The 47,169-nt window shown below is 64.7% G+C and carries 46 protein-coding genes and 2 pseudogenes; 24 read left to right on the forward strand and 24 right to left on the reverse strand.

All coding sequences use genetic code 11. The features are described 5' to 3' along the window. Window positions 1-139 precede the first annotated feature (139 nt). Window positions 140-442: pseudogene (locus tag KVP70_RS34700) on the forward strand (response regulator); the annotation flags it as partial. A gap of 6 nt (window positions 443-448) precedes the next feature. Then, the gene (locus tag KVP70_RS34705; protein WP_255575875.1) at window positions 449-844 is read left to right on the forward strand and encodes an Hpt domain-containing protein; all 396 of its coding nucleotides are present in this window, start codon (window positions 449-451) and stop codon (window positions 842-844) included. Here KVP70_RS34705 and KVP70_RS30940 read toward each other — a convergent pair. Further along, a complete protein-coding gene (locus tag KVP70_RS30940) occupies window positions 778-2,118 on the reverse strand; it encodes a class I SAM-dependent methyltransferase (RefSeq protein ID WP_262311815.1) in 1,341 nt (446 codons plus the stop codon). The genes KVP70_RS34705 and KVP70_RS30940 overlap by 67 nt on opposite strands. Before the next feature lie 75 nt (window positions 2,119-2,193). After that, window positions 2,194-3,429, reverse strand: coding sequence for a pyridoxamine 5'-phosphate oxidase (pdxH, locus tag KVP70_RS30945; RefSeq protein WP_217946222.1), 1,236 nt, complete (start codon window positions 3,427-3,429; stop codon window positions 2,194-2,196). Window positions 3,430-3,504: 75 nt separating this feature from the next. On the opposite strand from pdxH, the gene tcdA reads away from it, so the two are divergent. The 3 genes from tcdA (at window position 3,505) to cysK (ending at window position 5,917) form a co-directional block, all read left to right on the forward strand. Continuing rightward, window positions 3,505-4,347, forward strand: a complete 843-nt coding sequence (gene tcdA / locus KVP70_RS30950) for a tRNA cyclic N6-threonylcarbamoyladenosine(37) synthase TcdA (RefSeq protein ID WP_217946223.1) — start codon at window positions 3,505-3,507, stop codon at window positions 4,345-4,347. A gap of 118 nt (window positions 4,348-4,465) precedes the next feature. Further along, window positions 4,466-4,942: an FKBP-type peptidyl-prolyl cis-trans isomerase gene (locus tag KVP70_RS30955; RefSeq protein WP_217946260.1), complete on the forward strand. Its 477-nt coding sequence runs from the start codon at window positions 4,466-4,468 to the stop codon at window positions 4,940-4,942. 42 nt (window positions 4,943-4,984) lie between these two features. Then, a complete protein-coding gene (gene cysK / locus KVP70_RS30960) occupies window positions 4,985-5,917 on the forward strand; it encodes a cysteine synthase A (protein WP_217946224.1) in 933 nt (310 codons plus the stop codon). A 26-nt stretch (window positions 5,918-5,943) separates the two neighbouring features. Here the strand turns inward: cysK and KVP70_RS30965 are convergent, their stop codons facing one another. The 6 genes and pseudogenes from KVP70_RS30965 to KVP70_RS30990 all read right to left on the reverse strand — a co-directional run bounded on the left by KVP70_RS30965 (window position 5,944) and on the right by KVP70_RS30990 (window position 9,851). Further along, a complete protein-coding gene (locus KVP70_RS30965) occupies window positions 5,944-6,312 on the reverse strand; it encodes a hypothetical protein (protein WP_217946225.1) in 369 nt (122 codons plus the stop codon). A gap of 9 nt (window positions 6,313-6,321) precedes the next feature. After that, complete coding sequence (locus KVP70_RS30970; RefSeq protein ID WP_020700971.1) at window positions 6,322-6,792, reverse strand: M74 family metallopeptidase; 471 nt, start codon at window positions 6,790-6,792, stop codon at window positions 6,322-6,324. A 9-nt stretch (window positions 6,793-6,801) separates the two neighbouring features. Further along, window positions 6,802-7,292 (reverse strand): annotated as a pseudogene (locus tag KVP70_RS30975) (Hcp family type VI secretion system effector). A gap of 188 nt (window positions 7,293-7,480) precedes the next feature. Continuing rightward, window positions 7,481-8,488 carry a cation diffusion facilitator family transporter gene (locus KVP70_RS30980; RefSeq protein ID WP_217946226.1) on the reverse strand — a complete coding sequence of 336 codons (1,008 nt, stop codon included), beginning with the start codon at window positions 8,486-8,488 and terminating at the stop codon, window positions 7,481-7,483. After that, entirely contained in the window at window positions 8,485-8,811 is a 327-nt protein-coding gene (locus KVP70_RS30985; RefSeq protein ID WP_217946227.1) for an ArsR/SmtB family transcription factor, read from the reverse strand. The genes KVP70_RS30980 and KVP70_RS30985 overlap by 4 nt, the downstream gene beginning before the upstream one ends. A 53-nt stretch (window positions 8,812-8,864) precedes the next feature. Further along, complete coding sequence (locus tag KVP70_RS30990; protein ID WP_217946228.1) at window positions 8,865-9,851, reverse strand: zinc-binding dehydrogenase; 987 nt, start codon at window positions 9,849-9,851, stop codon at window positions 8,865-8,867. A 90-nt stretch (window positions 9,852-9,941) separates the two neighbouring features. Here KVP70_RS30990 and KVP70_RS30995 point away from each other — a divergent pair, with 90 nt between their 5' ends. Then, window positions 9,942-10,835: a LysR family transcriptional regulator gene (locus tag KVP70_RS30995; protein WP_217946229.1), complete on the forward strand. Its 894-nt coding sequence runs from the start codon at window positions 9,942-9,944 to the stop codon at window positions 10,833-10,835. On the opposite strand, the gene KVP70_RS31000 is transcribed toward KVP70_RS30995, so the two are convergent. Next, a complete protein-coding gene (locus tag KVP70_RS31000) occupies window positions 10,832-11,446 on the reverse strand; it encodes a DJ-1/PfpI family protein (RefSeq protein ID WP_217946230.1) in 615 nt (204 codons plus the stop codon). The two genes, KVP70_RS30995 and KVP70_RS31000, sit on opposite strands and share 4 nt — an antisense overlap. A 90-nt stretch (window positions 11,447-11,536) precedes the next feature. Here KVP70_RS31000 and KVP70_RS31005 point away from each other — a divergent pair, with 90 nt between their 5' ends. Together KVP70_RS31005 and KVP70_RS31010 are read left to right on the forward strand one after the other, a co-directional pair. After that, window positions 11,537-12,082 (forward strand): TetR/AcrR family transcriptional regulator, encoded by a 546-nt coding sequence (locus tag KVP70_RS31005; protein WP_229225210.1) that lies wholly within the window; start codon window positions 11,537-11,539, stop codon window positions 12,080-12,082. Continuing rightward, window positions 12,075-12,722, forward strand: coding sequence for a GNAT family N-acetyltransferase (locus KVP70_RS31010; protein ID WP_217946232.1), 648 nt, complete (start codon window positions 12,075-12,077; stop codon window positions 12,720-12,722). Before KVP70_RS31005 ends, KVP70_RS31010 begins: the two co-directional genes overlap by 8 nt. A 7-nt stretch (window positions 12,723-12,729) precedes the next feature. On the opposite strand, the gene KVP70_RS31015 is transcribed toward KVP70_RS31010, so the two are convergent. The 4 genes from KVP70_RS31015 to KVP70_RS31030 all read right to left on the reverse strand — a co-directional run bounded on the left by KVP70_RS31015 (window position 12,730) and on the right by KVP70_RS31030 (window position 15,280). Next, window positions 12,730-13,389 (reverse strand): hypothetical protein, encoded by a 660-nt coding sequence (locus KVP70_RS31015; protein ID WP_217946233.1) that lies wholly within the window; start codon window positions 13,387-13,389, stop codon window positions 12,730-12,732. A 9-nt stretch (window positions 13,390-13,398) separates the two neighbouring features. After that, on the reverse strand, window positions 13,399-13,944 hold the full coding sequence (locus KVP70_RS31020) for a hypothetical protein (protein WP_217946234.1): 546 nt from the start codon (window positions 13,942-13,944) through the stop codon (window positions 13,399-13,401). A 6-nt stretch (window positions 13,945-13,950) separates the two neighbouring features. Next, complete coding sequence (locus tag KVP70_RS31025; RefSeq protein ID WP_217946235.1) at window positions 13,951-14,691, reverse strand: P-loop NTPase family protein; 741 nt, start codon at window positions 14,689-14,691, stop codon at window positions 13,951-13,953. A gap of 97 nt (window positions 14,692-14,788) precedes the next feature. Then, window positions 14,789-15,280, reverse strand: coding sequence for a CinA family protein (locus KVP70_RS31030; protein WP_217946236.1), 492 nt, complete (start codon window positions 15,278-15,280; stop codon window positions 14,789-14,791). Window positions 15,281-15,569: 289 nt separating this feature from the next. On the opposite strand from KVP70_RS31030, the gene KVP70_RS31035 reads away from it, so the two are divergent. Continuing rightward, complete coding sequence (locus KVP70_RS31035) at window positions 15,570-18,176, forward strand: EAL domain-containing protein (RefSeq protein WP_217946237.1); 2,607 nt, start codon at window positions 15,570-15,572, stop codon at window positions 18,174-18,176. On the opposite strand, the gene thiL is transcribed toward KVP70_RS31035, so the two are convergent. Continuing rightward, complete coding sequence (gene thiL / locus KVP70_RS31040; RefSeq protein ID WP_217946238.1) at window positions 18,161-19,129, reverse strand: thiamine-phosphate kinase; 969 nt, start codon at window positions 19,127-19,129, stop codon at window positions 18,161-18,163. The genes KVP70_RS31035 and thiL overlap by 16 nt on opposite strands. A gap of 295 nt (window positions 19,130-19,424) precedes the next feature. Between thiL and KVP70_RS31045 the strand changes: the two genes are divergently transcribed. The 8 genes from KVP70_RS31045 (at window position 19,425) to KVP70_RS31080 (ending at window position 29,930) form a co-directional block, all read left to right on the forward strand. Continuing rightward, window positions 19,425-21,743: an NADP-dependent malic enzyme gene (locus KVP70_RS31045; RefSeq protein WP_217946239.1), complete on the forward strand. Its 2,319-nt coding sequence runs from the start codon at window positions 19,425-19,427 to the stop codon at window positions 21,741-21,743. A gap of 265 nt (window positions 21,744-22,008) precedes the next feature. Continuing rightward, a complete protein-coding gene (gene gmd / locus KVP70_RS31050) occupies window positions 22,009-23,052 on the forward strand; it encodes a GDP-mannose 4,6-dehydratase (protein ID WP_217946240.1) in 1,044 nt (347 codons plus the stop codon). A gap of 9 nt (window positions 23,053-23,061) precedes the next feature. Further along, entirely contained in the window at window positions 23,062-23,970 is a 909-nt protein-coding gene (locus tag KVP70_RS31055; protein WP_217946261.1) for a GDP-mannose 4,6-dehydratase, read from the forward strand. Then, the gene (locus KVP70_RS31060) at window positions 23,967-25,148 is read left to right on the forward strand and encodes a glycosyltransferase family 4 protein (protein WP_217946241.1); all 1,182 of its coding nucleotides are present in this window, start codon (window positions 23,967-23,969) and stop codon (window positions 25,146-25,148) included. The genes KVP70_RS31055 and KVP70_RS31060 overlap by 4 nt, the downstream gene beginning before the upstream one ends. A 19-nt stretch (window positions 25,149-25,167) precedes the next feature. Then, window positions 25,168-26,292 carry a glycosyltransferase family 4 protein gene (locus KVP70_RS31065; RefSeq protein ID WP_217946242.1) on the forward strand — a complete coding sequence of 375 codons (1,125 nt, stop codon included), beginning with the start codon at window positions 25,168-25,170 and terminating at the stop codon, window positions 26,290-26,292. A 212-nt stretch (window positions 26,293-26,504) separates the two neighbouring features. Further along, window positions 26,505-27,224 (forward strand): winged helix-turn-helix domain-containing protein, encoded by a 720-nt coding sequence (locus tag KVP70_RS31070; RefSeq protein WP_217946243.1) that lies wholly within the window; start codon window positions 26,505-26,507, stop codon window positions 27,222-27,224. Window position 27,225: 1 nt separating this feature from the next. Then, window positions 27,226-28,617, forward strand: coding sequence for a sensor histidine kinase (locus KVP70_RS31075; RefSeq protein WP_217946244.1), 1,392 nt, complete (start codon window positions 27,226-27,228; stop codon window positions 28,615-28,617). Between the two features lie 95 nt (window positions 28,618-28,712). After that, entirely contained in the window at window positions 28,713-29,930 is a 1,218-nt protein-coding gene (locus KVP70_RS31080) for an aminotransferase class I/II-fold pyridoxal phosphate-dependent enzyme (RefSeq protein WP_217946245.1), read from the forward strand. Here KVP70_RS31080 and KVP70_RS31085 read toward each other — a convergent pair. The 3 genes from KVP70_RS31085 to KVP70_RS31095 all read right to left on the reverse strand — a co-directional run bounded on the left by KVP70_RS31085 (window position 29,927) and on the right by KVP70_RS31095 (window position 35,377). Continuing rightward, entirely contained in the window at window positions 29,927-30,931 is a 1,005-nt protein-coding gene (locus tag KVP70_RS31085) for an HD-GYP domain-containing protein (protein ID WP_217946246.1), read from the reverse strand. The two genes, KVP70_RS31080 and KVP70_RS31085, sit on opposite strands and share 4 nt — an antisense overlap. Next, complete coding sequence (locus tag KVP70_RS31090; RefSeq protein WP_217946247.1) at window positions 30,928-34,344, reverse strand: MHYT domain-containing protein; 3,417 nt, start codon at window positions 34,342-34,344, stop codon at window positions 30,928-30,930. The genes KVP70_RS31085 and KVP70_RS31090 overlap by 4 nt, the downstream gene beginning before the upstream one ends. A gap of 64 nt (window positions 34,345-34,408) precedes the next feature. Further along, a complete protein-coding gene (locus KVP70_RS31095; protein WP_217946248.1) occupies window positions 34,409-35,377 on the reverse strand; it encodes an alpha/beta fold hydrolase in 969 nt (322 codons plus the stop codon). A 242-nt stretch (window positions 35,378-35,619) separates the two neighbouring features. Between KVP70_RS31095 and KVP70_RS31100 the strand changes: the two genes are divergently transcribed. From KVP70_RS31100 to KVP70_RS31110, 3 genes are read left to right on the forward strand one after another with little or no spacing between them, the layout of a single operon-like run. Further along, entirely contained in the window at window positions 35,620-36,852 is a 1,233-nt protein-coding gene (locus KVP70_RS31100) for an efflux RND transporter periplasmic adaptor subunit (RefSeq protein ID WP_217946249.1), read from the forward strand. Next, window positions 36,849-37,607, forward strand: coding sequence for an ABC transporter ATP-binding protein (locus tag KVP70_RS31105; protein ID WP_332844108.1), 759 nt, complete (start codon window positions 36,849-36,851; stop codon window positions 37,605-37,607). Before KVP70_RS31100 ends, KVP70_RS31105 begins: the two co-directional genes overlap by 4 nt. 44 nt (window positions 37,608-37,651) lie before the next feature. Then, window positions 37,652-38,836: an ABC transporter permease gene (locus KVP70_RS31110; protein ID WP_217946250.1), complete on the forward strand. Its 1,185-nt coding sequence runs from the start codon at window positions 37,652-37,654 to the stop codon at window positions 38,834-38,836. A gap of 1 nt (window position 38,837) precedes the next feature. Here the strand turns inward: KVP70_RS31110 and KVP70_RS31115 are convergent, their stop codons facing one another. The 6 genes from KVP70_RS31115 to KVP70_RS34530 all read right to left on the reverse strand — a co-directional run bounded on the left by KVP70_RS31115 (window position 38,838) and on the right by KVP70_RS34530 (window position 42,611). After that, a complete protein-coding gene (locus KVP70_RS31115; protein WP_217946251.1) occupies window positions 38,838-39,278 on the reverse strand; it encodes a hypothetical protein in 441 nt (146 codons plus the stop codon). A gap of 132 nt (window positions 39,279-39,410) precedes the next feature. Continuing rightward, on the reverse strand, window positions 39,411-39,911 hold the full coding sequence (locus tag KVP70_RS31120; protein ID WP_217946252.1) for a glycine zipper 2TM domain-containing protein: 501 nt from the start codon (window positions 39,909-39,911) through the stop codon (window positions 39,411-39,413). Between the two features lie 98 nt (window positions 39,912-40,009). Next, on the reverse strand, window positions 40,010-40,327 hold the full coding sequence (locus KVP70_RS31125) for a hypothetical protein (RefSeq protein WP_217946253.1): 318 nt from the start codon (window positions 40,325-40,327) through the stop codon (window positions 40,010-40,012). Window positions 40,328-40,398: 71 nt separating this feature from the next. Next, the gene (locus tag KVP70_RS31130; RefSeq protein WP_217946254.1) at window positions 40,399-41,109 is read right to left on the reverse strand and encodes a choice-of-anchor J family PEP-CTERM protein; all 711 of its coding nucleotides are present in this window, start codon (window positions 41,107-41,109) and stop codon (window positions 40,399-40,401) included. A 337-nt stretch (window positions 41,110-41,446) separates the two neighbouring features. Next, window positions 41,447-41,818 (reverse strand): hypothetical protein, encoded by a 372-nt coding sequence (locus tag KVP70_RS31135; RefSeq protein ID WP_217946255.1) that lies wholly within the window; start codon window positions 41,816-41,818, stop codon window positions 41,447-41,449. Between the two features lie 493 nt (window positions 41,819-42,311). Next, entirely contained in the window at window positions 42,312-42,611 is a 300-nt protein-coding gene (locus KVP70_RS34530) for a helix-turn-helix transcriptional regulator (protein WP_229225211.1), read from the reverse strand. Between the two features lie 846 nt (window positions 42,612-43,457). Here KVP70_RS34530 and KVP70_RS31145 point away from each other — a divergent pair. The 4 genes from KVP70_RS31145 (at window position 43,458) to KVP70_RS31160 (ending at window position 46,371) form a co-directional block, all read left to right on the forward strand. After that, window positions 43,458-43,634, forward strand: coding sequence for a phage integrase N-terminal domain-containing protein (locus KVP70_RS31145; protein WP_229225212.1), 177 nt, complete (start codon window positions 43,458-43,460; stop codon window positions 43,632-43,634). A gap of 134 nt (window positions 43,635-43,768) precedes the next feature. Continuing rightward, window positions 43,769-44,446, forward strand: coding sequence for a GNAT family protein (locus tag KVP70_RS31150; RefSeq protein ID WP_217946256.1), 678 nt, complete (start codon window positions 43,769-43,771; stop codon window positions 44,444-44,446). Window positions 44,447-44,450: 4 nt separating this feature from the next. Further along, window positions 44,451-45,311 (forward strand): ImmA/IrrE family metallo-endopeptidase, encoded by an 861-nt coding sequence (locus KVP70_RS31155; RefSeq protein ID WP_217946257.1) that lies wholly within the window; start codon window positions 44,451-44,453, stop codon window positions 45,309-45,311. Continuing rightward, window positions 45,295-46,371 (forward strand): beta family protein, encoded by a 1,077-nt coding sequence (locus KVP70_RS31160; RefSeq protein ID WP_217946258.1) that lies wholly within the window; start codon window positions 45,295-45,297, stop codon window positions 46,369-46,371. The genes KVP70_RS31155 and KVP70_RS31160 overlap by 17 nt, the downstream gene beginning before the upstream one ends. Here KVP70_RS31160 and KVP70_RS31165 read toward each other — a convergent pair. Next, window positions 46,298-46,930, reverse strand: a complete 633-nt coding sequence (locus KVP70_RS31165; protein ID WP_217946259.1) for a sce7726 family protein — start codon at window positions 46,928-46,930, stop codon at window positions 46,298-46,300. The genes KVP70_RS31160 and KVP70_RS31165 overlap by 74 nt on opposite strands. Window positions 46,931-47,169: the final 239 nt, after the last annotated feature.

Genomic DNA, 47,169 nt, shown 5'->3' on the forward strand with positions numbered 1-47,169 from the left:
ATCATCCGCACCACTTCCAGCTTCAGGCTGGGCTCGAATGTCTTACGTTTTCTTGTTGTCATGCTTTAACTCCTCAGATGGTGGATTTTCCACCTATTGAGGTGTCCGGGCAAATTAGACCACAGCAGACAACCCGGTCAACCAGCGGTTGGCGATGCGGCTGCTGGAAAAGCTGGGCCACCGCGTGACGCTGGTCGACAGCGGCCTGGCGGTGCTGGAGCGCGCCGGCCAGGGCGAGTACGACCTGATCCTGATGGACGTGCAGATGCCCGGCCTGGACGGCCTGGCCGCCACCCGCCAGATCCGCTTGCGCGAATCGGCGCACGGCGGCCACGTGCCAATCATCGCGATGACCGCGCGCGCCATGACCGGCGACCGCGAGCGTTGCCTGGACGCCGGCATGGACGACTACCTGGCCAAGCCGGTCGACAGCCAGCAGCTGCGCGAGATGCTGCTGCGCTACCAGCCGGACAGCGGCCAGCAGTTGCTGGACTGGCGCGGCGCGCTGCAAAGGCTGGACGGCGACGCCGAGCTGCTGCTGGAACTGGCCGCGCTGTTCCTGCACGACGGCCCGCAGCTGTGGCAGGATCTGTGCGCGGCGCTGGCCTCGGGCGACCTGCAGCGCAGCACGCGCGCGGTGCACAGCCTGAAGGGCGTGCTGGTCAACTTCGGCGCGGCGCGCGCGGTGGCGCTGGCCGAGCAGCTGTCGGCCGCGCTGCACGCCGGCCAGCCGTGGCAGCTGGCGTCCGGCCGGCTGGAGCCGGCCTTGCAGCAGGTTTACTTGGCGCTGAAGGACTTGATAGCCGGCGGCGGCGACGCCATGGCCGCGCCGCCGTCCTCCTGAAGCAGCGAGAACGATGGCAAGCCGTCGCCGGTCAGCGCGTAGTGCGCGTCGGCGGCGGCCCGCTGCGGCTCTTGCGGATACATATGCCGGCGCGACCACGGCAGCGCCGCGCTGCGCTGGCCCGCCTTGCGGCCGACGATCTGGTACAGGCTGATCCAGTCCTGCTCGAAGGCGTAGCTGCAGCCGGCCAGGTAGACGTGCCAGATGCGATAGCGCTTGTCGCCCGCCAGCGCCTGCACGCGTTCCGTGTTGGCCTCGAAATTGTCGGTCCAAATGGCGCAGGTGCGGGCGTAGTGGCGGCGCAGGTTTTCCACGTCCGACACTTCCAGCTTGCCCTGCTGCATGGCCTTCAGCACATGGCCGATGTGCGCCAGCTCGCCCTGCGGGAACACGTATTTGTCGATGAAGGCGCCGCCGCCGTAGGGCGTCTCGCCGTTGTCCGGATCGGTGGTGGTGATGCCGTGGTTCATCACCACGCCGTCCGGCGCCAGCAGCTTGTGGATGGTGGCGAAATACTCGCTCAGGTGCTTGACGCCCACATGCTCGAACATGCCGACGCTGGTGATGCGGTCGAACTGGCCGCGCACGTCGCGGTAGTCCTGCAGGCGGATCTCGACCAGGTGCTCCAGCCCGGCGCGCCGCACGCGCTCCCTGGCCAGCTCATACTGGTTTTCCGACAGCGTGATGCCGACGCAGCGCGCCTGGTATTGCTGCGCCGCCCGTATCACCAGCGCGCCCCAGCCGCAGCCGATGTCGAGCAGCGTCTGGTTCGGCTTGAGCTCGATCTTGCGCAGGATGTGGTCTATCTTCTTGGCCTGGGCGGTGGCCAGGTCCTCGTCGCCGTGCTCGAAGTAGGCGCAGGAATACACCATGGCCGGATCGAGAAACTGCTGGTAGAACTCGTTGGAGACATCGTAATGGTAGCGGATCGCCTCGGCGTCCTGCTGCTTGCTGTGGCCTATGCTGCGCACGACGCGGGCGAACTTGCCCTCGGCCTTGAGTGTGGTGCGCGCCAGCGCGTTGACGATGGCGATCATGTCGTGCGCGCGGCCCTTGACCTCGATCGCGCCCTCGACGTAGGCCGCGCCCAGGTTGGACAGCGACGGCGTCAGCAGGTAGCGCGCCGCCGACACATTGGGCAGGCGTATCGTCACGCGCGGGGCCTCGCTGGAAAAGTCGACATGCTGGCCGTTCCACAATTCGATGCGCAGCGGCAGCGCGATTTGCTGGCGGATGTCGGCGATCCAGCTACTGAGACGGTTTTGTACGAACACGATCACACCTCCGAGTCCAGAAACGAAAAGACCACCGCAAACGATGGTCTGGTGTTCCGCGACGGGGCGTTCCGCTTACGGCTGCAGGCGCTCCTTCACCCAGCTTCCATCTGCCTGTTTCAGATACACGATCCGGTCATGGAAGCGCGAACGGCGTCCCTGCCAGAACTCGATGCGCACCGGATCGAGGCGATAGCCGCCCCAGTTTTCCGGCCGCACCGGATGCTCGCCGCCGACCGCGGCGGCGGCATCGTAATTGGCTTCCATCTGTTCCCGGCTGGCGATGCGCGCGCTTTGCTGCGAGGCGATCGCCGCGATCTGGCTCTTCACCGGCCGGCTGTAAAAGTACTTGTCGCTTTCCTCTGCGGCGGTCTTGACGACCTTGCCTTCTATCCGTACCTGGCGTTCCAGCTCGCTCCAAAAGAATAACAGAGCCGCGTGCGGGTTGTCGCCCAGTTGCCGGCCCTTCTGGCTACCGTAATTGGTGTACCAGGTGAAGCCGCGCGCGTCGTACTGCTTGATCAGCACGATGCGCGAACTGGGCTTGCCTTGCGCGTCCACCGTGGCCACGCTCATCGCATTCGGTTCATTGACCTTGGCGTGCAGGGCCTCTTCAAACCACTTGCCGAACTGGGCGATCGGATCGTCCAGCACATCGTGTTCCGTCAAACTGGCGCGGCCGTAGTCGAGGCGCAGATCGGCCAGCACCACGCCGTCGGCCACCGCGTCGGATACCGCCACCTGCTGCTGCTCGGGCACCTGGCTTTGCGGCAGGTCGGGCGTGATGCCGCGCCGCACCTGCATCGCGCTGCCCAACTGCGCCATCTGCTCGTGGCTGAACAAACGCTTGGCCATCGGCGCGATATTGGTTTCCTCGGTCACCATGTGGCTGGCGTAGCTGTCGCAGAAGCGCTGCACCAGCTCGGCCGACAGGGCGCCGCTTTGTCCGTTGGCGATTTGTTCAAGTTGCGAATTAATTATATGCCAGTCTTGATCCATTTGCTGGTGGTCGGCCAGGATGCCGGGCACCAGTGCGGCCAGCAGCAGGGCGTCGGCGTCGCGCGCGGTCGCCTGCAGCATCGGCACCAGGTTTTGTTCCTCGTCCTCATGGTGCAGCGGGGCCGCTTTGTTGAAATATTTCTGCACCGCCTGGGCGGCTTTTTGCGCATCGGCGTCGGCGCCGTGGGCGGGCAGGTAGTCCAGCAGTTTCTGCAGGGTTTCCAGCTGCTTGCGTATGCGGTCGTGGCAATGTTTCAAGACTGCTATCGGTTGGCTGAAATCGGGGGCGGTGTCGAACAATGGATTACTCATGGGGGCGGCGCTCAGGCTGACGGAGAAAAGTCATTCTAAAATAATTTTTGCGGCAGCGTCCGTTAAAATGTCGGCATGAACTCCATAGCACCTACCCAATTCGACGATGTCGACTTCGAACGCCGCTTCGGCGGCATCGCCCGCCTCTATGGCGAGCGCGCGCTGGCGCGCTTCCGCGGCGCCCACGTGTGCGTGGTCGGCACCGGCGGCGTCGGCTCCTGGATCGTCGAGGCGCTGGCCCGCAGCGCCATCGGCCAGCTGACCCTGATTGATCTGGACAACGTCGCCGAGTCCAATATCAACCGCCAGATCCAGGCCCTGGGCAGCACCGTCGGCCAGGCCAAGATCAGCGCGCTGGCCGAGCGCATCGCCGACATCAACCCGTTCTGCAAGGTCAACCAGATCGAGGATTTCGTCACGCCGGACAACCTGGAACAGATGCTGGGCGCCGGCCACTACGATTTCGTGGTCGACGCCATCGACGACGTCAAGGCCAAGGCCGCGATGATCGCCTGGTGCCGCCAGCACGCCATGCCGATGATACTGATCGGCAGCGCCGGCGGCCAGACCGACCCGACCCAGATCGCCGTGCGCGACCTGGCCCGCACCGAGCAGGAGCCGCTGTTGAAGAAGGTGCGCAAGGTGTTGCGCAGCCAGTACGGCTACCCGCGCGGCGAAAAGACCAAGTTCCAGGTCGACGCCGTGTTCTCGATGGAGCCGCTGAAGTTCCCGGCGCCGGCCGAAGTGTGCGCGGTGGACGGCGACGGGCCCACCGCCGGCGTCACCGGCCTCAATTGCGCCGGCTTCGGCTCAGCCATGGTGGTCACCGCCACCTTCGGCATGGTGGCCGCCAGCCAGGTGTTGCGCCGGTTGGCCGACAGCGCGCAACCGCCAGTAGCGCCGGCCGAAACGATTTAGATTTTAGCCAACGGGCGTAGCGGGTTTGCTATCATGGTGCGCGCTGGCACGGGGACCGTGCTTCCACAGACCACATCGAAAGAACAAAACCATGACGCGTAGTTCCGTATTAGTAGCCATGCTGTGCGCGCTGGCGGCCTCCGTGGCCCAGGCGCAGACCCCGACCGCGCCGGCGGCTCCAGCCACCCCTGCCGATGTGCCGCCGCCACCGATGGTGGTGGGTTCGGCCACGCCCGGCCCGGCCGCCGAACAGCTGATCGTCACCGACAGCAAGATCGGCACCGGCAAGGAAGCGACCACCGGCTCCACCGTCTACATGCACTACTCGGGCTGGCTGTATCGCCCGCTGGCCAAGGCCATGCACGGCAAGCTGTTCGATTCGTCGATCCCGCGCGGCGAGCCGCTCGAGTTCGTGCTGGGCGCCGGCCGCGTCATCAAGGGCTGGGACCAGGGCATCCAGGGCATGAAAGTGGGCGGAAAACGCACGCTGATTATTCCGTCGGAACTGGCTTACGGCTCACGGCCGTCGGCAGGCAGCGGCATTCCGCCGAATTCCGCGCTGATCTTCGATGTCGAACTGATGGACGTGAAATAAAGGCGTAGACTGGAATCTCCGTCCCTTACCCGGAGGTTCCAGATGAAGATAGCCAACGACGTCACCGAACTGATAGGCCGTACCCCGCTGGTGCGGCTCAATCGCCTGGCCAAGGGCAGCACCGCCCAGGTACTGGCCAAGCTCGAATACTGCAACCCGGCCCATAGCGTGAAAGACCGCATCGGCCTGTCCATGATCGAAGCGGCCGAAGCTGCCGGCCAGATCCGTCCCGACACCGTCATCCTCGAACCGACCAGCGGCAACACCGGCATCGCGCTGGCGATGGTGTGCGCCGCGCGCGGCTACCGCTGCACGCTGGTCATGCCCGACACCATGAGCCGCGAGCGCCGCATGCTGCTGCGCGCCTATGGCGCCGAGCTGGTGCTCACGCCCGGCGCCGAGGGTATGCTGGGCGCGATCCGCAAGGCCGAGGAGATGGTCGAGCGCGATCCGCGCTACCTGATGCCGCAGCAATTCAACAATCCCGCCAATCCCGATGTGCACCGCCGCACCACGGCCGAGGAAATCTGGGCCGACACCGACGGCCGCGTCGACATCCTGGTGGCCGGCGTCGGCACCGGCGGCACGATCACCGGGGTGGGCGAGGTGATCAAGGCGCGCAAGCCGGCGTTCCGCTGCATCGCGGTGGAGCCGGAAGCGTCGCCGATGCTGGCCAAGGGCATCAAGGGGCCGCACCCGATCCAGGGCATAGGCGCGGGCTTCGTGCCGGCCGTGCTCAATACCAAGGTGTACGACGAGATCATCGGCGTGAAGAACGACGACGCGTTCGCGACCGCGCGCTTGGCGGCCAGCCAGGAGGGGCTGCTGGTGGGGATCTCCTCCGGCGCCGCGCTGTGGGCGGCGTTGCAGGTGGCGCGGCGGCCGGAGAATGCGGACAAGATCATCGTGACGATCATCCCGTCCTTCGGCGAGCGCTATCTGAGCACGCCGCTGTACGCCAATCTGGCGGATTAAGACGACCTCGAGTGAGTTTTTCGAACTCAGCAAATTGAGCCGCCAATGCTCTTGCCTGACGTAAGATCAAAGCCAAAGTCGCACTCGTACCCGTCCGAAGGGCGGTATCGACAGGCCACGTGTTCCTTTTCACGCACTCTACCGCCTTTTTCGATACCGCATTCGCTCTTCTTGTCCGGCCCCATCACATCGAACATTTCCTTTGCGGCCCGACCGCGCAGGTAGAACGCGACGTGAACATCGTGGGCCACCGGTGCGTAGGTATCGCCCAGATCGCCGCCGTAGATTGCGTATTGAATGTCGGCCGGTCGGGTGCCCCATTCCCATTGTTGTGCTCCGTGGGCTAGCGCGGCGGCGGCGACCGTTAGGGGGGCTAAAATCATGAAGAGTTTCACGCTACACCTCTATTCGAATATCGTCACATGGAAATGGTTGTCGTGTTTGAAGCGCGGCCTGACGCGGGGAATCTTGGGATCGTTGAAGTAAACGACCTTGACTAGATTTGACTCGAAGAAAAGACAGATGAGCATTTCAGTGGCTTCGCGGTCATACTGGCGATCGTTCCAGCGTACCGGCAATCTCAGCCCATCCTTGCGAATCAAGCGAATGTCCACGTCCAAGCCGCTGACGTGACCCTCGTGCGGACGGAACTTGGCGCCGCCCGCGAGGCTGATATTGCCGATCCCGATTTTGCGATCGTCCATGCCCTGCCAGCGGAATTCAACAAGGTCAAGTAGCGAAAGCAGCTTTGGATGGGCAAACTGGCCGGCACCGAGTGCTGGGGTGCCGTAAGTGTAGTATCCAACCCCGCCCTGTTCCGGGTCCTGTGGAAGTTTGAAAAAGCCGCGTGAGTCTTTGATTGTTGGTTCAGCCATGATCACACCTCATGCGATCCGGTTAGTCGCCAAGTCCCAACTTCCGGCTGTGTTGCCGCCGGCCCCACCGCCGACCTTCTGCTGGGTGTACTTCCATTTCACTTTCGAGAATTTCAGACCGACAGTTTCGGCGAGAATGTTCCCCTCGTGAACGACAGGGTTGACTGCGCCGATTAGGACGTTCTCCAGTTCGACTTCGAAATACTTGCACGTTCACCTTGGCCGTCCGCGCGCATGAATTCAAACTTCGCCCGTGGCAGGGTTTTGCCCATGACACAGGTTTGCATCAAGATCGGCGACGACAGGTCAGCAAGTTTTTGGAAGGCGATGTCGTCCAGTTCGGCCCGTTCAGCGGTATGGCCCCCGCCTGTCGATGACGTCGCGCTCTTCGGTTGCGACATACCCCATTGGACTGTCGTGCACTCAATCCAACCGACGTGCTGTGAATCGGCTGACTCTCCTTTGATGCCGTCAATCTGCAAATACACGTCGATTGCCATGATTTCCTCCGAGTGATGTGAATGTTCGATCACTCTGGCATCGTGTCGCGAGACGCATCTTGGCGTGACTCAAACCCCATTCATTCTGGAGAAAAATTATGATTGCAGCGTGTTAAATGCCAGTGCCTAACGGAGACCGGCGGAGCTGGTTTTATGCGCCGTTGCTAAGCGGATGAAACCTACGACGGCTAGTGCGGCTGCTCCTGCAGGCTGCACTCGTGCGCGGTGGTGCCCAGGCGCACTTGCAGCGTGCTGTGGTCGATGGAGAACTCCTCCTTCAGCTGCGCGCTGATGGCGTCCATCGCGGCGTCGCCGGGATGGCCGGCCGGTGTCACCAGCTGCGCCGTCAGCGCGTTCTCGGTGGTGCTCATCGACCAGATGTGCAAGTCGTGCACGTCCGTCACGCCGGGCTGGGCGCGCAGGAATTGTTCGACGTCGGCGTGGTCCAGGTTGTCCGGCACGGCGGCCAGCATCATGCGCATCGATTGCTTCAACAGCGACCAGGTGCTCCAGACGATGATGGCGACAATGATCATGCTGACCAGCGGGTCCAGCCAGTTCCAGCCGGAGTAGCGCACGATCACGCCGGCCACCAGCACGCCCAGCGAAATCGCGGCGTCGGCCGCCATGTGCAGGTAGGCGCCGCGGATGTTAATGTCGTCCTTGCTGCCGGACATGAACAACCACGCCGAGAAACCGTTGACCAGGATGCCCACGCCGGCCACCACCGAGACGGTCAGGCCGGCCACCGGTTCCGGATGCACCAGTTGCTGCACCGCTTCCCAGGCGATGCCGCCGCAGGCCGCCATCAGCAACATGGAATTGAACAGCGCCGCCAGCATCGAAGTGCTGCGCAGGCCGTAGGTATAGCGGCCGTTCGGCACGCGCTTGGCCAGGATCGCTGCGCCCCAGGCCAGCATCAGGCCCAGCACGTCGGATAGGTTGTGGCCGGCGTCGGCCATCAGCGCGGTGGAGTTAGCCAGGAAGCCGTAGAAGAATTCGATCGCCACGAACACCGTGTTGAGCACGATGGCGATGGCGAAGGCGCGGCCCATGGTGTTCGGATCGCCGTGGTGGTGATGGTGGCCGCCGTGGCCATGGTCATGATCGTGGCTGCACGCCTTGGCCTTCGCCGGCGCGTGGTCATGGCCGTGATCGTGGTCATGGTGGTCGTGATGGTCGTGGTGCTTGCTCATGCTTCGTTCCCGTTGGAAGGTTCGGCGATATGTTCGAGCATATCGTTGAGTACGCCGCTGATGTGGGCGTCGGCGGCGGAATAGAACACTTGCTTGCCCTGGCGCTCAGACTTGACGATGCGCGCCGCGCGCAGCAAACGCAAGTGGTGGCTGACCAGTGAACTGCTCAGCTCCAACGAGGAGGCGATGTCGCTGACAGCAATCGGCGCCATCACGCAGGCCAGCACGATGCGCAGGCGCGTCGGATCGCCCAGCAGATGGAACAGATCGGCCAGCTGGGCAATCGCGGGGTCGCAAACGGAATAGTCGTGTTGGCAGCTCATAATGCTAACAAGTGAATAGGTGTTCACATGTTAGCATGGAACCGCGTGCCGGGCTACTGCTCGAGTTGCACCACCGCCTTGCCCAGGCCCGCGCCGGCGTCGAGGTAGCGGTGGGCGCCGATGATGTCGTCGAAGGCGAACACCTCGGCCGGACGGGCGTGGTACCGGCCTTGTTCCACCCGCTCGACGATGTCCTGCAAGGGCACCCGGTCCAGCTCGAACCCTGGCGTGCCGAACGCGAAGCTGCCGAAAAAGCTCAGCTGCACGCGCGGCGGCAGGTGCTGCAGCGGCAGGAAATGGCTGAGCGCTTCCAGCCCGCCGAGGAAGCCCGCCTGGCAAACCCGGCCCGGCCGCGCCGCGACGGCCAGCGAGTCGAGCAGGGTGGTGTTGCCGATCAGGTCGAGCACCGCGTCGACGCCGGCGGGCGCGATGGCGCGCACGGCGGCCGCCACGCTGGGCTGCTCTTCGACGATGTCGCGCGCGCCGTTCTTCCTCAGCACGTTTGCCAGCTCCACCGGGCGGCGCGTGGTGGCGATCACCCGCGCCCCCAGGTGGGCCGCGATATTGCTGGCCGCCTGGCCCAGCGCGGAGCTGGCGCCGCGTATCAGCAGCGTTTGTCCGGCACGCAGTTCGAGGTTGTCGTGCAGGCAGGCCCAGGCGGTCGCATACGATTCCGGGATGGCGGCCAGCTCGGCCCACGACAACGACGAGCGCAGCGGCACAACGTTGCTGGCGGGGACGCACACATACTCGGCATAGCTGCCGTTGATGCTGCGGCCCATGCCGCCCATGATGGCGGCGATCTTCTGGCCCGGCCGCAAGTCGGTGCCGGGCGCGCTGGTCACTTCGCCGACGCACTCGATGCCCGTCACCCTGGCGACCTCGCCCCACAGGCCGCGCCGCATATAGCTCTCCGCGCGGTTGAGGCCGAACGCGCGGACGCGGATCAGCACCTGGCCGTTGGCAGGCGCTGGCGTGGGCAGCTGTATCAGTTGCAATTGTTCTGGACCGCCGAACTGGGCGATGTGGATGGCGCGCATGAGGGTTCTCCTGTTGATGTGGGAAGCACCACTGTAGGCAAGAACACATTCGGATAAAATTGGGTAATTCCATCCATCTTTGTAGGATTTATGAACGCTGTTGGTTTTACCCTGCACGAGTTGGCATGTTTCCTGGCGGTGGCCGAGCTGGGCAGCTTCCAAAAGGCGGCGGTGCGCCTGCACCGCTCCCATCCCAGCGTGTTTGCCGCGATTGCCAGCCTGGAGCGGCAATTGGGGCTGGCGCTACTGGACCGTAGCGGCTATCGCGTTGCCGTGTCCGCCGCTGGGCAAGCCTTCGTCGAGCAGGCCCGGCAGCTGCTCGACAGCGCCCGCCAGATGGAAACGCAAGCCCGGCAGATCGCGCAGGGCGAAGAGGTCAAGCTGTCCGTGGTGATCGGCGACCTGTGTCCCTTGCCGGCCACCTTGCGCCTGCTGCGGCAGTTTTTCGCCCAATGCCCGGCGACCCGCCTGGACCTGCATTTCGAAGCCTTGTCCGGCCCGTGGGAGCGGCTGTACAGCGGCGAGGCCGACCTGATCTTCCACCACCTCGAACAGGCCGACATGCGCTTCGAAGCGCGGCCGTGGCGGCGCGTCAGGCTGGTGCCGGTGGTCGCGCCCGGCTTCCTGGCGTTCCCGCTGGACGCCGCCATCACGCCCGAGATGATGCGGCCTTACGTGCAATGCATGATACGCGACAGCGCGCGCGACGGCCCGCCGCGCGACTACTTCGTGGTGGACGGCGCGCGCCGCTGCACCGTCGCCGACCAGTTCATGAAGCGCGAAGTGATCCTGCAGGGCATGGGCTGGGGCCACATGCCCGGCTACCTGGTGGACGAGGACCTGGCGCAGGGCAGGTTGTTGTCGATCGCCGGACATCACTTCCGCGAAAGCGAACTGGAGCTGGTAATCGCGCGCCGCCGCGACATCGCCCACGGCCCGGTGGCCACGCGGCTGTGGGAGCATCTGCTGGCCGGCCTGGCCTAGGCGCCGCTCCCGTCGCGGCCTTGGCGGATGCTGGACACAATGATTTCTTGGTACAGCTGATACTGGCCGGCAGGCAGCACCGGCCGCAGCGTTTCCAGGCTTTTCTCCGCGCCGAACAAGCGTTCGACCACCCAGCCGACCAGATACAAGGCGGCCAGGCAACCGCCCGCCGTCGCCACGTTGTCGACGCTCATGAACGGCCGCTGGTCTGGTTCCACGCCGGCCGCGCGCAATGCGCCGCGCGCCTCGGGATGAGTGGTGGCCCGCCGGCCCGGCAGCAAGCCCAGTTGCGCCAGGATGAAGGAACCGCCGCAGATGGAGCCGATCAGCTGCCGCGTCGGGTCCAGCTGAAACGCGCCCATGAAGTCCGGGTCCGCCAGCGCCGCCGGCACGCCTTCCTTGCCGCTGGCGAACAGCACCACGTCGGCCTGGTTGGCCTCGTCCAGCGCGCCGTGCGTGTCCACCAGCAGGCCGTGCGCCGACCGCAGCCGGCCTTGCTTGCCGACGATGCGCACGCGCCAGTCGTGGCGGTTGCGGCCTAGGATGTCCCACATCAAAAACAGGTCGATGTCGGTGAAGTTGTCGAAGGCGACGAGGGCGATGGTCTTCATTGCGGCTCCATGAGCGAAGGTAGGAAGCCGCAGTCTAGCCACGCCGGTGCTACCATACACAGTCTGTATGTTTTCGGAGTGAGACCAGTGTTGACGCGTGACCATTGGATTGCAGCGGGCTTCGACGCCCTGGACCATGACGGCGACGCCGGCATCTCGGCCGAGCGCCTGGCGCGCCGCCTGAATGTCACGCGCGGTTCGTTCTACCACCACTTCCGCAGCCGCAACGATTTCGTCCACGCCTTGCTGGCCGCGTGGGAGGCCGACTACGCCGACCGCATGCTGGCCCACGCCGCCGCCGGCCGCAGCCTGGAAGAGGTGCTGGAACGCTACCTGGCGATCGCCGCCGAAAAACAGCCGGGCCGCGAAACCGCGATCCGCGCGTGGGCCCGCCACGACCCGCTGGTGGCCGCCTACCAGCAGCGCGTCGACCAGACCCGGCTGACCTTCGCCATCAACGCCTGCCGCACCCGCACCGACGCCTCGGTCGATGCCGACCTGGTGGGCCGCCTGGCGCACCTGTGCCTGATCGGCGGCCAGGAGTCCGGCGACCGCATGCAGCCGTCCGCGTTTGCGCGGCGCGTGCAGGACGCCTTGACCCTGCTGGGCAAATCGCCCTTCCTCCATCGTGCCTGAGCCCGCGCCGGACCTGGACCTGCTGGAACGCTGGCTGGCCGGCTGGAGCCTGGCGCGCGGCCTGCCGCTGCCGCAGCGCGACGGCGGCGGGCTGGTCGTCGAGGTCGGCTGGCCGCGGCAGCTGCGCCGCCACGTGTTCCTCGATGCGGGGCCGGCGCTGCAAGCCTGCGCGGCGCGCATCGAGCAACACGGCATCTACCTGAAGGCGGCGGTCGACACGGAAACCTTGCGGCGCGCGCTGCCGGCCCGCTGGACGATAGAGCAGGCCCGCTATCTGATGCAGCGCGCCGGCCCGATGGCCGGGCGGGCCGCGCCGCCAGCCGGCTACACGCTGCAAACATCGATGGAATTTGGCGCGCATGTGGTGCGCTACGTCGACGCCAACGGCCGGACGGCGGCGCAGGGCGGCGTGGTGCTCAACGCCGGATGCGCGGTGTTCGACCGCATCGAAACGATGGAAGGGCACCGCCGCAAGGGATTGGCCAGCGCCGTGATGGCCGTGCTGGACACAAGGGCTGCAGCCGACGGCCAGACAGCCGAACGCCTGCTGGTGGCGACCGAGGCCGGCCGCGCGCTGTACGCCAGCCTGGGCTGGCAAGTGCTGGCGCCTTACTCGACGGCCGTGCTGGCCCTCGGCTGATCGCGACTCAGGTCTGCGGCGCTTCCTTGGCGGATTTGGCCAGTTTGTCCCGCAGTTCCTGCAGGTTGCCGTCGGTGCTGGCGTAGGCGCTGATCATCTGCGACAGCATGCGGTAGACGGCCTTGGGATCGCCGTCGCCCATCTGTATGTCGCTGATCGTGTTCAGCATGCCCGCGCCATTGAGGAAGTTGTTGCCGCCGCTGCTGCTGATCGATTGCACGTCGCGCATGTTGGCGTAGATGCCGGAGTAGCGCTCCAGCTGCTGCTGCGGCATCCAGCTGACCGCCTGGCTGGCGACAGCCACTTCCCACGCTTCGCGGCGCAATGACGGCGACATGAGGCTCAGTCCCAGCTTGTGTTGCTGCGTCACCTGCTTGATCAGGTCCGCACCGTCGACCTTGTCCTTGATGCCGGCCAGCAGCTGCTTTTGCGCCGCCTGAATGATTTTCAGCTGATCGTTGTTGTGGTTCAGCGCTTCGTCCAGCTCATGGACATTGGTCTGGATTTCGGCGTCGATCTTGACGGCGGCTTCATGCGCCAGGTGGCGGTGGTGCAGCGTCTGCACGCCATGCTCCAACGCCAGCGCGGTCGCGATACTGATCACGATCATCAAATATTCGCCACCGAATTCCTTCAGGGTCTTGGCTTTGGGGACTTCAAAGTGCATGCATCTTCCTTATTTTTGCAGTTCGGCCTGTAGCTGCTCCCGCACTTTCGGGTCCAGCTTCTGGATCGCCTTGTTCAGTTTGTCGGCGCTGGCCAGCGCCGCGCTTTGCTCGGCCGTCAGCCCCGGCTTGGAGAAGGCCGCCTGACCACCGAGCACCAGCAGCGCGCTGAGCACGGCGACGCCGGCGGCGGCGCCCAGCAGCCGCAGTTCGTGTGGCGTGATGGCCGGCGCCTGGGTGGCGATCGGCCGCACCGGGCCGGCGGCGGGCGCCGGCGCGTAGGCCGATGGCGGGTCGCCGGCGACGGCCGCCGGCTCATTGGTGGCGTCCAGCACCGGCGGCTTGCGGGGGGCGTCGTGCTGCGCGCCCAGTCCGCCGGCCGCCCTGGCGTGCCGCACCAGTTCCTGCGAGGCGGCGTCGATCAGCGCGATGTGGCGTTCGACCGTCTCGGCCAGCACCGCCTCGTTCAGCGCCACCAGCGCGAACACCGGGTCGTCGATGTCGATCCTGACGCCGGTTTTTTCAAAGACCAGACTGCGCAGCTTCTGCTGATCCATGGCGGCTTACCACTCCACTTTGTCGAGTTGCTCGAACAGGTCGCGGAACACCACCTTGATGCGCTGCTTTTCCATCAGGTTGAACTTGTCGCTTTCCTTGACTTCCTGGGCGGTCAGGCGGGCCGTGTTCATCTTCTTGATGTCGGCGCCGAAGGTGTCGGCGTTGCGCGCCGACAGCACGATGCGGCCCTTCACGCGCGACGAGTTGTCGGCATAGGTCTGCGATTCGGTGAACTGTTTGCCGGACGCCGATTGCAGCAGGCCGAAGTGTTCGTTCTCCCACAGCACCAGCGGCACCTTGGTCGACTTGGCGGTGGAGACGAAGCCCATGGCGGTGTCGTGCAGCGTGTCGCCGCCGCCGACGATGGTGTGGATGTAGACCTTGCGGCCAGACTCTTCCAGCAGCGAGAAGCAGTCGTTCTCGATCAGGTAGCCCATCAGAGGGGAGAAGGTGTTGGCGCCGTTGTCGATGACGCAGTTGCCGTCTTCCTCCAGGATATCGATCATCAGCGCGTCGAAGCGCTTGGGGTCGATGGTGCGGCTGTCGGTCATCACGGGCACATGCTTGACGTCCATCGCCTTGTAGCGCGAGAAGGTCGCGTTCTCCTGGTCGGTGTCGTAGCAGCGCAGCGGCTGCTGCCCTTCCGTCACATCCTTGCCCGCGATCCACTGCGCCAGGATGGTCGACACCAAGGTCTTGCCGATGCCGCCTTTACCTTGGAGAATAAAATGTACCGAATTTTGCATCAATTACTCCAGAATCGCTCGAATGCGTCGAGAGTAATTGTTTTGTGGCGGGATGGCAACCGCCAGCCCGCATTCAGTCGCGCATTCAGTCGCGCATTTAGTCTATAAACCGTAGCAGACCCTGCAACGCATGGATGACGGTCTGCTCGCGCACCGCCTTGCGGTCGCCGGCAAACACCAGCCGCTCGGTGTGCACGGTGTCGCCGTTGGCCCAGCCGAAGCACACGGTGCCGACCGGCTTGCCCGGCACGGCGCCGGTGGGGCCGGCGATGCCGGTGGTCGAGACCGCCAGATGGGCGTTGCTGGAACCGAGCGCGCCGGTCGCCATGGCCGCCGCCACCTCTTCGGACACGCTGCCCATCTGCGCGATCAGCGCGGCCGACACGTCCAGCATTTCGGTCTTGGAGGCGTTGGAATAGGTGATGAAGCCGCAATCGAACCAGGCGGTCGAGCCGGCGATCTCGGTGATGGCCTGGGCCACGCCGCCGCCGGTGCACGATTCGGCCGTGGCCAGGATCAGGCCCTTCGCTTGCAGGGACTTGCCGACTTGCGCGGCCAGTTCGAGGATGGTGTCGCTGTTCGAATGCATGGAGTTCTCCTTCTGTTGCGGCAATCTGCGGGCTGGCTTCCACTGTACCATGCAGCTTGCGATCGATGCCAGTGCCGCGCCGCTGATTTGCCTGAACAGCAACATGCCAGAAAACATTAGACCGCCGATTTGAACTTGCGTACACTCGAAGGATAGCCCGGTCGCTGCTGCCCAGACATCGCAGTCGTGCGCCGCCCATAGGGCAAACTGTTAAGCTTGCTCAGGTACAGGAAGCGGTCCGAACCGGCCATCACGCCGGCTCATCGGCGACCGCACGGAGGCGCATCCCATGATCAGCCAGACCGACATCTTCAACGCCAGCATCCTGATCGTCGACGATCAGCCGGTGAACGTGGAATTGCTGGAGTTCCTGCTCAAGTCCACCGGCTACACCGCCGTCAGCTCCACCACCGATCCGCACGTGGTGGCCGGCTGGCACGCCGAGCACCAGTACGACCTGATCATCCTCGACCTGCAGATGCCGGGCATGACCGGCTTCGACGTGATGGAGGCGATCCGGCCGCTGGAAACCGAGGCCTGGCTGCCGGTGCTGGTGGTCACCGCCCAGCCCGACCACAAGATCAAGGCGCTGGAACTGGGCGCGCGCGATTTCGTCAGCAAGCCCTTCGACCCGGTCGAGGTGCTGACCCGCATCCGCAACATGCTGGAAGTGCGCCTGCTGCACCGCGAAACGCGCGGCTACAACGCGCTGCTGGAGCGCACCGTGCGCGAGCGCACCGCCGAGCTGCAGCGCTTCCGCAGCGCCATGGACGCCACCGCCGACGCCATCTTCCTGCTCGACGCGGCCAGCGCCGAGCTGGTCGACGTCAACGACGGCGCCTGCCGCATGCTGGGCTATCCGCGCAGCGAAATGCTGGGCCAGACCGCCAGCCGCATCGGCCTGGGCGCGCCGGCCGCGCTGTGCGAGCAGGCCGAGCGCCTGATCGCTTTCGCCGCCGCCGTCGGCCCGGCGCGCGCGCCCGAGCTGCTGGAGCTGGAGCTGATGCGGCGCGACCTGATCGCGGTGCCGGTGGAGCTGTACTGGCAACTGTTGCAGCGCCCCGGCCAGCCCACCATCCTGCTGGGCGTGGCGCGCGACATCAGCGAGCGCCGCCAGTCCGAGGAGCTGTTGCAGCACATGGCCCACTACGACGGCCTGACCGGCCTGCCCAACCGCACGCTGTTCTTCCAGACCCTGGGCGACGCCATCGCGCTGGCGCAGGAAAAGGCGTGGCGCATCGTGGTGCTGTTCATCGCGCTGGACCGCTTCAAGAACATCAACGATTCGCTGGGCGCGGCGCTGGGCGACGAGCTGCTGCGCCAGTTCAGCAACCGGCTGGTGCAGTGCGTGCGCATCCGCGACACCGTCGGGCGCATGGGCGGCGACGAGTTCGCGCTGATCCTGACCATGACGCGCGACCAGCAGGACGCGGTGCACGTGGCCAACGAGGTGCGCGAGGCGCTGCGCCTGCCGTTCGACCTGGACGGCCACCCGGCCGCGCTCAGCGCCAGCATCGGCATCGCCATGTACCCGGACGACGCCACCGATCCGCACACCCTGGTCAAGTACGCCGACACCGCAATGGCGCGCGCCAAGCAGGCCGGGCGCGACGGCTACCGCTTCTTCACCGCCGGCATGAACGTGCAGGTGCTGGCGCGGCTGGACATGGAGCTGGCGCTGCGCCGCGCGCTCGAGCACAACGAGCTGCTGCTGCACTACCAGCCCAAGGTCAACCTGCACAGCGGCGAGATCGCCGGCGCCGAGGCGCTGCTGCGCTGGCAGCGGCCCGGCTGCGGCCTGGTGTATCCGGCCGAGTTCGTGCCGGTGCTGGAGGATACCGGCCTGATCGTGCGGGTCGGCGCCTGGATCATCGACGCCGCCTGCCGCCAGATCGGCGCCTGGCTGCGCAGCGACGTTGGGCCGGTGCGGGTGGCGGTCAACGTCGCCAGCCGCCAGTTCGTCGAGGGCGACCTGGAGCTGATGGTGCGCAGCGCGCTGCTGCGCCACGACGTCCCGCCCGAGCTGCTCGAGCTGGAGCTGACCGAGACCGCGCTGATGTCCAACACCGAGCGCACCATCAGCGTGTTGACCAGCCTGAAGGCGCTGGGCCTGAAGGTGGCGATCGACGACTTCGGCACCGGCTATTCATCGCTGGCGTATCTGCAGCGCTTCCCGATCGACAAGCTGAAGATCGACATCGCTTTCGTGCGCGACATCACCACCAACCCCAACGACGCCGCCATCGCCCAGGCCATCATCAGCATGGCGCACAGCCTGAAGCTGCGGGTGATCGCCGAAGGGGTGGAGACGCGCGCCCAGTTGGAGTACCTGCGGCGCAGCCGCTGCGACGAGATCCAGGGCTATTACTTCAGCCGCCCGGTGGCGCCGCTGGAGATGGGCGAGCTGGTGCTGACCGGCCACTGCCTGCCGCCGGACCCGGCGCAGCAGGGCCAGCCGGCGCAGACGCTGCTGATCGTCGACGACGACGTCAACGTGCTGTCCTCGCTGCACCGGCTGTTCCGCCGCGACGGCTACCAGATCCTGACGGCGGCCACGCCGGGCGAGGGCTTCGAGCTGCTGGCGCTGCACGCGGTGCAGGTGATCGTGTGCGACCAGCGCATGCCAGGCATGAGCGGCACCGAGTTCCTCAGCAAGGTCAAGGAGATGTATCCGGAGACGATACGCATCATCCTGTCCGGCTACACCGGGCTGGACGCGGTGCTCGACTCGATCAACCGCGGCGCCATCTACCGCTTCTACACCAAGCCGTGGGACGACACCCAGCTGCGCGACAACATCCGCCTGGCCTTCCACCACTACTGGCTGATGCACGGCAGCGGCCGGCTGGTTGGCCATCCGGGCGAGGACGTCACCGCGCTTCAGGACGTGAAGTGATCGAAGCCGTGGAGTTGCAGGTCGAGCGCGGCGCCGGCGGCGTCCACCAGGCGCAGGCCGGGCGCGGCCTCGATGCGGCCGACGCGGGTGACCGGCGTGGCCACGCTGGCGGCCGCCGCCAGCACCGCCGCGCGCGCCGAGGCCGGTGCGGTGAAGCACAGTTCGTAGTCGTCGCCGCCGGCGGCGGTGTAGGCGCGCCGCAGCGCCGTCTCGCGCGTGGCCAGCACGGCGCCGGCCGGCAGCGCGTCGACGTCCAGCGTGGCGCCCACCCGCGATAGCTTGAGGATGTGCCCGAGGTCGCTCACCAGGCCGTCGGAGATGTCGATCGCGGCGCGGGCGATGCCCTGTTCGGCCAGCAGCGTGCCCAGCGCCACGCGCGGCGTCGGCGTGTGCAGGCGCGCGGCGGCCGCCAGCAGGCTGGCGGCGTCCATCGCTTGCTCCAGCCGGTAGCCGGCCAGCGCCAGGCGGGCGTCGCCCAGGGTGCCGGAGATCCAGATGTCGTCGTCCGGCTGGGCCGCGGCGCGCCGCAGCGCCTGGCCCGGCCGCACTTCGCCGAACACGGTGATGCAGATGTTGAGCGGGCCCTTGGTGGTGTCGCCGCCGACCAGCTCGATGTTGTAGGCGTCGGCCAGCGCGAACAGGCCCTTGGAAAAGCCGGCCAGCCAGTCGCGGTCGGCCGACGGTAGCGCCAGCGCGAGGGTAAAGCCGACCGGGCGCGCGCCCATCGCCGCCAGGTCCGACAGGTTGACCGCCAGCGCCTTGTGGCCCAGGCGGGCGGCGTCCTCGCCGGCGAAGAAGTGGCGGCCCTCGACCAGCATGTCGGACGAGATCGCCGTTTGCATGCCGGGCGTGGGGGTGAGCAGGGCGCAATCGTCGCCGATGCCGAGCGTGGCGCGGGCCGCGTGCTGCGGGCGCTGGAAGTATTGCTGGATGAGGTCGAATTCTGAGAGCATGCGCCTATTGTACTGAAACCCGCCCGCCCGGCCGCCGCCGCCATGCTTAATTGGTATTTTCAATCAAATTTCATCACGCGATACAAAATAGTGATAGGTGTAGAAAATTGATTATATTGGAGCTATTGATAGGTTAATGCCGCTAAAAACGTCAAAAATTCGGCTGATGTTGCCCTGAATCATAAATAATGCTGATATCAGTCATAGCTGTTGGTGAAAATACCTACTTAATTGAAAGAATTGGTCTGATAAAATCGGAAGCTTTCCGACAGTACAAACAGGAAGGCCGCACAGCATGGATTCGTCATCTGATAAAAAAGAAGAACTTCGTCAACAATTGCGCCTCGCGGCGCTCGAATACCACGAGTGCCCGACGCCAGGCAAGATCAGCGTCACGCCGACCAAGCAACTGACCAACCAGCGCGACCTGGCGCTGGCCTACTCGCCGGGCGTGGCCGCGCCGTGCGAGGAAATCGTCATCGACCCGGCCAACGCCTATAAATACACGGCGCGCGGCAACCTGGTCGCGGTCATCACCAACGGCACCGCCGTGCTGGGCCTGGGCAATATCGGCCCGCTGGCGGCCAAGCCTGTGATGGAAGGCAAGGGCGTGCTGTTCAAGAAATTCGCCGGCATCGACGTGTTCGACATCGAGATCAACGAGCTGGACCCGGACAAGCTGGTCGACATCATCGCCTCGCTGGAGCCGACCTTCGGCGGCGTCAACCTGGAAGACATCAAGGCGCCCGAGTGCTTCTACATCGAGCGCCAGCTGCGCGAACGGATGAAGATCCCGGTCTTCCACGACGACCAGCACGGCACCGCCATCATCGTCGGCGCCGCCATCATGAACGGCATCCAGTACGTCGGCAAGGACATCGCCAACTGCAAGCTGGTGGTGTCGGGCGCCGGCGCGGCCGCGCTGGCCTGCCTGGACCTGATCGTCGACCTCGGCTTCCCGCTGGAAAACATCTACGTCACCGACCTGGCCGGCGTGGTCTACAAGGGCCGCCAGGAATTGATGGACCCGGACAAGGAACGCTTCGCCCGTGAAACCTCGGCCCGCACCCTGGCCGAAGTGATCAGCGACGCCGACATCTTCCTCGGCCTGTCGGCCGGCGGCGTGTTGAAACAGGACATGGTCAAGGCCATGGCGCCCAATCCGCTGATCCTGGCGCTGGCCAATCCGAATCCGGAAATCCTGCCGGAAGACGTCAAGGCGGTGCGCGGCGACGCCATCATCTGCACCGGCCGTTCGGACTATCCGAACCAGGTCAACAACGTGCTGTGCTTCCCCTACATCTTCCGCGGCGCGCTCGATTGCGGCGCCACCACCATCACCCGCGAAATGGAAATCGCCGTGGTGCGCGCGATCGCCGAGCTGGCCCACGCCGAGCAGTCCGACATCGTCGCCACCACCTACGGCTTCAGCAACCTGTCGTTCGGTCCCGAGTACCTGATCCCGATGCCGTTCGACCCGCGCCTGCTGATCAAGATCGCCCCGGCCGTGGCCAGGGCGGCCGAGGAATCGGGCGTCGCCACCCGTCCGATCAAGGACCTGCAAGCCTACGCCGACAGCCTGCAACAGTTCGTCTACCGCAGCGGCACCTTCATGAAGCCGCTGTTCCAGGTGGCCAAGAAGACCGCCAACGAGCTCAAGCGCATCGTCTACGCCGAGGGCGAAGAAGAGCGCATCCTGCGCGCGGTGCAGGTGATCGTCGACGAAAAGCTGGCCCGTCCGATCCTGGTCGGCCGTCCGGCGGTGCTGGAAACCCGCATCACCAAGTTCGGCCTGCGCCTGAAGCAGGGCGTGGACTTCGACGTGATCAACCCCGACCACGACGAGCGCTACCGCGAATACTGGCAGGCGTACTACGAGCTGACCGCCCGCAAAGGCGTGACGCAGGAATACGCCAAGCTGGAAATGCGCCGCCGCCACTCGCTGATCGGTGCCATGATGATCAAGAAGGGCGACGCCGACGGCATGATCTGCGGCACCTTCGGCACCACCCAGCTGCACCTGCACTACATCGACCAGGTGCTGGGCAAGCGCGACGGCGCCTGCGTGTACGCCGCGATGAACGTGCTGATCATGCCTGAGCGCCAGCTGGTGATGGTCGACACCCACGTCAACGAGAACCCGAACGCCAAGGAACTGGCGGCGATCACGGTGATGGCGGCCGAAGAGATGCGCCGTTTCGGCCTGTCGCCGCGCGCGGCGCTGCTGTCGCATTCCAACTTCGGCTCGTCCAACAGCGAATCGGCGCAGAAGATGCGCGCCGCGCTGGAGCTGGTCAGGCAGATGGACCCGTCGCTGGAAGTGGACGGCGAAATGCACGGCGACACCGCGCTCGACGCCAAGCTGCGCAACTCGATGATGCCGGGCACCACCTTGACCGGCGACGCCAACCTGCTGGTGATGCCGAACATCGACGCCGCCAACATCGCCTACAACCTGGTGAAGACGGCGGCCGGCAACGGCATCGCGGTCGGCCCGATTTTGTTGGGCTGCGCCAAGCCGGTGCACATCCTGACGCCGTCGGCCACGGTGCGCCGCATCGTCAACATGACCGCGCTGTGCGTGGTCGACGCGGTGGCCCAGCGCAAGGTCTAAAACCACGGGGGTCAAACCACGGGGGTCAAGTCTGACAATCGGACACGAGCTCTACCGTAGCCCGCATTACGGTAGAGCTCGTGTCCGATTGTCAGACTTGACCCCCTTTTTTTTGCTTGCGGGTCAATTATTTTTAGTCATCACTGTCGCTGATGGTAACAAGATGTAAGGGATGTAATCGATATAATTGGTGAGAAGTGGGACATTAGCGCTCTGTTACAATAGCGGGTTGTAAAGTCACCCATGATTTGGATGGTCAGTCACCATGAATAAAACAAAAAGAGCCCTGATTACGGGCATTACCGGCCAGGATGGCGCTTATCTGGCGGAACTGCTGCTGGAAAAAGGCTATCACGTCACCGGCACCTATCGCCGCACCAGCTCGGTGAATTTCTGGCGTATCGAGGAACTGGGCATCCAGTCCCATCCGAATCTGAACCTGGTCGAGTACGACCTGACCGACCTGGGCTCCAATATCCGCCTGCTGCAAAGCGCGCAGCCCGACGAGGTCTACAACCTGGCGGCGCAAAGCTTCGTCGGCGTCTCCTTCGAACAGCCGGTCACCACCGCGGAAATCACCGGCATCGGCCCGGTCAACCTGCTCGAAGCCATCCGCATCGTCAATCCGAAGATCCGCTTCTACCAGGCGTCGACCTCGGAAATGTTCGGCAAGGTGCAGGCCGTGCCGCAAAAAGAAGACACCCCGTTCTACCCGCGCAGCCCGTACGGCGTGGCCAAGCTGTATGCCCACTGGATGACCGTGAACTACCGCGAATCCTATGGCATCTTCGGCTGCTCCGGCATCCTGTTCAACCACGAGTCGCCGCTGCGCGGCCGTGAGTTCGTCACCCGCAAGATCACCGACTCGGTGGCCAAGATCCACCTGGGCCAGCTCGACGTGCTGGAACTGGGCAACCTGGACGCCAAGCGCGACTGGGGCTACGCCAAGGAATACGTCGAAGGCATGTGGCGCATCCTGCAGGCCGACCAGCCGGACACCTATGTGCTGGCCACCAACCGCACCGAAACCGTGCGCGACTTCGTCAGCATGGCGTTCAAGGCGGTCGACGTGGCGCTGGCGTGGAGCGGCGAGGCCGACCACGAAATCGGCACCTGCAAGAAAACCGGCAAGGTGCTGGTGCGCGTCAATCCGAAGTTCTACCGTCCGGCCGAGGTGGAGCTGCTGATCGGCGACCCGGCCAAGGCCGAGAAGGAACTGGGCTGGAAGCCCAAGACCACGCTGGAGCAGCTGTGCCAGATGATGGTCGAGGCCGATCTGCGCCGCAACAAAGCCGGTTTCTCTTTCTAAGGGAATATGATGGCTGCTGAAGGCATGGGCAAGCGCGCCCTGGTCACGGGGCTGTCCGGGTTCACCGGCCGCTATGTCGAACAGGAGCTGCGCGCCGCCGGCTACCAAGTCTACGGCACCATCACGCCCGGCCACGCGCCCGGCGAGCGCCAGTTCGCCGTCGACCTGAACGACCGCGCCGGCCTGGCCGCCGTGGTGGCCCAGGTGCGGCCGGACGTGGTGGCCCACCTGGCCGCCATCGCCTTCGTCGGCCACGGCGACGTCGAACAGATCTACCGCGTCAACGTGGCCGGCACCCGCAACCTGCTCGAGGCGCTGGCTGCCGCCGAGCACCAGCCGTCGGCCGTGCTGCTGGCCTCGAGCGCCAATATCTACGGCAATACCGACGTCGGCGTGATCGGCGAGGACGTGCCGGCCGCGCCGGCCAACGATTACGCGGTCAGCAAGCTGGCCATGGAGTACATGGCGCGCCTGTGGCGCGACAAGCTGCCGCTGATCGTGGTGCGGCCGTTCAACTACACCGGCGTCGGCCAGCACGAGAACTTCCTGCTGCCGAAGATCGTCGGCCACTTCCGCCGCCGCGCCGCCGACATCGAGCTGGGCAACCTGCACGTGTGGCGCGACTTTTCCGACGTGCGCACGGTGGCGCACAGCTACCGCCGCCTGCTGGCCGCCGGCCCCGCCGCCATCGGCCAGACCTTCAACATCTGCTCCGGCCAGGCCTGGTCGCTGGGCGAGGCGCTGGCCATGATGGCCGACATCGCCGGCTACCCGATCAACGTCCACGTCAACCCGGCCTTCGTGCGCGCCAATGAAGTGGTGCGGCTGGTCGGCGACAACGCCCGCCTGCAGGCCGTCATCGGCCCGCTGCCGACGCTGCCGCTGGCCGACACGCTGCGCTGGATGTACTCGGCGTGAGCGGCGCGCCAAGCACGGCCGCGCGCATGCTGCGCGTGGGCCTGTCCACCACCACCGCCGAACCGGCGCTGACCGGCGGCCGGCTCGACGGCATGGGCGTGTACAGCCGCGCGCTGCTGGAACATCTGCCGCAGGCCGGCGCCGAGGTTGTACCGTTTTCCTTCCCGTCGCCGGGCGCCGCCGAGCGCCTGACGGTGGGCCGCGCGCTGCCGCTGTCGTTCCCGCTGGCGACGCTGGGCAACCTGCTGCTGCCGTCGTCGGTGCACATGAACGTCAGCCGGCTGGCGGGCAAGGACGCGCCGCCGCTGGACCTGTTCCACGCCACCGACTACCGCATCGTGCGCATGGACTGCCCGGTGGTGGCGACCCTGCACGACGCCGTGCCGATCGCCCATCCCGAGTGGTGCAAGCCGCGCCTGCGCGGCCTGAAGAACTGGCTGCAGATCCAGGCCGCGCGCCGCGCCCAGCACGTGATCACCGGTTCCCACTACTCGATCCGCGAACTGGTCGAATGCTTCGGCGTCGATGAGCGCAAGATCAGCGTGGTGCACCACGGCGTGCGTCCCGAATGGTTCGAGGCGCCGGCGCCGGAGGCGCGCGACGCCACGCTGGCGCGCTACGGCCTGAACGCCGGCTACTTCCTGTTCGTCGGCACGCTGCAGCCGCGCAAGAACGTCGGCCGCCTGCTGGAAGCCTACCTGGCCCTGCCGCCGGTGCTGCGCGCCGCGCGCCAGCTGGTGATCGTCGGCGCGCCGGGCTGGCTCAGCGACGAGCTGGTGGCGCAGATCAAGGCCGCCGGCCAGCGCGGCGAAAACGTCATCTGGCTCAGCCAGCTGACCGACGACGCCCAGCTGCACCACCTGTACGCCGGCGCCGGCGCCTTCATCTTCCCGTCGCTGCACGAGGGCTTCGGCCTGCCGCTGGTGGAAGCCTTCGCCAGCGGCGTGCCGGTGGCCACCTCCAACGCCACCTCGCTGCCGGAAGTGGCGCAGGGCGCGGCGCTGGAATTCGATCCGCTGTCGGTGCCGGACATCACCGCCGCGATGACCACGCTGGCGCGCGACGACGCACTGCGCCAGCGCTGCATCGCCGCCGGCCGCCGCCGCGCGCTCGAACTGACCTGGGACGCGGCGGCGCGCCGCACCGTCGCCGTGTACCACCAGGTCCTTTCCAATTGAAGCATCACCGAAGCTGCTAATGCGCGTCCTCCATTTTTACAAGACCTACTACCCCGATACCTGGGGCGGCATCGAGCAAGTGATACGCCAGCTGTGCGTGGGCACCGGCCGCCTTGGCGTGACCAACGAAGTGCTGACCCTGACGCGCGACCGCGGCCCGACCAAGATCGAGTTCGAAGGCCACACCGTGCACCGCATGCCGCTCGATTTCGAGATCGCCTCCACCGGCTTCTCGTTCGCGGCGATCCGCCAGCTGGCGCGCCTGGCGCGCGAGGCCGACGTGATCCACTACCACTTCCCGTGGCCGTTCATGGACCTGGCGCACTTCATGGCGCGCATCGACAAGCCCAGCGTGGTGACCTACCACTCCGACATCGTGCGCCAGAAAAACCTGCTGCGCGTGTACAGCCCGCTCAAGCGCCGCTTCCTGGGCAGCATCGACACCATCGTCGCCACCTCGCCCAACTACCTGGCCTCGTCGCCGGTGCTCAAGCGCTTCGAGCACAAGACCCGCACCATCACCTACGGCCTGGACAAGACCATCTATCCGCGGCCGCCCGAGGCGCTCAAGGACCAGTGGCGCGCCCGCTGCGGCGAGCGCTTCTTCCTGTTCGTCGGCGTGCTGCGCTACTACAAGGGCCTGCACATCCTGCTCGACGCCATGGCCAACCTGGACTACCCGGTGGTGATCGTCGGCGCCGGCCCGATCGAGCAGGAGCTCAAGGAACACGCGCAGCGCCTCGGCCTGACGCACGTGCTGTTCGTCGGCGCGGTCGAGGAGCTCGACAAGGTGGCGCTGCTGGAGCTGTGCTACGCGATGGTGTTCCCCTCGCACCTGCGCTCGGAGGCGTTCGGCATCTCGCTGCTGGAAGGGGCGATGTACGGCAAGCCGATGATCTCCAGCGAGATCGGCACCGGCACCACCTACATCAACATCGACAACGAGACCGGGCTGGTGGTGCCGCCCGACGACGCGCCAGCCTTCGGCGCCGCCATGCGCACGCTGTGGGAGCAGCCGCAACGGGCCGCCGAGATGGGCCGCCGCGCCGAGGCGCGCTACTGGGAACTGTTCACCGCCGAGACCATGGCGCGCAACTACCACGCGCTGTACACCGAACTGGCCGGGCGCAAGCGCGCCGCTTGATCTGGCGCAAGTGCGCCAATGGCGGGCGCGGCTATGATGGCGGTCGAACTCCGCGCCCTGCCGATGGTCCTCATCAATGACGCTGCCAAGCCGGCGCCACCCCCTGTGCGACGCAACGACGTCGTCCGGGCGGGAGTTCACCACCGCGCTCCACTTCGCCGCCGCGCCGCAGGGTAGAATAGCCGCCACCACCCTGAATCCCGGAGACCCGCGTGCGCTGCCTGGTTATTGAAGACGAAGCCGAAACCTCGAATTACATCTGCAAGGGCTTGCGCGAAGCGGGCTACCTGGTCAGCGCCTGCGACAACGGCCCGGACGGGCTCGACCTCGCGGTCGGCAACGACTGGGACATCATCATCCTCGACCGCATGCTGCCGGGCCGCATCGACGGCCTGTCCATCGTCGACAAGCTGCGCGCGCTGGGCAAGCAGACCCCGGTCATCATCGTTTCCGCGCTGACCTCGATCGACGCCCGCGTCAGTGGCCTGCGCGGCGGCGCCGACGACTACCTGTCCAAGCCGTTCGCCTTTTCCGAGCTGCTGGCGCGCATCGAGGCGCTGCAGCGGCGCAGCGCGCCCGGCGCCGACAGCTCGCAGCTGCAGGTGGCGGACCTGAAGCTGGACCTGCGCACCCTGCGCGTCACGCGCGGCGCCAAGGTCATCGCGCTGCAGCCGCGCGAGTACCGGCTGCTGGAGTACCTGATGCGCAACGTCAACCAGGTGGTGACCCGCACCATGCTGCTCGAATCGGTGTGGGACTACCACTTCGACCCGCAGACCAACGTCATCGACGTCCAGATCAGCCGCCTGCGCGCCAAGGTCGACAAGGATTTTCCCGTCATGCTGATCCACACCCTGCGCGGCGTCGGCTACCGCATGGGGGCGGCCGCGCCCGACGAGGCCGGGCCGCCGGCCGCGGACGCTCCGGCCTGACATGATCACGCTGCGCGCCTCGATCGCCGCCCGGCTGGTGCTGGGCTACGGCGTGCTGGGCACGGCCTCCATCGTGCTGGTGTCGGCGGTGTTCTACCACGGCACGGTGGGCGTGCTGGACCGGGATATCGATGGCCGCATCGTCGCCCAGTCGGACCGCCTGCTGACCCATGCCGCCGGCCAGGCCCACGGCGCGCTGCTGGCCGAGGTGCGGCGCCAGCTGGACGACGGCATCGACAGCGACCGCGAAATCTTTGAGCTGCTGGCGGCCGACGGCCGGCCGCTGGCCGGCAACCTGGGCGCCTGGCCGGCGGCGGCCGCGCGCATCGACCGTGGTGACCGCGGCGACGGCGCCACCCTGCTCAGCACCGTGGTCACGCGCGACGGCCGCCCGGCGCCGGCGCGGCTGTACCTGCGTCCGCTCGACGGCGGCGGCGTGCTCGTCGTCGGGCGCGACCTCAGCGAGCAGGAGGCGGTGCGCGGCGTGATCTGGCGCGCGCTGCTGGCCGGCGCCGGCGTGTCGCTGCTGCTGACGGTGGCCGGCGCGCTGCTGTTCCGGCGCCTGGTGGAGCGGCGCCTGGGCGCGATCCGCCGCACCGCCGCCCACATCGAGGCGGGCGACCTCAGCTCGCGCATCCCGGTCAGCGGGCGCGACGAGTTCGCGCTGCTGGGGCGCGACATCAACCGCATGCTCGACCGCATCGAGCTGCTGATGGACGGCATCCGCCACGTCTCGAACGCCATCGCCCACGACCTGCGCACGCCGCTGGGCCGCGTGCGCAGCAAGCTCGACGACGCGCTGCGGCACCAGGCCACGGTGCCGGGCCTGTCCTGCGCCGCGCACGACGCGATCGAGGATATCGACGACCTGATCCGGCTGTTCGAGCGCCTGCTGCAGATCGCCGAGGCCGAGTCGGGCATGCGCAGCCGGCTGTTCGAGCGGCTCGACCTGGGCCACATCGCCACCGACATCGGCGAGATGTACGAGGCCAGCGCCGAGGACGGCGGCGTGAGCCTGACGGTGGACGCGCCCGAGCACCTGTACGTGGACGGCGACCGCAACCTGCTCGCCAGCGCCGTCGCCAGCCTGCTCGACAACGCCATCAAGTACGCCGGGTCCGGCCATGCGATCCATGTGCGGGCCGGCCTGTTCCACGGCGGCCTGGCCTCGATCGCGGTGCACGACAACGGCCCCGGCATTCCGCAGGCCGAGCGCGCCAAGGTGACGCAGCGCTTCTACCGGGGCGACGACAGCCGCCACCTGCCGGGCAACGGCCTGGGGCTGGCCATCGTCAGCGCCACCGCGCTGGCGCACGGCGGCGAGCTGCTGCTGGAGGACGGCGCGCCGGGCCTGGTGGCGCGCATCCTGCTGCCGCTGGCGCCGTCGTCCTAGACACTAGCTGCTATCCGATCGGTAATGTGACCGCAAGCCTGCGGTAAGCCGGCCGCCGCTAGCATGGAGGGTTACCCACTCAAGCCGGCCCCTCCATGCACGACCTAAGCGACATCGCCGACTGGCTCAAGCACCATCCGGTCCATCCCGCCGCCCGGGGCCACGGCACGCTGCCCGACCCGGTGTTCGTCGCCGGCGGCGAGCCGGTGGTGTCGTTCAGCACCAACAACTACCTGGCGCTGGCCAAGCATCCGCGCCTGGTGGCGGCGGCCAAGGACGGCCTGGAGCGCTACGGCGTGGGCAACTGCGAGTCGCGCCTGCAGGGCGGCGACCTGGAGCTCTACCGCACGCTGGAGGCGCGCCTCGGCGCCCTCAAGCACAAGGGCGACGCGGTGCTGTTCGTCACCGGCTACATGGCCAATATCGGCGTGCTGTCGTCGATCGTCAAGGCCGCCACGCTGGCGCGCCTGCACGGCTACCGCGCCCGCAAGCGCCACAAGTACGCCTACTATTCGGACGAGTACAACCACGTCAGCATCCGCGAAGGCATCCAGATGTCGGGCGCGCTGCGCTACAACTACCGCCACGGCGACATGAACCATCTGGAGTCGCTGCTCAAGGCGGGGGCGGACGAGGGCAGCACGGCGATCATCGTCAGCGACGGCGTGTTCTCGATGGAGGGCACGATCGCGCCGTTGCCGCAGCTGGTGGCGCTGGCCGAGCGCTACGGCGCGCTGCTGTACCTCGACGACGCCCACGCCACCGGCGTGCTGGGCGCCAACGGCGGCGGCAGCTCCGAGCACTTCGGCTGCTACAGCCCGTGCATCATGCAGATGGGGACGTTGAGCAAGGCGCTGGGGGCGAGCGGCGGCTTCGTCGCCGTCGAGCGCGAGGTGGCGGACGTGATCCGTTTGACCAGCTCGGCCTACGGCTACACCAGCCCGCCGCCGCCGGCCCAGGCGGCCGCGCTGCTGGCGGCGCTCGACCTGCTGCAGGAGGAGCCGCAGCGGCGCCAGCGCCTGTGGGACAAGCAGCGCTATTTCATCGAGCGGATGGCGCCGCTGGGCTACACCATCCTGTCGACCCAGACGCCGATTGTGCCGGTGCTGATGGGCGAGGCCGAGACCTGCCAGCGCTACGCGATCGCGCTGCGCAAGGAAGGCATCCATGTGGACGCGGTGCAGTTCCCGGCGGCGCCGGTGGGGCAGGCGCGGCTGCGCTTCATGATGAACGCCGGCCACACCCGCGCGCAGCTCGACCATGTGGTGCGGGTGATGGCGCAGCTGGCCGGCCGCGCCGCGCGCCTGGCTTAGCCGCCGCGCTCCGCCCAGCGCTGCTTGATCTCCAGCAGCGCCGGCATCTGCGTCAGGAACAGGTCGACCAGTTCGGCGTCGAAGTGCTTGCCGCGCTGCTGCTCCAGGTATTCCACCGCCTGCGGCAGCGGCCATTCCGGCTTGTACGGGCGCGCCGAGGTCAGCGCGTCGAACACGTCGGCGATGGCGACGATGCGCCCCACCAGCGGGATCTGCTCGCCGGCCAGGCCGTTCGGGTAGCCGCTGCCATCCCATTTCTCGTGGTGCGTCATCGCCACCTGGTGCGCCATCGCCAGCATGCCGCCGGGGTGCTGGCCGATGATGTCGCCGCCGATCGCGGCATGGGTCTGCATCACCTTCCACTCCGCCGTCTCCAGCGGGCCGGGCTTTTGCAGGATGTTGTCCGGGATGCCGATCTTGCCGACGTCGTGCATCGGCGCCGCGTGCAGCAGGTCGTCCGCCTCGGCCTCGCTCATGCCGGCCGCGCGGCCCAGGATGCGCGAGTAGTGGCTCATGCGGATCACGTGCAGGCCGGTTTCATTGTCCTTGTATTCGGCCGCCAGGCCCAGCCGCTGGACGATCTCCAGCCGGGTGCGGGCCAGCTCGTCCACCCGCACCAGCGACAGGTGGGTGCGCACGCGGGCGCGCACGATGGGCGGGCTGACCGGCTTGGTGATGTAGTCGACCGCGCCGGCCTCGAAGCCGACCACCTCGTCGCTGGCGTCGCTGAGCGCGGTGACGAAGATCACCGGAATGGCGGCGGTGGCCTGGTCGTCCTTCAATTGCAGGCACACTTCGTAGCCGGTCATGCCGGGCATCATGACGTCGAGCAGGATCAGCTGCGGCCGCTCCTGGCGCGCCAGTTCCAGCGCGCGCGGGCCGTCCTTGGCGAACAGCAGGCGGTACTGGTCCTGCAGTATATGGCGCAGCAACTGCAGGTTGCTGGCCTCGTCGTCGACCGCCAGGATCAGCGGCAGGTCGTTGGTGGGGGCTTTGATCATGGGGTCTCCTTGGCCAGGCGGGCGGCCAGTTCCAGCAGCGTGGCATGGGCTTGTGGGAAGTCGAAATCGTTGAGCGCGGCGTGCAGCGCCGCCAGCTGCTGCGCCAGCGCGGCCGACAGGCCGGCGCCGCTCATGGCGTTCGCCAGCGCGGCCAGCGCGGCGTCGTCCAGCGCGCCGCGCCGCAGCGACGGCAGCAGCGCCTGCGCCGCCGCGTGCGCGCGCGCCGCGTCGAAGGACGGCGCCGCGGCCGCGGCGGCGGCGGCCTGTTCGCGTTCGCGCTGCACGGCGCGCGGGGTTTCGATGGCGTGGATCGCGCTCAGCGCCGCGTCCAGCTGCGAGGTCAGCATGCGCTGCACCTGCGCCAGTTCGGTCGGCAGGGTGGCGGCGCCGGCCTCGCGCTGCGGCGAACCGCACAGCTTTTCGGCCTGCGCCAGGGTGGCGGCCAGCTGCTCCAGCCCGAGGTTGGCGGCCACGCCGCGCACCTTGTGGCAGCAGGCCTGGGCCTCGGCCAGGCGGGTCTCGCTGTCGCTGGAGAACAGCCGCGCCAGCGCGGTGGCGGCGTCGCCGTAGTCGGTGGCGAAGCGGTGCAGCGCCTGGTGGTATTTGACTTCGTCGCCGGACCAGCGCTGCAGGCCGGTCTTCTGGTTCAGCACGCGCGCGCGCGCCGGCGCGTCGGCCGCGGCCGGCGCCTGCTCGAGCGGCGGCAGCGCCAGCACGCGGGCGATCTCATGCGACAGCGCATACCAGTCCACCGGCTTGGAGGCGAAACCGTTCATGCCGGCGGCGGACGCGGCCTCGCGGTGCGCCGCCAGCACGCTGGCGGTCATGGCGACGATCGGCAGGGCCGGGGCGCCGGCCGCGCGCTCGCGCGCGCGGATCGCGCGCGTCGCCGCCAGGCCGTCCATCAGCGGCATCTGCATGTCCATCAGGATCAGGTCGTAGGGGCGTTCGGCCGACAGGCGCAGCGCGGCGGCGCCGTCGCCGGCCCGCTCCAGCGCGTGGCCGCGCTTGTGCATCAGCAGGGTCAGCAGCTCCAGGTTCTGCGGCACGTCGTCGGCCGCCAGCACCCGCAGCGGCGGCAGCGGATAGGGGCTGCGCTCGGCGGCCTGGCTGCTGTCGTGGCGGGCCGGCTCGAGCGGCAGCCGCAGGTGGAAGGTGGTGCCCTGGCCGGGCGTGCTCTCGGCCCACAGCTGGCCGCCCATCAGCGCCACCAGCTGGCGGCTGATGGTGGTGCCCAGGCCGGTGCCGCCGAAGCGCCGCGTCATCGACGGATCGGCCTGGGTGAAGGGGTCGAAGATCGCCTCCAGCCGCTCCGGCGCGATGCCGATGCCGGTGTCCTGCACCGCGATCTCGAGCTGGCCCTGGGCCGCGCTGGCGCGCAGGCTGACGCTGCCGGCGGCGGTGAACTTGATGGCGTTGTCGAGCAGGTTGCCGAGGATCTGGCGCATGCGCAGCGCGTCGCCGTGCAGCCACGGCGGCAGCGACGGGTGGTACACGATGTCGATGGCCAGGCCCTTGCTGCGGGCGTTGCTGCCGAAGGTCGAGGCCAGCTCGTCGATCAGGCCCAGCAGGCTGTAGTCGTCCGGCTCCAGCTCCACCGCGCCCTTGTCGAGCTTGGCGGTGTCGAGGATTTCGTTGAGCAGGCGCAGCAGCGAGCGGCCTTCCTTGCGCACCGTGTCCAGGTGGCGCCGCTGGTTGGCGTCGAGCTCGGTGTCCAGCAACACGTCGGTGAAGCCGAGGATGGCGTTCATCGGCGTGCGGATCTCGTGGCTCATGTTGGCCACGAAGCTGGCGCGCGCGGCGGCGGCCTGCTCGGCCGTCTCCTTGGCCTTGCGCAGCTCCTGCTCCATCTGGCGCCGTTCGCTGATGTCGAGGATGACGCCGTCGATCCAGCGCAGCTCGGGGTCGCTTTCATCCTGGGTGACGGCGCCGTGCTCCCACACCCAGCTGGCGTGGCCGTCGGCGTGGCGCAGCCGGTACTCGACCTGGTAGGCGCTGAGCTCGGCGACGGCGCGGTCGATTTCCGCTTCCACGCCGGCGCGGTCTTCCGGCGCGATCAGGCTGCCCAGCGTGCGGCTGCGGCCGTCGCCGACGAAGTCGCTGGCCGGGTAGCCGGCCAGGCGCTCGATGCCGTCGCTGACGAACACCGGCGGCGCGTCGAAGCGCATGCTGCTGCGGAAGGAGATGCCGGGGATGTTGCCGATCAGCGAGCGGAACTGCTGCTCGCTGTCGCGCAGCGCCTGCATGATGGCGCGCCGCTCGCTGATGTCGGTGATGAACAGCACGAACAGGTCGCGCTCGGCCAGCCGCGCGTGGCCCAGCGCGCGCCGGATCGGCACGCGGCTGCGGTCCTTGCGCAGCGCGATCACTTCGCTGCCCTGGCCGGGGATGGCCGAGTTCTCGGTGCGCAGGTAGTTGAGCAGGCCGTCCTGCTCGGAGCGCTGGGTGTCGTCCATCAGGATGCGGATGTTCTGGCCGACGATTTCGTCGCGGCGCCAGCCGAAGATGCGTTCGGCCGAGGCGTTGAACTCGTGCACCAGGCCCTCGCGGTCGACGGTCACCACGCCGTCGATGGTGGTGGTGAGCAGGGCGCGCATCCAGGCTTCGCTTTCGCTTTTCTGGCGGAACAGTTCGCGGTAGCGCAGCAGGCCGTTGGCCGACATGATGAAGATGGTGATGGCGATGGTGATCAGCGAGATCGCCAGCGCCAGGAAGGTGCTGCTCTGTTCGGGCGCGGCGCCGGCCAGCGGGCGGCCGGCGAAGCGGGCGGCGGCCATGCCGGTGTAGTGCATGCCGGCGATGGCGCAGCCCATGACGGTGGCGCTGATCACGCCCAGCGCGCTGGACGGCAGGCGGGTGTGCAGGCGCAGGCCGAAGCGCACCCACAGCGCCAGCGTGGCCAGCACCACGGCCACCACGATCGACAGGCCGAACATCAGCGGATCGTAGTACAGGTCGAAGGACATGCGCATCGCCGCCATGCCGGTGTAGTGCATGGCGCCGATGCCGGCGCCCACCAGCAGGCCGCCCAGCAGCAGCGAGCCGGTGCCGATCTGGCGGCGGCTGATGAGGGACAGGGCGATGCCGGAGGCGGCCAGGCTGGGCAGCACCGACAGCATGGTGGTGACGTGGTCGTAGTCGACCTCGGTGCACAGGTTAAAGGCCAGCATGCCGATGAAGTGCATGGCCCACACGCCGCAGCCCAGCGCCAGGCTGCCGGTGCCGAGCATGAGGGCGCGCAGGCTGCGGCTTTTGCTGGACTGGGCCTGCGCCACCACCTGCAAGCCCATCCAGGACGAGAAGATGGCTATCAAGATGGAGAGCAGCACCAGCATCGGCGTGTAGCTGCCGTACTGGATCAGGGACGGGTCGGTCGGGGGCGCAAACAGCCGCAGGAGAGTGTCGATATTCATAAGGTTTCCACTGTGGCGAACTGGCACAGCAGAAACCTTATCACATAACAAGCACGGAGCTGTATCAGGATTTAGCGAAGGCCAGGAAGTCGGCGTTGAAGCGGTCCTTGTGGGTGTCGGTCAGGCCGTGCGGCGCGCCGGGGTAGGTGATCAGTTTGGCGTGCTGGACGATCGCTGCCGAGGCGCGCCCGGCGGCGGCTATCGGCACGATCTGGTCGTCCTCGCCGTGGATGATCAGGGTCGGCTTGTCGAACTTTTTCAGGTCGTCGCGGAAGTCGGTTTCCGAGAAGGCCTTGATCGAGTCATAGGTGTTCTTGTGGCCGGCCTGCATGCCCTGCGCGTACCAGGCGGCTATGATGCCCTGCGACGGCTTGGCGCCCGGACGGTTGTAGTTGTAGAACGGGCCGGACGCCAGGTCCAGGTACAGCTGGGCGCGGTTGGCGACCGAGGCGGCGCGGATGCCGTCGAATACTTCCATCGGCAGGCCGCCCGGATTGCTGGCGGTTTTCAGCATCAGCGGCGGCACCGCCGAGATCAGGCCCAGCTTGGCGATGCGCTTGGTGCCGTGGCGGCCCACGTAGCGCGCCACTTCGCCGCCGCCGGTCGAGAAGCCGGCCAGGATGATGTTCTTCAAGTCCAGCGCTTCGATCAGCTGCGCCAGGTCGTCGGCGTAGTGGTCCATGTCGTTGCCGTCCCACGGCTGGCTGGAGCGGCCGTGGCCGCGGCGGTCGTGGGTGATGACGCGGAAACCGTTGTTGGCCAGGTGGAAGGCGGCCGACTCCCAGCTGTCGGCGTTGAGCGGCCAGCCGTGGCTCAGGATCACCGGCTGGCCGCCGCGCGGGCCCCAGTCCTTGTAGTAGATCTCGACGCCGTCGCGGGTGGTGATGGTGCTGACGGTTTTTTGCGGCATGGCGCCGGCGGCGGCCTGGCTGTTGCCGCTGGCGGCGGCCAGCGGCAGGGCGACTGCGGCCACGGCGGCGGCGCTGCCGACCAGGGCGTTGCGGCGGGATGGATTGCTGGCTTTGCTGGGCATGACGGGCTTCCTTGGTGAGTGATGATGTGCCCATGGTAGGCAGGAACGGCCGGGCTGGGAACGCCCATACGTGCAATCCTGGACTGCAACTTTGCACATACCGCGATCGGGTGGCCGGACACTCCGCCCAAAGGTGGAGCCGCGGACAAATTCCTTGCCATGTTGCATTCCTTGCAAAACGCCATATACTTGGCGGGCTGATCCGCATATCGACGGATCTCACCTATGGGACTCACGAAACGATGGCTTTCCTGACCAAGAAAAAGATAGCGCTGGCCATCGGCCTGCTGGTGATCGGTGGCGCCAGCGCCGCCTGGTATTCCAAAAGCAAGACCCCGGTGGTCGAGGCGCCGCGCTTCCGCGTGGCCACCGCCGACACCGGCAACATCACGCAGACGGTGACGGCCACCGGCACCATCAACCCGGTGGCGCTGATCAACATCGGCTCGCAGGTGTCGGGCACGGTGAGCGAGCTGAAGGCGGACTTCAACGACCATGTGAAAAAAGGCCAGGTGCTGCTCAAGCTGGACCCGACCATCTTCAACGCCCAGATCCGCCAGGTCGAGGCGCAGCTGGCGTCGGCGCGGGCCAGCCTGCGGCTGGCGCAGGCCACCCACCAGCGCAACCAGACGCTGGTGACGCAGAGCTACATCTCGCCGCTGGCGCTGGACCAGTCCAAGCGCGAGGTCGACGTGGCGACGGCCAACATCCAGCTGGCGCAGGCGCAGCTGGCGCGCGCCCAGGCCGACCTCGACAACAGCGTGATCCGCTCGCCGATCGACGGCGTCATCATCAAGCGCACGGTGGACCTGGGCCAGACCGTGGCGGCCTCGTTCACCACGCCGACCCTGTTCCAGATCGCCCGCGACCTGACCAAGATGCAGATCGACACCAGCGTCTCGGAAGCGGACGTCGGCGCGCTCAAGGACGGCCAGGCGGCCCGCTTCGTGGTCGACGCCTATCCGGACAAGGAGTTCGACGCCCGCATGCGCCAGTTCCGGCTGGCCGCCAACGTGGTGCAGAACGTGGTCACCTACAACGTGGTGCTGGACGTGGACAACACCGAGGAGCTGCTCAAGCCGGGCATGACGGCGCAGGTGCGCCTGCTGGTCGGCAACCGCCAGCAGGTGCTGCGCATCCCGACCGCCGCGCTGCGCTTCCGCCTGAGCGACGAGGAGATCGAGAAGCAGGCCAAGAAGGACAAGGCGGCCGCGGCCAAGGCCGGCAGCGCCTCGGCCTCGGCCAGCGCCGTGGCCGACACGCCGCCGCCGGAAGACGACGCCGCCTTCCGCAGCAAGAGCGAACTGGCGCGCTCGTTCAAGATCTACACCATGGACGACAAGAACAACCCGGTGGCCAGGGACATCAAGATCGGCCTGTCGAACTTCCGCTACACCGAGGTCGTCGGCGGCGGACTGAAGAAGGGCGACAAGGTGATCACCCGCGCCATCAACGAGAAACAGGGCGAACTGTGACGGCGCCGCAACCGCTGATCGCGCAGTTACTGATCGATATCCGCCAGGTCACCAAGAGCTACTTTTCCGGCAACGTCGAGACCCAGGTGCTGTTCGGCATCAACCTGGCCGTGCCGCGCGGCGACTTCCTGGCCGTGATGGGCCAGTCCGGCTCGGGCAAGTCGACCCTGATGAATATCTTTGGCTGCCTCGACCAGGCCACCGGCGGCAGCTACCACCTCAACGGCGTCGACACGCTGACCCTGTCGCGCGCCGAGCTGGCGACCATCCGCAACCGCACCATCGGCTTCGTGTTCCAGAGCTTCAACCTGATCAAGCGCATGAGCGTGGCCGAGAACGTGGCGCTGCCGCTGATCTACGCCGGCGTCTCGCGCGGCAAGGCGCACGCCAAGGCGCTGGTGGAGCTGGAGCGGGTCGGCCTGAAGGATTACGCGAAACGCACGCCGAACCAGCTGTCCGGCGGCCAGCAGCAGCGGGTGGCGATCGCCCGCGCGCTGGTGGGCGATCCGCCGCTGATCCTGGCCGACGAGCCGACCGGCAACCTCGACACCCAGACCAGCGAGGAGATCATGCGCTCCTTCCAGCAGCTCAACGACGAGCGCGGCATCACCATCCTGCTGGTCACGCACGAGCCCGACATCGCCGCCTACAGCAAGCGGCTGATGCGCCTCAAGGACGGCCACGTGCTGTACGACGGCCCGGCCGCCGAAGGCTTGCGGCTGATGTCGCAGGGCCATGAACCGATAACCGTATAAACGATATGAATCCTTTACAGATAGTGGTCGAGGCGTTTCGCTCGATGATGGCGAACCGCCTGCGCACGCTGCTGACCATGCTGGGCATCATCATCGGCATCACCTCGGTGGTGCTGCTGCTGGCGGTGGGCGACAGCATGAAGCGCTTCATCGCCAAGGAGCTCGAGCAGCTGGGCACGAACATGCTGTTCATCTCGCCCGGCGGCGACCGCGCGCAGCAGCAGCGCCTGCGCAGCGGCGCGGCGCCGGCCCTGACCATGGCCGACGCGGCGGCGCTGAACGCGCTGCCGTCGCTGGCCGGCGCGGCGCCGGTGCTGCAGGGCGGCTTCAACCTGGCGGTCGGCAACGAGAACGCCTCGAAGACGGTGCACGGCGTGACGCCGGCCATGTTCAAGATCCGCGGCTGGAAAATCGACAAGGGCAGCGCCTTCAGCGAGGCCGATGTGCGCGCCGCCTCGCGCATGGTGGTGATCGGCAGGAAGATCGCCGACCAGTTCTTCTACAAGGTCGACCCGCTGGGCAAGTACATCCGCATTGAAAACGTTTCGTTCCAGGTGGTGGGCGTGCTGTACGGCGAGGGCAAGCAGGTCGACGGCGGCGACCTGGCCGACTACGTGCTGGTGCCGATCACGGCCTCGGCGGCCAGCCTGGTGCGGCTGCCGTTCCCCGGCAATGTGCATTACGTGGTGGCGCAGGGCAAGTCCGGCGGCAATCTGCAGGACGCCATCCAGGACATCAATGAAACCTTGCGCGACCGCCACCACATCAAGTTCGAGCAGCCGGACGATTTCCGCATCGACAACCTGGCCTCGTTCGCCGAGACCGCGCAAAAGATCAGCGCCGGCCTGGCGGCCCTGCTGGGCCTGATCGGCGCGATTTCGCTGATCGTCGGTGGCATCGGCATCATGAACATCATGCTGGTGTCGGTGACCGAGCGCACCCGCGAGATCGGCATCCGCATGGCGATCGGCGCCAAGCCGCGCGACGTGCTGCTGCAGTTCCTGACCGAGGCGGTGGTGATCTGCCTGGTCGGCGGCGTGTTCGGCATCCTGCTGGCCACCGGGGCGGCGGCGGCGATCACCTCGACCGGCAAGTTCGACGTGTTCATCACGCTGCAGGCGGTGGTGGTGGCGTGCGGCTTTTCCAGCCTGGTGGGGGTGTTCTTCGGCTTCTACCCGGCGCGCCGGGCGTCGAAATTGCTGCCGGTGGACTGCCTGCGCTACGAGTAGTTCAGTAGTCGAACTTGCTGCTGCGCGGGGAGGTCTTGAAGAAGGAGGGGGCGGTTTCCTTTTCCTTCTGTTCCAGTTCGCGGCGCTGTTTCGCTTCCAGCTTTTGCTGGGCGATGCGCTCGTTGTGCTGGTCGATGCGCTGCTGCATGGCGCGTCCCTGCTTGCTGTTTTGCAGCAGGCTGAGCTTTTGCAGCATGGCGGCCGCCCACAGCAGGAAGATCACCAGCAGCGACAGCAGGTAGCCGGCCTGCCAGGCGCCGTAGTTCTGGCTGATGATGGGGAACAGCGGACTGGCGTCCTCCAGCCAGCCCTGGCCCAGCACGCCGCAGAGCGCCGCCAGCACGCCCAGCGCCGAGGTCTTGACGATCAGCCAACGGCTGGCCTTGACGCGCTGGTTCCAGAAATGTCGTAAGTCTTCGTGTGGGTCGGTGGCGGTGGTCATGACGATCGTGAGTGTGGCGCTAGTACGGCAGGCATTATGTCATATTTTCCACTGGGAAACTAAATCCGGCTTTGCTCCGCCGCAAACAAAGCGGCCCGGTCCCCTGTGCGGGGCCGGGCCGTCGTGCCGCGCTTAGTTCTTCTTGGCGATCTCGTTGCCGACGTAGGCACCGCCGACCGCGCCAGCGATGGTGGCCGCGGTCTTGCCCTTGCCGCCGCCGACCTGGTTGCCGATCAAGCCGCCGACCACCGCGCCGATGCCCATGCCGAGCGGGCTGTTCTGTGCCACCGGTGCCGGGGCCGGCGCCTGGGCCACTGGCGCCTGGACGCTGTCGCCGTCGTTGTTGACGTGGCGCACCTGCGGCGTCACGTGATGCACGGTGCGGTGCTCCGCCACAGGCTGGCGGTATTGCTGCGCAGGCTGGGCGGCCAGTGGCGCGCCGGCTTGCGGCGCATTGGCGAGTACAGGCGCGGCGCTCACCGGCATGGCGGCCAGCGGGGCGGTGTCAGGGGTGGCGTGCGAGCTTGGCAGCAGGCCGGCGATGGACGCGGCGCCGACCAGGCTGACCAGCGTCAGCGACACGGCGGCGACTGCCATCAATGGGTGGATGCGGGTGGTTGGGGTGGTCGTCATTGTTGTTCTCCTGGGTTGCGCCACAGTGGCGCTTGTTCCTATAACGAGCGGGAGAGCAAAGCTGGTGACGCAGAAAGTGTTTCCAGAGTAAGCAGATGTTACGGCGCGCCGTGGGCGGCGCTGCGGCGTTCCAGCCATTCGCGGCCGCCGCTGTCCAGCGCCTTGGCGATGACGGCGGGCGGCAGGCTGTAGACCGTGGCCCAGCTGGCGCGGCCGTCGCCGGTGTTGGACGGGAAGCTGCTGGTTTCGACCGGCCAGTGGTATTTGCGCTTGAGCGTCTTGACGATGGCGGCCAGCGAGGTGCGGCCTTGCAGCGGCGGCGCGCCGGTCTGGTCGGCGTCGGAAATGAGGATGGCCAGCACGGCGCCGCGCGCGGTCAGCGGGCCGGGGAATTTGGGGAGTTTGGCGGGAGGCATGCCGCCATTCTAGCGGAACGGGCCGGCGAGGCGGCGGCTGCCTGCCTCGCCGGCCTACCGGGTCTTGCTGCTTAAGCCGCCTTGGCCTTGCGCTTGCGTGCCAGGCCGACCAGGCCCAGGCCGGCGCCCAGCATCAGGTAGGTGCTCGGTTCCGGCACGGCGGTGATCGACACGGTGTCGAGGCCGATATAGTTGGAGCTGGTGCCGTTCGGGCCGCCGTCAGCGAGCGAATAGTGGAAGGCGAAGGCGCCGCTGGTGGCGCCGGACAGGCCGTTCAGCGTCACGCTGTACTTGGTCCAGGCTTCCGGATAGACGTTGGCATCTTGGCCGGGATTGACGGACAGCAGCAGCGAACTGAACGAGCCGACGCTGTCGGCCGTCCCGCCGACATTGGCGCCGCCGACGTTGCTGAAGCGCACTTCCAGGCGGTCGGGGAAGAGCGAGTGTTCGACGGTGCGGGTGTAGAACGACAGGGTGTCGCCATTGTGGTAGGTCGAGGTTGGCATGATCAGCCAATTGCTGATGGCCGACACGTCCTTGCCGCTGGTCCAGCCGGCGCCGACGTAGGACGCGGCCGCGCCCTGCTGGGCAGCGAACACGGCAGGGTTGCCCTGGAACCAGTTGATGTCGCCCCGTGGATCGCTGTTGTTGACGACCGTCCAGCCGCCCGGCACGCCGCCGTCGAAATTCTCGCTCAGCGCGTTGGCCGACGCGGCGCCCGCGCTCAAGGCCATGGCCAGCAACAGGGTGGACATCACAGCAGGTTTAAACGATACAGCCATTTCTACACCTCCATCAAACTATCGAAAGAATACCGGCGGGCCCCCGCCGCACCGGACCAAGCAACCTGAACAGGAAAGATTGCAAAAATTACGATAGCATGTGGGCAATGGAAATATGGCTATTTGAATAATCCTATATATGGTTTATGCCGTTTTAGCGGGAAACTACAATGAAGCGGCCCAGTGGCTGTTGTTTCGCAAGCTCGTCGACGGCGATGGGATTTCCTGGTTCCAGTGAAACACGCGCACGCTTTAACCTCGGCATGCAGAGTTTTGATCAGCCATACTCTGCCACGCGTTCAATTGTGACGCAAAAAGCCCCTTTCGGGGCTGTGGTTTAGTGGATCAGCTTGAGGGCTAGGGCGGCGATCATGCTTGATTGAAGCAGGCCAAGCGATATCATTGTGCCCATGAGCCAGCGCGTACTCTCTTTTGACGTGCGCTCAACCTTGGCGTCAAGTGCGGCAATCATCGACTTGAGTTCAGCCGTCTGTACGTCCATCTTGCTGCCCAGCTTGTCGATCTTGCTGTCCTGGCCGTTGGTGGCGCGCTCGATCTTGCTGTCTTGGCCGTCGACCTTGGCCGCGAGGGCTGCGATTGCGGCCATAGCGTTTGACATCGCCTTGGCGTGCGCCGCAGCTTGTAGCGGGGTTTCCCCGGCCTCGGTCAAGATGTTGGCGTATTCAAGGCTATCGAAATTCGCGGTCATGGTAGGTGCTCCCGTGCGTTCCTCATTGTAGCGCAGTTGCGAAATGCCCCGGGTTGATCTGGGGGCGGGTTGTGGTCAATCTATTCGCTGATTGACGCCTTCGCCGCGCCGACGGCCACTTCAAGCCATCGGGCTTGTTGGCGTGCACCTACGTGCTTGAACGCGAGCACGATGAGCACGACTAAGTTAACAAGCGGAAGGACATCGAAGAACGATTGCACTGGAATGGCCCGGTGTGGAAAACCATATTTGTTGGCTGAGACAACGCCAGACAACAAAAAAACCGCCAAGCTTGAAAGCATGCGGGTTTTGATGTTTGGTCAGACGATTTGATACGAATCCATGGTGCGGGAGCCGGAATCACACGGAAAAGTAGGCCTTGTGATTGCTGGCTGTCTGAAAGTACAGTCTCAAAACTACCGTCAAAAATCCCGATTTGCGCCAAATCGCACCCGATTTGGTTCCTCTGATGCAAGAACCTTATGCGTTTAGCTTAGTCCTTGGAGCCCTTTTGCGCAAGGATGCGCGCTACGCTCGCCGAGGTGATCCGGCTTGACCGGGCACTAAGTTTCACAAGGTCCAGCTGGCCGCTCGCGACCATTCGGTAAACCGTCGCGTGAGAAATTTCCAGCAGTTCCATCACGCTGGTGATCTTGTAGAGCATCGGTGTGCGGTCCGTCCTTTGTTTAGCTGAGACCGGCTTCGGTGGGGGCTTCATATGTGCTTCGGGTTCGAGGGCACGGAGCGTGCTGAAATCCTGATCGGCTTGGGGAGACTGTCGTAGCGTTCTCATGTGGTCCTCCAGTGGTGGTTATCGCTGAACGATACGATGCACCGTTGTCTGCGCAAGCGCCAACCGAAATCAGGCCGTTTATCGCGGGTCTTTTTCCATCAGCGTTCGACAAATCAATCGGCGAAAATTTCATGCCGGTGATGCCGGCGCGATGCCAGGTGGAGGACAATATGCTTTTCGACGCGAAGGATCGCCCTTCGCGCAACTTGGCATCGCGCCAGGCGTAGCGCTCGTCACGCGCCCTTAGTCTCCACATTCGTTTTTAGATTGGCTTCGCCGTTGAGCGAGCCCGCGATCAGCCTGGATAGGTTGCATCCATATTGCGCATCCTTCCCTCGAGGGAGCTGCGCGTCACATCGTGCGCATTCACGCACCGTCCCCACCTCACGCGGCGATCTGCCGCCGCGTGCATGTCGATTCGCCGCCCTAGTTCGCGGCGCAAACCGCGCGTCGTTACTGGCGGCCTGCTGCCAGTGACGACGCGCTAGCAACCAAGCGCTATATGGGCTTCGCCGCTGTTTTCTCAGTGACGGCGGCCAGTGACAGCGGATCTACCGCTATCAGCGCAGCAGAACGCTGCTTGCCAACCATGCCCCTCGTGGGCCGACAACGTGTGCGAGGCACACCCCATGGACCCTGGGTAACTGGTCCCACCGCGATCAGGCTTCTACAAAAGGAGCGGATTGCGGCGCCATACGCGCATGCGGCGCGGGCAAGCAGTGAATACACCGCATACACGGGAGTGGTGTCCCGGGGCCTTTACAAACCGTCCGTGCTGCGGCAAGCACGGTGGCCAGAAACACTCACCTGACTCGATTACACCAAGTTTGTTTTTAGGAGCATGCGATGCGCGACTTGAACTATCAACTCAAGCAGCTGTGCGACCGCAATCGCGATGGCAGCTATGCCACGCAGTCCGACCGCGCGCGGATACTTTCGCACGTCGCCAACCAGCTGCACGATCTCGGATGGGCCGGCCTCACTCTCCCACGCGCATGGCTTAAACATGTATTGAAAATGTGACAATCTGCGTATTTTCAGATGGGCAAGAATGTTATCCTATCGGTAATCGACTGCGTTCGATCAGAAGTTTAGTTCAATATTGAGCGATCTTTTAGAGCCGGAATGCCTATAGTAGCAACGACCAAGGAGAAGATTTGAACTTCACGATCGAAGAAATTCGGCATTGGTTAGACGTCGCTTCGCCCTCAATCAGCGAAGCCGGTATCATTTCGACTGGAAGATTAGCTGGAAAAGCCGGTGAAGTCGATTATACAATTCATGCGGGATGGGACCTGGTTTTTGCAAACTTGTGTGATCGTTCATGGGGGACGTTCAACGTCACCCTAATGCGGCACATTCAGTCGCTCGAAGCCAAGGGCATTGACATTAACCCCATTCTGGAGTCAGCACAACTCGAAGATTTTCATTGGCGCTGGCTCAATAAGAGTTTGCACTACAAAGGTAACAGCTATCAGTGGTTCTTCTTGGTTGCGGAAAATTACCCCCAAGCGGCATGCCTCATTTACCATCCGAAGTCTAGCGTTTCCGGTGCTGGGGATATTTTCTATGTTGAATATATTGCAGCTGCTCCGTGGAACCGCGAAAACATTTTGGCTGATCGCATTTTTAAAGGCGTGGGACCGAAACTTTTAAAGTGCGTGATTAGTTATGCGCAAGAAGATTTGAAGCTTCGGCCGGGGTTTTCGTTGCACTCACTTCCCAAAGCCGAGCAGTTTTATGAGCGACTTGGGATGAAGGCTTTCCAAGCCTACGACAAAGAAGGCATGAAGTTCTTCGAGTGGATTGATCCAGAGTCAATGGCGAAAGGATAATTTTATGAAAATCCTAAATACGCTTGAGGAAGATTTTCCTGGCCCGCCTTTCACGGCGGTCGAGCCGCGAAAATTTTACGAAGCGTTCCTCAAAGCTGATGCGATTTTGACTGCCGCGCCAAAAAAATATCGCGACACGGCCGACGAACGTATTCCCGAGTTGATGAGTTTTATATATCGCGGCGGTGATGCTTCTGCTGCTCTTTTCCGAAAACGCGATGACGCTTCAGAAGTTCTGATTAATCTCTGGCTGTCGTCTGTTCGCCGTACAGCGGGGTGGTTTTTGGCCGCCAACTCAATTCCTGAGTTTAAAGGTTTTGACGGGACTATCTACGGCGATTTGCCCAGGCGGTTTAAAGATGCAGAGAGTTTGCCAAAAATTGGCCCTTATTTAGCACCTTATGGCATCGTTTTTATTTGGGAGGAATCAATTCCGTCAATGAAACTTGACGGCGCCGTATTTTCTCTGCCATCAGGGCATATTGTTGTTGCGCTAAGTTTAAGATATTCCCGTCTTGATCATTTCTGGTTCACGCTTATGCATGAACTTGCGCATGTGGTGTTACATGCTGAAACATTGCATGATCCGATCATCGACGATTTCGACATTGAATCTGACAGCCTTATTGAAAAACAAGCTGATCGTCTAGCCTTGGATAGCTTAATTCCGAGAAACGAGTGGCGTAGTTGCCCTGCTCGATATACCAATTCCATAGAAGATATTGTGAACTTTGCAGATCGGCTAGGTATTCCTGTGCAATGCGTAGCAGGACGTTTGCAAAGAGAACAGAAGCGATATGATTTGTTCTCCGATATTATTAATAAATATAACGTCAGAGAGATATTGAATGCCGCTCAATTATAACTACACGCCTTTTTTGAAATTCAAGGTGAATGAAGTATCTGGACTTTCAATGTTAGATTTAGCACTAAAAAAGAAACTTACCCCTTTTTTTGATTTTGCGCGCAAAGATGGAATGACCCGTAGTGATTTTGAGCGGGCAGTTTCGACTTGTTATAAGAAAGCTGAGAAATACCTAAAGGCATTTCCTTATATATTTGTAGATTCTTTTGATATCCCAGATTCAATCGCGACGATAAAATCGCCAAATTGCAAAGTCATTATTGAAGAATTTTCAGAGTTTGAATATGTACCCGTCCTCGGCTTAGATCGTGCCTTGAACCATAATCAAACTATCTTCGATGCGAAGGCCAAGGGGGAAATAATTTCCGACAAAGTGGCGATACGATTTCAACCGGAGGAATTCTCTTCTTTCGATGTGATAGAAGACGAATTACTTGATCTAATCGCAAAGGGGTCGAAGGTCTTTTCAGATTGGATCTTCGTATTTGACTGCCGTGTTTGCTTAGAAAGCAATCGAACGAAGCTCGCAACGGAGATCGCAAGTTTTACCTCGTCGGCCGCACAAGCCATTGATGTTGAACAGTACATTGTCGTTGGATCTTCTATTCCAGCCTCGATCACGGAAATTGCCAAGCCAAGCGATGAATCTGTCGTCCCGAGAGCTGAACTTGAAATCTTCCACGCAGCGCAATCGATGGTTAACGGGATTACCTTATCGTTGGGTGATTACACTATTGTAAGCCCGCTATACTCCGATCTTACAATAGCGCCTGAGTTACTACTTAGTGTCACTGCGCCTAAAGTATTTTATACCTACGAAAATAGACATTACATTGCTAGAGGAGGTCGAATAAAAACTGGAGGATATGGTCAGTATGACGTGATATGCGAGGGAATCGCATACAAGAGTTTTTATCGGAAAGCACCGTACTCTTGGGGAGATAACTTTATCCAGGAACGTGCAGATGGAAAAGGTGAAAAGAATGTTACCCCTTCAACAATTCTGAAGCCAACAATCTGTGCTCATATTGAGTACATGGCACGGGATTATCCAAACTAGGATTGTTCAAACTGCGAGCGGTCAGTGCTTTTCCAACAACTTCATTAATTGCGCTAATTGGCATATTCGACGCAATCAACTCAGCAATTTTTTGCCGATTCATTTTTTCCAGTGATGGGCTGTTGAAATTAGGAAAATTAATCAATTCTGATCGCCACAGACTTAGTAATGCAATTTCGGGAAGATATGACGGATTTCGCGTGACTCCGCGAACATGTTTGAAGATTACAGATTCGTTGTGGGCTGGTTTAGCAATCATAATGCCCCAATGCTTGGGCACAATTACTTCTGCCCTTTTTAAATGATTCACTGTGGTCACCAACGTAATTAAAGGGAACGCTTGATCGTAAAACTCGGACTGACGAACGATCCGGTTTATCGAGTCGGTTTCACCTTTAATTTCATAGCAATGCATAGTTTTGTAAACCGCAACAACGTCGGCAATTGCGTTTCCATTGCAGACGTGAACCTCTTCCAGAGTAGCATGCGGCGGCTTCGCTCTTCGTCTTAAATGGACAATGAGTGCCTGTCGTATTTCTTTGTCCGTTAGTTTTTGCATGATGGAAAAGTCCTGCGAGAATACTGTTTACTAAGGCAGAGGCTCAGGTCGTGCCCAAGATGACCTGATATTGTCCCAGATAATGCCGTCTCTCACCAGCCAGGATTTTTTATGGCTCTATGCCGTTTTCAGTGGAAATTGACATCAGGCGAAGTGGCGCGTAACGCCATGTTCGCGCGGCACGGCGGCGAGCAGCGGATTGGACGGCAGGTGTTTGAGCTTGGCCATGCGTAAGTAAG

It is taken from the genome of Duganella violaceipulchra, from assembly GCF_019166075.1.
Classification (GTDB): Bacteria; Pseudomonadota; Gammaproteobacteria; order Burkholderiales; family Burkholderiaceae_D; genus Rugamonas; species Rugamonas violaceipulchra.

Bases quoted from the DNA above. Each gene is read 5' to 3' on its own strand.
- KVP70_RS31020 (WP_217946234.1), bottom strand. From the start codon at position 13,944: ATGGATCAGCAGAAGCTGCGCAGTCTGGTCTTTGAAAAAACCGGCGTC.
- KVP70_RS31000 (WP_217946230.1), bottom strand. From the start codon at position 11,446: ATGAAGACCATCGCCCTCGTCGCCTTCGACAACTTCACCGACATCGAC.
- thiL (WP_217946238.1), bottom strand. From the start codon at position 19,129: ATGCTCTCAGAATTCGACCTCATCCAGCAATACTTCCAGCGCCCGCAG.
- KVP70_RS31110 (WP_217946250.1), top strand. From the start codon at position 37,652: ATGATGGCGAACCGCCTGCGCACGCTGCTGACCATGCTGGGCATCATC.
- KVP70_RS34530 (WP_229225211.1), bottom strand. From the start codon at position 42,611: ATGAGAACGCTACGACAGTCTCCCCAAGCCGATCAGGATTTCAGCACG.
- KVP70_RS31135 (WP_217946255.1), bottom strand. From the start codon at position 41,818: ATGACCGCGAATTTCGATAGCCTTGAATACGCCAACATCTTGACCGAG.
- KVP70_RS31160 (WP_217946258.1), top strand. From the start codon at position 45,295: ATGCCGCTCAATTATAACTACACGCCTTTTTTGAAATTCAAGGTGAAT.
- KVP70_RS31130 (WP_217946254.1), bottom strand. From the start codon at position 41,109: ATGGCTGTATCGTTTAAACCTGCTGTGATGTCCACCCTGTTGCTGGCC.
- KVP70_RS31080 (WP_217946245.1), top strand. From the start codon at position 28,713: ATGCACGACCTAAGCGACATCGCCGACTGGCTCAAGCACCATCCGGTC.
- cysK (WP_217946224.1), top strand. From the start codon at position 4,985: ATGAAGATAGCCAACGACGTCACCGAACTGATAGGCCGTACCCCGCTG.
- KVP70_RS31090 (WP_217946247.1), bottom strand. From the start codon at position 34,344: ATGAATATCGACACTCTCCTGCGGCTGTTTGCGCCCCCGACCGACCCG.
- KVP70_RS30990 (WP_217946228.1), bottom strand. From the start codon at position 9,851: ATGCGCGCCATCCACATCGCCCAGTTCGGCGGTCCAGAACAATTGCAA.
- KVP70_RS30970 (WP_020700971.1), bottom strand. From the start codon at position 6,792: ATGGCTGAACCAACAATCAAAGACTCACGCGGCTTTTTCAAACTTCCA.
- KVP70_RS31015 (WP_217946233.1), bottom strand. From the start codon at position 13,389: ATGCACTTTGAAGTCCCCAAAGCCAAGACCCTGAAGGAATTCGGTGGC.
- KVP70_RS31145 (WP_229225212.1), top strand. From the start codon at position 43,458: ATGCGCGACTTGAACTATCAACTCAAGCAGCTGTGCGACCGCAATCGC.
- KVP70_RS31055 (WP_217946261.1), top strand. From the start codon at position 23,062: ATGGCTGCTGAAGGCATGGGCAAGCGCGCCCTGGTCACGGGGCTGTCC.
- KVP70_RS31095 (WP_217946248.1), bottom strand. From the start codon at position 35,377: ATGCCCAGCAAAGCCAGCAATCCATCCCGCCGCAACGCCCTGGTCGGC.
- KVP70_RS31120 (WP_217946252.1), bottom strand. From the start codon at position 39,911: ATGACGACCACCCCAACCACCCGCATCCACCCATTGATGGCAGTCGCC.
- KVP70_RS31100 (WP_217946249.1), top strand. From the start codon at position 35,620: ATGGCTTTCCTGACCAAGAAAAAGATAGCGCTGGCCATCGGCCTGCTG.
- KVP70_RS31030 (WP_217946236.1), bottom strand. From the start codon at position 15,280: ATGCATTCGAACAGCGACACCATCCTCGAACTGGCCGCGCAAGTCGGC.
- KVP70_RS30985 (WP_217946227.1), bottom strand. From the start codon at position 8,811: ATGAGCTGCCAACACGACTATTCCGTTTGCGACCCCGCGATTGCCCAG.
- tcdA (WP_217946223.1), top strand. From the start codon at position 3,505: ATGAACTCCATAGCACCTACCCAATTCGACGATGTCGACTTCGAACGC.
- KVP70_RS31165 (WP_217946259.1), bottom strand. From the start codon at position 46,930: ATGCAAAAACTAACGGACAAAGAAATACGACAGGCACTCATTGTCCAT.
- KVP70_RS31115 (WP_217946251.1), bottom strand. From the start codon at position 39,278: ATGACCACCGCCACCGACCCACACGAAGACTTACGACATTTCTGGAAC.
- KVP70_RS31035 (WP_217946237.1), top strand. From the start codon at position 15,570: ATGATCAGCCAGACCGACATCTTCAACGCCAGCATCCTGATCGTCGAC.
- KVP70_RS31075 (WP_217946244.1), top strand. From the start codon at position 27,226: ATGATCACGCTGCGCGCCTCGATCGCCGCCCGGCTGGTGCTGGGCTAC.
- KVP70_RS30980 (WP_217946226.1), bottom strand. From the start codon at position 8,488: ATGAGCAAGCACCACGACCATCACGACCACCATGACCACGATCACGGC.
- KVP70_RS31125 (WP_217946253.1), bottom strand. From the start codon at position 40,327: ATGCCTCCCGCCAAACTCCCCAAATTCCCCGGCCCGCTGACCGCGCGC.
- KVP70_RS31065 (WP_217946242.1), top strand. From the start codon at position 25,168: ATGCGCGTCCTCCATTTTTACAAGACCTACTACCCCGATACCTGGGGC.
- KVP70_RS31085 (WP_217946246.1), bottom strand. From the start codon at position 30,931: ATGATCAAAGCCCCCACCAACGACCTGCCGCTGATCCTGGCGGTCGAC.
- gmd (WP_217946240.1), top strand. From the start codon at position 22,009: ATGAATAAAACAAAAAGAGCCCTGATTACGGGCATTACCGGCCAGGAT.
- pdxH (WP_217946222.1), bottom strand. From the start codon at position 3,429: ATGAGTAATCCATTGTTCGACACCGCCCCCGATTTCAGCCAACCGATA.
- KVP70_RS30995 (WP_217946229.1), top strand. From the start codon at position 9,942: ATGAACGCTGTTGGTTTTACCCTGCACGAGTTGGCATGTTTCCTGGCG.
- KVP70_RS34705 (WP_255575875.1), top strand. From the start codon at position 449: ATGCTGCTGCGCTACCAGCCGGACAGCGGCCAGCAGTTGCTGGACTGG.
- KVP70_RS30955 (WP_217946260.1), top strand. From the start codon at position 4,466: ATGCTGTGCGCGCTGGCGGCCTCCGTGGCCCAGGCGCAGACCCCGACC.
- KVP70_RS31045 (WP_217946239.1), top strand. From the start codon at position 19,425: ATGGATTCGTCATCTGATAAAAAAGAAGAACTTCGTCAACAATTGCGC.
- KVP70_RS31025 (WP_217946235.1), bottom strand. From the start codon at position 14,691: ATGCAAAATTCGGTACATTTTATTCTCCAAGGTAAAGGCGGCATCGGC.
- KVP70_RS31155 (WP_217946257.1), top strand. From the start codon at position 44,451: ATGAAAATCCTAAATACGCTTGAGGAAGATTTTCCTGGCCCGCCTTTC.